Source organism: Streptomyces longispororuber, assembly GCF_024448165.1.
GTDB lineage: Bacteria > Actinomycetota > Actinomycetes > Streptomycetales > Streptomycetaceae > Streptomyces > Streptomyces longispororuber_A.
The window spans coordinates 1-57671 of record NZ_JAMOLN010000032.1; the positions used below are offsets into that span (position 1 = coordinate 1).

The following is a 57671-nucleotide window of genomic DNA, read 5'->3' on the forward strand; positions in this document are numbered from 1 at the left end:
CGAGGAGTGCCGCGTCGACCATCTCCTCGATCCCGGCCCGTGGCGCCCAGCCGGTGAGGGCGCGCAGCGCGCGGGTGTCGGGGGCGTCGGTCTCGTACGGGACTTCGGCCTCGGCCTCGGTCTCGTACGGGACGAAGCGGAGCGGTGACGGTGAGCCGGAGCGCTCGACGACGGCGTGGGCGAGGTCGGCGGCGGTGGTCTCCTCGGAGCGCGCGACGTCGAAGGTGCCGCCGGCCGCGTCCGGACGGGCGAGGAGGCGCAGCAGCGCGTCGACGACGTCGGTGACGTGGGTGAGGCGGTGGCGCCGGCTGCCGTCGCCGTGGACGGTCAGCGGCTGTCCGGCGACGGCCTGCGCGGCGAGCCGCGGCATGAGCGTGCCGTGCGCGGACGACTCACGCGGCCCGACGGTGTCGAAGAGGCGGACCACCGTCACCGGCAGGCCGTGTTCCCGGTGGTGGGCGAGCGCGAGCGCCCTGTCGTCGGCGGGTCCTGCGAGCAGCAGCGGGCGGCCGTGCCGCAGGGCGGCGGCGAGGACGGGGCGGACGTCGGCGGCGGCGAGATGGATCGCGTGGTCGCAGCGGCCGGCGAGTTCGTCGACGAGGCGGGCGTCGAGCGCCGAGCCGCGGACGAAGCGGAGCTTCGGGTTCGGCCAGGCGGCGGCGAGGCGGGCCCGGTCGCCGGTGGACAGGTCGTCGAGGACGACGACGGTGTGGCCCTGCGCGAGCAGCGCGTCGGTCAGGTGCGAGCCGATGAAGCCCGCGCCGCCGGTGACCAGATAGGTGGACGACATGTGCGTTCAGGGCCCCTCGGTGAGTTGCGGTATCGGGGTGACACCGGCGGGGCACACCCGGCCGGAGACCTACATAAGTTATTCCCTTATGTCCAAATATGGGGCGAATAACACGATCTGCTTTGGCCCGCCCGACGACGCACCCGGCGGGACCACGGCACCGCGCCCTGAGGGTCCCCTCAGCGACACAGATCACGACCCGGGCGACTACATTGCGACCGGGTAAGTGGGTAGTCTCAGACGGACTGCATAAGTTACCGCTTAGTAATCACTAGTACGTCAACGACGAGACCACCCTCGCAGGCCCGAGGAGCCCCCTAATGCAACTCGCCGCGATCATCGTGTCGCTGGTTACGATCGTGGTCGGCGCGGCCCTGTTCGTCCGTGCCCTCCTGCAGATCTACAACTTCATGCGGCTCGGCCAGAACGTGCCCGCAGGCACCCGCACCGACGAACCGGTCCAGCGCACCGTCACCGTGGCCAAGGAGTTCCTCGGCCACACCCGGATGAACCGCTGGGGCATCGTCGGTGTCGCGCACTGGTTCGTGGCCGTGGGCTTCTTCTCGCTGCTGCTGACGATCGTCAACGCCATCGGCCAGCTGTTCCAGGCCGACTGGCTGCTGCCGATCATCGGCGAGTGGGCGCCGTACAACGTCTTCGTCGAGTTCATCGGCACCATGACGGTCCTCGGCATCGTGGTCCTCATCGTGATCCGCCAGCTGAGCAAGCCGAACAAGCCGGGCCGCAAGTCCCGCTTCGCCGGCTCGAACTTCGGCCAGGCGTACTTCGTCGAGGCCGTCATCCTCATCGTCGGCGTCTGCATCTTCATGCTGCACGCCCTCGAAGGCGCCCAGCACCACGTCGACGGCTACGAGTCGTCGTTCTTCATCTCGTACCCCGTGGTGAACGCGCTGGAGGGCCTGGACGTCTCCACGCTCCAGAACCTCACCTACTTCTTCGCCGGCCTGAAGATCGCGACCTCCTTCATCTGGATGATCACGGTCGCCCTGAAGACCGACATGGGCGTCGCCTGGCACCGCTTCCTCGCCTTCCCGAACATCTGGTTCAAGCGCAACGCCGACGGTGATGTCTCGCTGGGCGCGCTGCTGCCGATGACCTCGGGCGGCAAGGAGATCGACTTCGAGGACCCGGGCGAGGACGACACCTTCGGCGTCTCCCAGGTCGAGCAGTTCTCCTGGAAGGGCCTGCTCGACTTCTCCACCTGCACCGAGTGCGGCCGCTGCCAGTCGCAGTGCCCCGCCTGGAACACCGGCAAGCCGCTCTCCCCCAAGCTCCTGATCATGTCGCTGCGCGACCACGCGCACGCCAAGGCGCCCTACCTGCTCGCCGGTGGCGGCAAGTCCATGGAGGGCGAGGAGAAGGCGACCGAGGAGCAGCTGAAGGACGTGCCCGCCGCCGCCCTCGCGGAGGCCGAGCGCCCGCTCATCGGCACCCTCGAAGAGAACGGCGTCATCGACCCGGACGTCCTGTGGTCCTGCACCACCTGCGGCGCCTGCGTCGAGCAGTGCCCGGTCGACATCGAGCACATCGACCACATCGTCGACATGCGCCGCTACCAGGTGATGATCGAGTCCGCCTTCCCCTCGGAGGCCGGCACGATGCTCAAGAACCTGGAGAAGAAGGGCAACCCCTGGGGCCTGGCGAAGAAGCAGCGCCTGGAGTGGCTCAAGGAGCTCGACTTCGAGGTGCCGGTCGTCGGCAAGGACATCGAGGACCTCACCGAGATCGAGTACCTCTACTGGGTCGGCTGCGCCGGCGCCCTGGAGGACCGCGCCAAGAAGACCACCAAGGCCTTCGCCGAGCTGCTCAACATCGCGGGCGTCAAGTTCGCGATCATGGGCGGCGACGAGAAGTGCACCGGTGACTCCGCCCGCCGCCTCGGCAACGAGCCGCTGTTCCAGCAGCTCGGCCAGGAGAACGTCATGGCGCTGAACATGGCGTTCGGCGAGGAGTACGACGACGACGGCAAGGTCACGGCCGAGTCCAAGAAGCCGAAGACGGTCAAGAAGATCGTCGCGACCTGCCCGCACTGCCTCAACACCATCGGCAACGAGTACCCGCAGCTCGGTGGCGATTACGAAGTGATCCACCACACGCAGCTGCTCCAGCACCTCGTCGACGAGGGCAAGCTCGTCCCGGTCACCCCGGTCGAGGGCATCATCACGTACCACGACCCGTGCTACCTGGGCCGCCACAACAAGATCTACTCCCCGCCGCGCGAGATCATCGCCAACGTGCCCGGCCTGCGCAACGAGGAGATGCACCGCCACAAGGAGCGCGGCTTCTGCTGCGGCGCCGGCGGCGCGCGCATGTGGATGGAGGAGCGGATCGGCAAGCGCATCAACAACGAGCGCGTCGACGAGGCCCTGTCCCTCAACCCGGACATCGTCTCGACGGCCTGCCCGTTCTGCCTCGTCATGCTGACCGACTCGGTCAACGGCAAGAAGAACGACGGCAAGGCCAAGGAGTCCATCCAGGTCGTCGACGTCGCCCAGCTGCTGCTCGACTCCGTCAAGACGCCGGTCGACCCGGCGGGCGAGGCGGAGACCGAGGACGCGCCGGAGCCTGAGCCGGTGAAGTAACACCCCCCGGCAGACGCACCGAGGGCACCCCGTCACGACGGGGTGCCCTCTTTGCTTCTCCCGTCCCGTACAACCCTTCCGGATGATCCCGTGTCAAACGGGGCGCCGGACAAGGAACGGGCCCTTTCCGGCCGTCCCCCCGCGCTGCCCGGCCTTCCTTCGCTACAGGAGCCGCACGTGCGCAAGAACCGTTCGGCCGCCCTCGCCGCGGCCTCGTTCCTCCTTCTCACCGGTACGTTCATCGCCGCCGCCCCGTCCGCGTACGCGGGCACCCCGGGCAGCACCCGCGCGAACGACCGCAACACCGACTTCAACGGCGACGGCTACGACGATGTCCTCGTCGGCGCCCCCGGGGCCACCGTCGGCGGCCACGCCGGGGCCGGGATCGTCACCGTCCAGTACGGCGGTCCGAGCGGAATGGGCACGTCCCGCTCGGCCGTCTTCAGCCAGAACACGACCGGAGTGCCCGGCGGCGCCGAGGCGGGCGACGCGTTCGGGCAGGCCGTCGCCTCCGGCGACATCGACGGCGACGGCTACGACGACGCGATCGTCGGCTCCCCCGGCGAGGACCTCGGGACCATGACCGACTCGGGCGGCGGCGTCGTCCTGTGGGGCACCCCCAAGGGGCTCGTCGGCACCTCAAGTACGGGCCTGGAGGCCGACGAACCCGCCAACGGCGGCCGGTTCGGCTCGGCGCTCGCCGCCGCCCGGTTCTCCGACGCGGGCGACGGCGACCAGTTCGCCGTCCTCGACTCGGTCGGCCTCGCGATCTTCCAGTACGAGGCCGCACCCGCCGCGAGATCCACCGCAGGGACGGCCAAGCGGCTGGTCCGCGCCTCCCGGACCGACTTCGCGGGCAAGGCACCGAAGGCGAAGGCCCCGGAGGGCGCGACGCCGAAGGCCGCCACCCGGTCCGCCCTGGCCGCGCCGACCGGCATCCAGCCGCTGGCCCTCACCACCGGCGACTACGACGCCAACGGCTTCGCCGACCTCGTCGTCTCCGGCACCTCCGTCGGCGACGAGCCCGGTCACGGCTGGTCGTACGTGCTCCCCGGCACGGCCGCCGACGCCGACCCGCTGCCGGTGCTCACGCTGCGCGGCGGCCCGGTCGTCGCCTCCGGTGACGTCAACGGGGACGGCAAGGACGACGTCGTCACCGGTGAGCCGCACAGCCCCGACGACGGCGGCGAGTGGACGACCGGCGGCATGGTCGGCGTCTACTACGGCTCGGACACGGGTCCCAGCGGCGAACCGCAGTGGTGGACGCAGGACACCGACGGCGTGCCCGGCACCGCCGAGAAGGGCGACGGCTGGGGTGCCGACCTGTCCGTCGGCGACAGCGACGGCGACGGGTACGCCGACGTCGCGATCGGCGCGCCCGGCGAGGACATCGGCACGGTCGCCGACGCGGGCGCGGTGTGGGTCCTGCGCGGCTCGGCCCTCGGTCTGCGGACCACCGGGGTACGGGACTTCAACCAGGACTCGGCGGACGTGCCCGGGGCGGCGGAGAAGGGGGACAAGTTCGGCGGGCAGGTCTCCTTCACCGACCCGAACGACGACGGCCGCTTCGGGCTCCTCGCGGCGGCGCCCGGCGAGAACACCGGCGACGGCGTGGTCTGGGTCTTCTCGGCGAACGCCTCCGGCGTCACAGCGTCCGGCTCCTGGACGTACGGAGCGGGGTCGCTGTCCGCTCCGTCACTGAACGCGCGATTCGGCGCCGCGATCGACGACTAGGCGCCGCGGATCTGTCGGTGCGCTCACGGGTGCGGGTGGACTGTGGCTGGTCGCGCAGTTCCCCGCGCCCCTGAAGGCCTGCGGCTCCGCCGCGCCTTCCCCTCGTGTCCGCTACCCGCAGTCGCCCACCCCCACCACGAAGTTACGACGGCCCGGCGTACAACCATTCACCGAACCCCAGCCGTCACACCGGTGAACAACTACCCAACCCCACGCTGGAGTTGACGTGCGCCTCAAGAAACTCGCCATAGCCGCCGGGGTCGCCGCCCTGACCGCGGGCGGCCTCACCCTCCCCCTCGCGGGCACCGCATCCGCCGCGACCGCCCTCAAGGACGACTACAACGGCGACGGCTACCGCGACCTGGCCATCGGCACCCCCAAGGCCAACTCCGTGACGATCACGTACGGTTCGGCCTCCGGCGTCGCCCCGGCCAGATCCGTGACCGTCACCCAGGAGACCCCCGGCGTCCCGGGCGTCACGGAGGCCGAGGACGAGTTCGGCGAGAACGTCTCCAGCGGCGACGTGAACCACGACGGCTACACCGACCTGATCGTCGGCGCCCCCGGCGAACAGGTCGCCGACTGGGCGAGCGGCTCCGTCACCGTCGTATGGGGCAGCGCCAAGGGCCTGACCACGGGCGCGCAGGTCTACCACGCGCCCACCAAGGACGACGAACGGTTCGGCGAAGGCACCGTCTTCGTCGACCTCGACGGCGACGACTGGGCCCAGCTCTCCGTCGTCAGCGCGAAGAAGTGGTGGTGGTACGGCGACGGCACCCCGGCGTCGGCGTACGCGCCCGAGGTCGAGTTCATCCCCTCCGACGTGACCCTGGAGGGCCAGACCGCCGCCCAGTTCCACGGCACCGGCGTCGGCCGCACCTACACCTACGTCCTGTACGGCAAGCACGCCGACGGCCGCCCGTACATGGGCTGGGTGGACGGCGGGGCCGGCGACATCGGCTACTACTCGGGCCAGATCGACGGCAACTTCACCGGCTCCACCACCGAGGCGGCCGCCACCGGCGACGTCAACGGCGACGGCTACCCCGACCTGGTCACCGGCCAGGCCGAGGACAACTCGATCTGGATCTTCTACGGCGGATCGTCCATCTTCACCGACGAGATGGAGGGCATGCACAAGATCACCCAGGACAGCACCGGGGTGCCCGGGGCCACCGAGACCGAGGACCGGTTCGGCGCGTCCGTCACCGTCGGCGACCTCGACGACGACGGCTTCGACGACATCGCGGTCGGCGCTCCCGGCGAGACGGTCTCGGGCGTCAAGGGCACCGGCTCGGTCGTGGTCCTCAAGGGCCGGTCCGGCTACGACCTCGACGGCCGCGCCTACCACCAGGCGACCACCGGAGTGCCCGGCGCCGCCGAGGCGGGCGACCGGTTCGGCTCGTCCGTCCGCTTCAAGGACGTCAACGGCGACGGCCGCGCGGACCTGGCGATCGGCGCGTCCGGCGAGGACATCGGCACCAAGGCCGACGCGGGCGCCGTCACGGTGCTGCGCGGCAGCTCCCCGTACCTGACGACGAGTGCGGTGACGTCGTTCAACGGCGCGGACTTCGGCCGGCCGGCCGCGGGCATCTCCTTCGGCGACGTGCTGCGCTGATCACGGCCCACAACGTGACCAACCCGGCACCTCCCGCCCCTTAACGATCCCCCGCCCCGTCGGCATCATGAACCGGACGAGACTGTTCATGACAGACGGCGGGGCGGTTCGACGCGAATGACGGGTGTACGAGGATGACGGGCATACGGAGACACGGTTGCAGGGGCGGCGCGCTGGGCGTCGTCCTGCTGGCCGCCACCCTCACCGCCTGCGGCGGCGCGGACGACACCGATGCCGACGCCGCCGCCTCGCACCACCCCGTGGCGATGGCCGGCAAGGAGCAGGCGGCCGCTCAACCGGTGCCGCGCGGCACCGGATCCAGAACGGCCTCGGACTTCAACGGCGACGGCGCCCCCGACCTCGTCCTCGACGAACTGGCCCACGACGGGCAGGGCGACGACCCCGGCATCGGCATCGTGTACGGGAAGAAGGGGCACGGACTCGTCCCGGCGGCCCGGCAGTTGCTCTCCCCGCGCGCGTACGCCGCGCCGACGAAGGGGCAGACGCCGGCCGCGTTCGGCTCCGAGGCGGCCTGCGACCTGAACGCCGACGGCTTCACCGACCTCGTCGTCTCCACGGACCCGCCCTACGACGGGCAGGGCCAGCCCCCGGTGCCGCTCCAGCTCCTCTTCGGCTCGCCGACCGGCATCTCCGGCCAGGGCGTCAAGCTGCGCATCCCCGCGCAGGCACGTTTCGGCAACGACTGGCCCGACCAGCCCGTGTGCGGCGACTTCGACGACGACGGCAAGGCCGACCTGGTGGTGCACGCGAGCGGCGGCCGGCTGACGTTCCTGCCGGGCCCGTTCACGAAGGCCGGTGCCTCGCGCGGCACCGCCCGGATCGCCCAGTCCTCGGGGAACGTCCCGGCGGCCGCCGCCGACGTGAACCGCGACGGCGCCGACGACGTCCTGGTCCGCGCCCACAACGGCACCGCCCGCTCGGCCGTCGTCCTCGGCGGCCCGACCGGCCCCGGCCGCCCCGGCGCCGCCTACCCGGCGGGCACGGACGTGGCGTTCGGCCGGTTCGGCACCGCTGTGCTGACCGGCGGCGGCCTCAAGGTGTACGCGGGTCAGGGCGCCGCCCCCCGCACGGTCCCGGTCACCGGGGAGACGCTCGACACGGGCGACCTCGACGGCGACGGCCGCACCGACCTCGTCGTGTCCGGCGGCGACGGGGCGAAGGTCCGGCTGGTGCGGGGCGCCGCGTCGGCGGTGCCCGGATCGCCGGGTGCGGGCCGGGTCGTGGCGGTGGCGGACTTCGACGGCGACGGACGCGACGACCTGGTGCTGCAGCGCACGTCCGACACGGGAACCAAGGACACGGTGACGGTCCTCCCCGGCGCCCGCACCGCCGCCCTGCTGCCGACGAAGCCCCAACTCACCTTCACCACACTGGAGTTCACCTCCCGCTAACCCGAACACAACCATCCGTACGCCTCGCCGGTCACACCCGGGGAACGAACAGCACCCCAGCCACCAGACCCCGGGAGCCCGACCGTGCGCGTGCGAAACCTGGCCCTCCTGTGCGCCGCCGCCCTCGCCGCGGCAGGCCTGACCCTGCCCCTCGCGACCCCGGCGGGCGCCCAACCGTCCGGCACCCGGGGCGACTTCAACGGCGACGGCTACACCGACCTCGCCGTCGGCGTACCCGACGCGAGCGTGGGCGGCCGCGCGAAGGCCGGGTACGTGAACGTGGTGTGGGGCGGCAGCGGCGGCCTCGGCAAGCACGGCTCGACGACCGTCAGCCAGAACTCCCCCGCCATACCCGGCACTTCGGAGGCGGGCGACCGCTTCGGCTACGCGGTCGTGCCCGCCGACCTCAACGGCGACGGCTACGCCGACCTCGCCGTCTCCGCCCCGGACGAGACCCTCGACGTACCCGACGAGCAGTACCAGGGCGCCGTCTACGTCCTGTGGGGCTCGGCGAAAGGCCTGACCTCCGGGACCACGACCGTCAAGGGCGGCCACGAGGAGGCCCACGTCGGCGCGCTGCTGACCGCCGGCGACTACGACCGGGACGGCCGCGCCGACCTCGTGTACAGCAGCAGCTCCGAGGAGAGCTCCGCGCTGCTCCTGCGCACCATGGGTTCCACCACCCCCACCACCGTCCGCACCTGGCACTTCGCGGGCCCGGCCGCCCTGGCCACGGCCGACTTCGACGGCGACGGCGGCGACGACCTCGCGGTCACGTACCGCGGGATGGAGGACCAGGGCACGTTCGTGACGTCGAAGGCGGCGGACGGCTGGCGCACCACCTGGTCGACGAGCGACCACGGCGCGGCGCTCGCCGCGGGCGACTTCGACGCGGACGGCACGCAGGACCTCGCGATCGGCCTCGTCCAGCCCAACTCCGAGGTGGAGACGACCTACTGCGAGCAGCGGACCGGCGGCGCCGTCGCCCTCGTCACCGGCAAGCCCGGCACCACCCTCGGCGGCCCCGTGGGCTGCACCACCCAGGACACCCCCTACGTCGGCGGCGCGGCCGAGCCCGAGGACGACTTCGGCGCCTCCCTCGGCACGGTCCACGACACCGTGCACGACGGCCACGACGCCCTCCTCGTCGGCACCCCGCACGAGGCGGTGGGCACGGCGAAGGCGGCGGGCGCGATCACGTACCTGGAGAAGGCCTACGGCGAACCGCACTTCGTCGGCGACCAGATCACCCAGAACAGCCCCCAGGTCGACGGCACCGCGGAGGCGGGCGACCGGTTCGGCGCGGCGCTCGCGGCGGCCGACCACGACGGCGACCGGTACGCGGACCTCGTGATCGGCGCCCCCGGCGAGAACGCCTCGACCGGCGGCGTCTGGTTCCGCAAGACGGACGAGGAGCCCCCGTTCCCCGACACGGTCTCCGTGACGCCGAAGAAACTGGGCCTTTCGGGCGCGGCGGGCTACGGCGCGACACTCGGCCGCTGACCCCCGCCCAAGTTCCCGGAAAACCTCACCTGCCCCGTACAACCATCACACCCCACAAGGTGTCTCCTGTTCGCCGACCGGCGAGCTGCGCCCGGGACAACTCCCGGCAAACAGCGGCCGAACGGCACCTATCGACGCGGGATGTCCGCCAGACATCCCCCTCTTGCGCAGGAGCCACCACATGGCCAAGCACAGGCGCGTACCGGCGCCCTCCCCCGCCCGCCTCCGCGTCGCCACGGCGTCGGCGGCGGCGGCCGCGCTGACGGGCGGGCTGTTCGTCGCCTCCACGGGTTCCGCGACGGCGGCCACCCCCGGTGTCGCGGCGTCGGACGCCGACTTCAACGGGGACGGGGCCGCGGACGTCGCCGTGTCGGCGCCGGGCGCCTACGTGGGCGGCCAGGCCCAGGCCGGGCTGATCAGCGTCCTGTACGGCGGTGGCCGGCACGCCACCATCAGCCAGAACTCCGCCGGCGTCCCCGGGTCGGCCGAGAACGGCGACCACTTCGGCGCGGACACCGCCTACGGCGACTTCAACGGCGACGGGTACGACGACCTGGCCGTCGGCGCGAGCAGCGAGGACGTGGGCACGGACAAGGACGGCGGCACCGTCGTCCTCCTGTGGGGTTCCGCGAACGGTCTCCAGGGCGGTACGACCGTCAAGGACCCGCGCCCCACCAAGCACGACAACTTCGGCGTGCTCCTCGAAGCGGCGGACCTCGACGGCGACGGCAAGGACGACCTCGTCGCGGCCACCGGCAACTCCGCGACGGTCGACATCGTCCGGGGCGGGTTCACCGCGGCGGGCGGCACCGGCGGCGCCTACACCCTGGTCGCGCCGCTCTCCGCCGGGCCCAAGGCGTCGGGCGACGCGTACGGCGTCCGGTTCCTCCAGTCGGGCGACACCAACGGTGACGGCATCGACGACCTCCTCGTCAACGGCTGGGGAACGTACGCCGGCAGCGCGAACTACTGGTTCCCCGGCACCCCCACCGGCCTGAAGTCCAACTCCTGGCAGGACCTGCCCGACGGCGTCGTCACCGACATCGGTGACATCAACGAGGACGGATACGGCGACATCGTCTTCGGCCAGGACGCCGACGGCAGCGGCAGCTCCGGCCACAAGGGCGGCGCCGTACTGATCAACTACGGCAGCTCCGTCGGCCCCTCGAGCAACGGCGTCCACGCCATCCACCAGGACACCGCCGGCGTGCCCGGCAGCGGTGAGGCCGGCGACGGGTTCGGCTACGAGCTCGACCTCGGCGACGTCAACGGCGACGGCCACCTCGACCTCGTCGTCGGCGCCCCGGGCGAGGACCTGACGGGCAAGGGCACCAACGACGGCTCGGTCACCGTCCTGTACGGCGCCGCCGACGGCTCCGGCATCAACAACGGCGCGGGCGCCCAGTTCTACAGCCAGAACACCCCGGGCGTCCCCAACACCGACGAGAAGAACGACAACTTCGGCAACGACGTCCACATCGACGACCTCGACGGCGACGGCCGCGGCGACGTCGTCGTGGGTGCCTCCGGCGAGAACGGCGGCAACGGCGCCGTCTACGCCCTGCACTCCAACCCGGACGGCACGCTGTCGGCATCCGCAGGCATCTACACCTCCACGCTCGGCATCTCCGCCTCCGGCACCCCGAAGCTCGGCGTCAACTACGCCGACTGACACGCCGGTTCGCCACCGGGTCCGCGCACCGGCCGTGCCGCGCGGCGCCGACCCCACCCCTACGCGTACACCTCAAGGAGCCCACCACATGGCCAAGCACAGACGCATCCCCACCCCGTCCCCGACCCGCATCCGCCTCGCCACGGCGACGGCCGCGGCGGCCGCCCTGACCGGCGGTCTGTTCGTCGCCGGGGCCGGCACCGCGACCGCCGCCACGCCGGGAGTCGCCGCGTCCGACGCGGACTTCAACGGCGACGGCGTCGCGGACACCGCGACGTCCGCGCCGCTCGCCTACGTCAACGGCAAGGCCGGCGCCGGTGTCGTCAGCGTCCTGTACGGCAGCGGCAAGCACGTCACCATCAGCCAGAACTCCGCCGGGGTGCCCGGAACCGCCGAGAAGAACGACTTCTTCGGTTCCGACACCGCCTACGGCGACTTCAACGAGGACGGCTACGACGACCTGGCCATCGGCGCGCCCGGCGAGGACGTCGGCAGCGACGTCGACGGTGGCACCGCCGCCATCCTGTACGGGTCCGCGAACGGCCTGACCACGGGCAAGACGGTCACCGACCCGCGCGCCGCGAGCCACGACCACTTCGGCTCCATACTGCAGGCCGCCGACCTCGACGGCGACGGCTCGTCCGACCTCGCGGTGGCCACGCCCAACTCGGCCACCGTCGACGTGGTCCGCGGCGGCACCGGCGGCGCCTACACGGTGGGCGCACCGGTGTGGAGCGGCGGCGGCGACGGCATCCGCAACCTGCACTCCGGCGACATCAACGGCGACGGCATCGACGACCTCCTCGTCAACGGCTACGAGAAGGACTCCGACGAGGGCTGGAACGCCAACTTCTACCTCCCCGGCACCAGTTCGGGCGTCACCTCGACCGGCTACGTGAAGCTGCCCGCCGGCATCATCACGGACGTCGGCGACGTGGACGGCGACGGCAAGGGCGACGTCGTCCTCGGCCTGGCCTGGGACCCCGACCCCGAGGCCCCCTCCGACATCCCCGGCGCCCAGAAGGGCGGCGCCGTCCTGATCGCCCACGGCACCGCGTCGGGCCCGGACGCCTCCGCCGTCCAGACCATCGACCAGGACACCGCGGGCGTGCCCGGGGCCGGTGAGAACGGCGACTACTTCGGCAACGAGCTCGACCTCGGCGACGTCAACGGCGACGGCCGGCTCGACCTCGTCGTCGGCGCCTCCGGCGAGAACCTCGACGGCTTCACCGACGCGGGCTCGGTCACCGTCCTGTACGGCGCCGCCGACGGCTCCGGCATCACCGGCGCGGGCGCCAAGTTCTACAGCCAGGACACCCCCGGCGTGCCCAACTCCAACGAGAAGGGCGACCACTTCGGCTCGGACGTCCACATCGACGACCTCGACGACGACGGCCGCGGCGACGTCGTCATCGGCGCCTCCGGCGAGAACGGCGGCAACGGCGCCGTCTACGCCCTGCACTCCAACACGGACGACACGCTCTCCGCGTCGGCCGGCATCTACACCTCCACGCTCGGCATCTCGGCCTCCGGAACGCCGTACCTCGGCTCCAACTTCGCCGACTGACCTGCCACCGAGCGCAGTGCACCCGGTGCCGTGCCCGCCCGTGCGGGCACGGCACCGCCCCGCCCTCTGGCGACGGCCGACCTCGACGGCGACGGGTACACCGACCTGCTCGTCGGCGCGCCCTCGGAGTCCGTCGGCACGGACGACCACCAGGGCAGCCTCACCCTCGTGTGGGGCGGGGCGGCGGGCCTCGGTTCCGGTGCCACCGTCAAACCCTCGTACGTCCCCGACGACGGCTGCACCTTCGCCGAAGGGCTCGCCACCGGAGACACCGACGGCAACGGCGCACCCGACGTCGTCGTCGGCTCGCGCTGCTCCGCCCAGTACTTCTTCGGCCCCTTCACCCGCACCGGGACCGGGACCCCGGCCGGAGCCGACCATCAGCTCGGCACCACCCACACCGCCGTCGTCGGCAACGTGGACGGTGACGGCTCCGCCGAACGCGTCATGCTGCCCGGCCGCTACTCCGACGACCCCGGCGGCCGCGTCTACCTCGACAACTGGAACGACGGGCGCTACACCCGCACCGAACTCACCGGCGCCGACGGCACGGTGGGCGCCGTCACCGACACGAACGGCGACGGCAAGGCCGATCTCACGGTCGGAATCCCCACCGAGAACGCCTCGGGCTGCACCTGGAACGCCCTCGGAACCGCCGTCACCGGCTCCTTCTGCGTGTGCGCCCCCGCATTCTCGCTGAGCGGCGGCTACCAGGGCCTCGGAGCGGTCCTCGCGCCCTGACACGTCCCTGCGGGGCCGTCCCTTAGGGGATGTCACAGGTCAGCCGCAAAGCCGGGCCCGATCCCCGGGCCCGGCAATAGGACCGGCAAAACCAGGTACGTTCGAGTACGTGGCTGGATTCAGGAACGGACGCGGCCGGGACAACCGCGAAGCGCCGCAGGGGCAACCGCACCCGCCGTACTACGGGCAGCAGCAGTGGCCTCAGGCGGGCGGCGGGCACAACGGGGGCGGTGGGCACGGCGAGCCGGAGTACTTCGGGAACCACCAGGGCCAAGGTCAGGGCGGCCAGGGCCAGGGCGGTGGCTACGACCCGTACGCGGCGAACAACCCGGGCCACACGCAGGCGTTCTCGGTGAACGACGACCCCTACAACCAGGGCGCCACCTACCAGGCAGGGTCGACCCCGGCGGGCCCCATCGGCCCCCGGCTGCACTGGAAGGAGCTGCTGAGCGGCGTCGTCCTGCGCCCGGCGGCCACGTACCTCCAGATGCGGGACTACGCGATGTGGGCCCCGGCGCTCATCGTGACGTTCCTCTACGGGCTGCTGGCGATCTTCGGCTTCGACGGCGCCCGCGAGGACGTGATCAACGCCACGCTCTCGTCCGCGATCCCGTACGTCCTGACCACCGGCGTGGCGGTCACGCTCAGCTTCTTCATCCTCGGCATCGTCACCCACACGCTGGCCCGCCAGCTCGGCGGCGACGGCGCCTGGCAGCCCACGGTCGGGCTCTCGATGCTGATCGCGTCCCTCACGGACACGCCCCGCCTGGTCGTCGGCATGTTCCTCGGCGGCGACGAGATGTTCGTGCAGCTCCTGGGCTGGGCGACCTGGCTGGCGGCCGGCGCGCTGCTCACCACGATGGTGTCGAAGTCCCACGACCTGCCCTGGCCGAAGGCGCTCGCGGCGAGCGCGATCCAGCTGATCGCGCTGCTGTCGATCATCAAGCTGGGCACGTTCTAGCCGGTACGCACGCGGACGACGAGGACGTGAAAAGGGGGCCCGAGGGCCCCCTTTTCTCACGTCCTCAGACGCCTCAGGCGTCGAGCACCTGACCGCTGCGCTTCACCACGGGGGGCTCCACGCTCCACGGGAAGTTGATCCAGTCGTCGGTCCGCTTCCACACGTACTCGCACTTCACCAGCGAGTGGGACTTCTCATAGACCACGGCGGACCGGACCTCGGCCACGTGGTCGAGGCAGAAGTCGTGCACCAGCTTCAGCGTCTTGCCGGTGTCGGCGACGTCATCGGTGATCAGCACCTTCTTGTCGCTGAAGTCGATGGCGTTGGGGACGGGCGCCAGCATGACCGGCATCTCCAGGGTGGTCCCGACGCCGGTGTAGAACTCCACGTTCACCAGGTGGATGTTCTTGCAGTCCAGCGCGTACGCCAGGCCGCCGGCCACGAAGACGCCGCCGCGGGCGATGCTGAGCACGATGTCCGGCTCGTAGCCGTCGTCGGCGATGGTCTGGGCGAGCTCGCGCACCGCGACCCCGAACTTCTCGTACGTGAGGTTCTCGCGCACGGGGCTGACGTCACTCATGTCGCTGCTGCTCACACCTGGGTCCGATGGAAGTTGAGGAAGGAACGGGAGGCGGTCGGCCCGCGCTGGCCCTGGTAGCGGGAGCCGTAGCGCTCGCTGCCGTAGGGGTGCTCGGCGGGCGACGACAGCCGGAACATGCACAGCTGACCGATCTTCATGCCCGGCCACAGCTTGATGGGGAGCGTCGCGAGGTTCGACAGTTCGAGCGTCACGTGGCCGCTGAAGCCCGGGTCGATGAACCCGGCCGTGGAGTGCGTGACGAGACCGAGACGGCCCAGCGAGCTCTTGCCCTCCAGGCGCGAGGCGATGTCCTCGGGCAGGCTGATGACCTCGTACGTCGACGCGAGCACGAACTCGCCGGGGTGCAGGATGAAGGGCTCGTCGCCCTCCGGCTCCACCAGCCGCGTCAGATCGCTCTGCTCGACGCTCGGGTCGATGTGCGGGTACTTGTGGTTCTCGAACACCCGGAAGTAGCGGTCGAGCCGCACATCGATGCTCGACGGCTGAACCATGGATTCGTCATAGGGATCGATCCGGACCCGCCCGGCGTCGATCTCGGCCCGGATGTCCTTGTCTGAGAGAAGCACGCACCGAGGATACGCAGAGCGCGCGGGCCCGCCACAATCGGCGGGCCCGCGCGCTGAGAGCCGTTGCTGCTGGTTACCGCTTGTCGGGTCCCACAGGAACCGCATGACGCAGCCGAGCGCACCGCGGACACCTGATGAGCCGGCTGGGACCAAGACGGTCGGCCTGCTGCATCGGGAACGAATTGGTGCTGAACACGTGCCCTTCGGCACAACGGACGACAGTGCGCTCCAACGAGTCCATCAAGTCCCGGAGTCCCTTCCCCACGAGCCATTTGGGCCAGTTTCCTGACCGACGACGAGGGGTCACATTACGGGATGAAAGGGACGCCGATCCAGGCGACTCCCCGACCCTGGACAACCCTCTCGCGGTCCCCCCACCGTACGCCCCAACTCCCTTCACCCGCAGTCACATCCACGCCCACGGAACGCAGCCGGACCCCGGGGCAGAAGCGCCCGGGGTCCGGCATGGGGTACAGTGTCCGGCAGTACGAAGCCGCTCAAACGGCCGTACTACGCGGGTGTAGTTTAATGGTAGAACATAAGCTTCCCAAGCTTAGAGCGCGAGTTCGATTCTCGTCACCCGCTCCACGAAGAAGCCCCAGGCCAGCGGCCCGGGGCTTTTTGCTGTGCGATTCCGCTCAGTCGTCGCGTGCCAGATCCGTGCCAGATGCTTGATCATCCGGCTTCCGTGCCACAGCCCGGCGAGCCTTCCTGACGCTGCGGTCGAGCATCCCGGCGACCTCCTGTTGCCGCTCCTTCTCGGAGTGCTGGTAGATCATCGCTGCCTTCTCGGAGGACTGGCCGGCGCGCACCATCGTGTCCTTCAGGGTCGCGCCCGATCGGGTCGACAGGGTGTGCCCGGTGTGGCGGAGATCGTAGAACCGGAAGTGGTCGGGCAGGCCCACGACCGCACGGGCCTTACGCCAGTACCGGCCGAAGGTGCTGCGGCGGAAGGGCTTACCGCGCTCACCGACGAAGAGCAACCCATCGGGGCCTTCCTCCGCGAAGGACTCCAGGTGCCAGCGCAGCTCACGTCCGAGGAACGCGGGCAGGTAGATCGTGCGGGTGCCGGCGTCCGACTTGGTGGCACCGGGAGCACGGCGCCCGTTCACCCGCTCCGGTTCGGCGACCCGCACCGTGATCCTCAGTTCATCTAGGTGGACGTCCCGGCGACGCAGGCCGGCCAGTTCCTCGGGACGGGTAGGCCCGTACGCGCCGAGGTAGACCATCAGGCGCCAGCGCATGCCGATCGCGTCGGCGAGGGCATCGACCTGGGCCACGGTGGCGGTGGGCCGCTCGTCCGCCTTCTCTGCGCCGGCGCCCTTGATCCGGCAGGGGTTGCGCCGGATCAGTTCGTCGTCGACCGCCGTTTCCATGATGGCCTTCAGCAGCCGGTACGCCTTGGCGTTCACGGACTTGGACCCTGTGGCGAGTTGCTCCGTGCGCCAGGCTCTCACCCGCGGCGCGGTGATCTCGTCGAGGTCGCCGTCACCGAAGGTGGGCAGGATGTGCTTGGTCAGCAGCCGCTCGTACAGATCCACCGTGAGTACGCCGAGCCCGCGATCCTTCACCCACGTGGCCGCGTAGGCCGCGAAGTTGACCCCGCCGGCATCAGGGTCGATCCAGTCGCCCCGCCGGATCTCGGTCTGCTTCTCGGCGAGCCAGTCATCAGCGTCGTTCGTCGTCTCGAAGGTGACCGGGGCCGGGCGCATGACGCCGTCCGGTCCCGGATAGCGCGCCTGATAGCGACCGGAGGGGAGTTTCCGGATGGCTCCAAAACGGCGACGCCTGCCCTTGTCGTTGGCCATCAGGCAGCCCTCCCGTACCGAGCACGTGGGCGCTTGATCGGCTGCACCGTGTGCGAGCTGAGGAACTCATCCACCGCGCTCGCAGGGATGCGGACATGACGCCCGACCTTCACGTACCGGATACGTCGCTCCTCGATCAGTCGGCGGGGGAAGCGCTCGGTCGTACCCAGCAACTCGGCGACCTGGTGGACGGACAGGTGTTGCTCGGTCATGTGGTCGGCTCTCCTTCTGTGCCGGGAGCGGGGGCGACGGACGCGGACAGCCACGCTTCGGCAGCGGACAAGCCGGTTCCGGCGAAGACCCAGTGCGAGATGACGAGGGTCGTGTCGGTCTCGTCGTCGACGAGCGTGGGAGCTTGTGCGCGACGCCAGTCGGCACGGGCGTCACGGAGTGCGCCGAGGGTCGTGGAGTAGCGACGCGTCTTTGTGGAGAAGTGACCGCGGAAGCCGAGCATGTGGGCCCAGGCGCGAAGACGGAGATGCTCCAGGTCCTTGCGTGCGCCCAGCGCCCATGCGGTGCGGACCAGTTGGCGGGCATGGTCGGTCAGGTCCAGTTGGGCCAGCTCGGCGAGGAATTTGAGCGGTCGGTCCAGGGCGCCTGTCGTGGCTTCGGCTCCCTTGGTGGCGTACTTGGCGATGTACGAGGCCACGGCTCGTTCGGTGAGTTCTGCCGGTCCGTCGAAGTCGGCCGACCGGATCGGGCGCACGTCGAGTTGGCGGCCGAAGACGAAGGTGTGGGCCCGGCCATCGATGACGGGGCCGAGGACTGCCGCCTTCGCGGTGGCGGAAGCAATGGCGTCCGCCAGGAGGTCCGTCGTCGCCCAGCTCGGGGGTTCATCGGTGCCGCCTTCCGGGCCATCGATGCGGATGACAGCGTGGAAGTGAACCGCGCCGCGTTTCTGGAACTCGGCGACCTTGGCGAAGGAGACCCGCGCGAAGTCCGGGAACTCGCGCTGCGTCAGGCCGGCGCGCTTGGCGATCTCGCGGCGCAGGTAGATGGAGAACCGGCGCCACAGCATTCCGGCGTGTGCGTTCCAGAGGACCGCGCCCTCGTAGTCGTACGTCGATGGGTCCAGGGGCGAGCCGAGTGCAGCGTCCTCAGTGTCGTGCAGCCGACCGCAGCGGCAGGGCCGCACGGTTCCCCGGCGATCGGTAGGGCGGTTGTGGACGGGGCCGAAGCCGGGCGCGGTGAAGGTGGCGAAGACCTTGGGGTGCCGGGTGACAGCGTCGGGGGTGCCCTTGCCGCCGCGTAATCCGGCGGTGATCAGGTGGAAGGTGTCGCGGCGGTAGACCTCAGCGCAGGCCGTGCAGCGGCTCGCCCGGCGGTTGTTGCAGCGCACCAGGAGGTGACCGGCCGGGAGGGTCGAGGAGTCGAGCCGGTGGAGAACGCGGCCGATCTCGCCGGTCCGGGTGTCCACGGCGCGTTCGGTGCGGTGGCCGTCGAGTCGGACGGGCCGGGTGCAGCCGCCGAGGCCGCGGAGTTGCTTGACGAGGGTCGGCATGCCGCCCAGGGAGACGAGCGCGCCGAGATCTTCGAGTGGGGGCGGAATGTGTCCGGTAGTAATGGAGCTGTCCTTTCGACTGCTGTCGGGAGGGTCTGTGCCTGCCGGGGCGGCGGGATGCTTGGCGGTATCGAGGCCGCCCCGGCAGGCCGGTCAGCGCTTGGTGGCGCTGTTGAGCAGGGAACGCAGCACCACGGCCGCGATGGAGACGGAGACGGCCGTGATGGCGACCGTCGCCAGGAGTGCGGTCAGCACGACGCCGACGACCAGGACGGCGACGACGACTCCCGCCACGCGGGTGGCGAACGGTGTGACGGTGCGTACAGCGGCAGGTGCCGACGCGTGGGATGCAGTGCACGAGCAAGGCGCCGGGGCGTGATGGCCTTGAACGGGAGAAGCGGGCACGTGCACGGTCGGGGTGGTCGGCATGTGCGCGGTCGGAACGGGCGCCGTGCCGGGCATCTGCGGGCGGAACAGCATGGTGGTTCTCCTTTCAGTGGTGGGTGCCGTTGACGACGTCGACCCCGGAGCGGGTGCCGGATTCGATGACGGGGGCGAGGACGGTCTGAGAGAGCCAGAAGCCGAAGAGGGCCATCACCACGGCGATCCAGAGGCGGATGCCGAGGAACTTGATCGCGGCCCAGGCGATGACGCCGAGCACGAAGACGAGCGGCAGGCTGACGGTCACGGGGCCTCCTCAGCGGCCGGTGCACCGGTGGGTGCGGGCGGCCAGCTCAGCGGCGGCGCGGCTGTCGTAGTCGGTGGAGAACCCGCAGCGGGGAGCCGTGCACGCGGCGGTGTGCTTCTCCTGCCCTCGGCCGTCGTAGAAGGTGGCGACCTGGACGGGGCCGATGCGGATCACGCGTCGGAAGCGGCGGTTGGCGGTCATGAGCGGTTCTCCTTCGGTGCGGTGAAGTCGGCTACGTGGTCGGTCAGCCAGCGGCGGATCTCCACGCCCTCGTCGACATCGGCGGTGAGGATCACGGGCTCGGCGACGAGCACGGCCTCGGTGAAGTTGTTCTGGCGGGTCAGTTCGGCGGCGCGTCGAAGGGCGCGCAGCGTGGACGGTCGCAACAGCGGATTCCTTGTCAGTCAGGTGAGTTGGGCGGCGATGGCCTCGGCGAGCGGGGCCGGGACACCGAGGCGAGCCCGGAGGGTGGCGGTGTCGATGGGTGCTCCCGTGCGGGTGTGGTGCTCTGCGGCGACCTTTCGCGCGTGCTCGACGAGAGCGGCCGGGAGGCGATCGGGCGGGGGCCCGGAAAGCGCAGGGCGGGGAGCGGCGGCGGGAGGGCGGATCCCTGATTCGGAGGTGTCGCTCTGCTCCTCCGCCCCGTCCGCCGACTCCTCCTTCTGGCCACTCGTCTCCGTGGCAGGGCTGTGGGCGAGGAGCGTGCCGCCGAGGAAGGCGACTGCCGGCCAACCGGCCACGGCGACGCGCAGCCAGGCAGGAACGTGGTCGAGGTCGAGGAGCCCTGCCGTGGCGACGTTCGCGCCGAGGCTGGCGACGAGCGCGACCAGGAACCAGGACCACCCGGCCGCCTTCGACTCCCCCGACCGCAGCCGGTTCCAGGCCGCCACGAGGAGCAGGTCGACGCTCACCGGGTAGGCCCACGCCTTCCAGCCGTCCTGTCCCGCGGCGACGGCCAAGTCATGCAGGTGAGCGAAGGACAGTGCGGCAGCGATGACCGCCTGGATCAGTACCGCGTCCACGCGGAACGGAAGAGCGCGCGATGCGGAGTGCTCAGCCACCGGGATCACGTCCTCTCATTCGGTTTCGGGCAAGGCGGGAGTAGGGACTTGGCGCGAGGCGGTCGCGCCGGCCGGTGAGGTGAGGAAGGTCAGCCGGTCGCCGGACGCGGCTTGGTCACTGCGATGGGAGTGGCCTCAGGTGAGGCGGCAGCGATCGGCCGGAAGGGCTTCAGCGCCGCTATCTCAGGGGTGAGTTCAGCGTTCTCGCGGCAGATCGAGGCAGCGTCGGCGAGCGATAGGTAGGGGGTGCGCATGCGCCCCCAGCCGCCGGACGTATCGCCGGACACGGCCAGGCCGGGACGGTCGGCCGGGATGGTGACGGCAACGCCGACCGCTTCAGGGGCGATGTCGCCCAGAGCCATCTTTGCCGAGGCCTCGTCGTTGACGCGGTGGCAGACGCGGCCCGTGAGTTGAGCCCGGAGCATCGTGGCGCCCCTGCCCAATTCGGCACCGAAGCGCTGCCCGCAGATCTCCAGATAGATTCCCGCGGCCCGGCCGAGCTGGGCGAGCCGGATCAACTGGGTGACCATTTCGTCGCGCCGGTCCTCGTCCTTGCGCGAAGTCACCAGGAAGAGTTCGGCGACCTCGTCCACGAACAGCACGATCGGTACCGGGCGTTCATCGTCCGGCAGTCCCCATACGTCCGAGGTGATCTCCTCGTCCGGGGTGCCGGGCGCGATGCCCTGCCGCGCCTTGATCAGGTCGTAGCGGTCCTCCATTTCCTTGACGAGGACGGGCAGGAGCTCGGCAGCCTCGTCGGAGTCGGTGGCCAGCGCGGACAGCCGCGGGGCGAAGGGCGCCAGCTCCACACCCCGCTTGCAGTCGATGCCGACCAAGGCGACCGGCTGTGCGGCCAGCTCGGTGAGCAGGTTGCGCAGGAACATCGACTTCCCGGACAAAGTCGCGCCGAGGACCAGCTGATGCGGAACGGCTCGGTAGTCGCGAACAAACACGCTCGCGTCCTCCCGGACGGCCACGGGCACTGCCAGGAGTTCCCGTTCCGCGCGGCGCGGCATCTTCACCTGCCGCAGTACGTCAAAGCCGACCAGGCGCAGCTCCACCACGCCCGGCTTGATGTCGCGCACGTGCACGGCGTGGACGCCCCAGGCGTGACGAAGACGCTCGCACGAGGCAGCCACGTCCGCCGGCTCCTGTCCGGGAGCCAGGCGAAGCCGGATCTTCAAGCCCGTCGATGTCGGTCGGATCAGACCCCGGCGAGGCGGAACCGGCCGTACCTCTCGTCGAGTGGTGGCGCGTATCGCCAGGGCCCGCAGCCGAGACGGCGCGACCGTGAGTCCGCAGGCATCCATGGTGGAGCCGTAGGAGGCCACCAGCCGAGCCACCGAGGACGGCAGCCCGACCGTGGCCCAGTAGACGGCTGGGTGCGCCTTACGGGCGTAGACCGCTCCGCCTATCGCTGCGAGCGGCCCACCCACTTCAGCCAGCGTCATCAACTCGGACACGAGATCAGCTCTCCAGCCCGGCGGGGAATGCACCCGGGACCACCGCGGCCGCCCGGTAGGCGATGCCGTGGCGGGCCTGGCCGCCGAAGACGCTCTCCCACGGCCGGGCGATGAGGCCGGGCAGCGACACCGGACCACCGACGGTCAGGCCGTCCGTGACCCCGCTCTCCGGCACGGTCACCGCGATGAGCGACGACTCCCCCTCGTCGATGTAGACGACGCCGACCTTCATCAGCGCCTCACCGCTGACAGCGTCCTTGGCGATCTCGCCCGTCTGCCGGTCCTTCACCTTCGGCTCAGGAGTCTCGGTCAGAAGAATCGTCGCGGACGAGGTCTCAACTCGGATCACACGCACAGAACTTCTCCTTCGTAGGCACCTGCCAGACAGCCTGACAAGTTGACTTAGCAAGTTCGAAGTTAGAGATGCCCAGTTGACTTGTCAAGTGATTCAAGTCCCCCTGCGTCACTGGGAGATCAGTAGACAGTGCGCGACTCACACGGAGCGCTCTGCATCAGCCGAGCCGGTAGGTGTCTTCCAGTTCCTGCCGATCGGCGGGCAGGAGAACATCGACGACCTGTAGGGCCTGGCCCGACACATCGCAGGCGATGACAAGAACACTGAGAACGGGCTCCCCCGAAGGCAGCGCGAGGAGGACGGCCTCTTCCTCGCTCGGGAGTCGCGCCGAGATCCGCTCGGTGACGTGATCGAAGCGGATCTTCTTACGCGCCTCCAGGTGCGCGCGCAGCCCCTCGGCGAGAGGCGCCGGATCAGCGAGGCTCGTACCCTCGGCGAAGCCGACGGGGAAGTACGAAGAAGACAGCTCTACCGGCTCGCCGTCCTCCTCGATCAGAAGCCGCCGAACGAGCACCTTGGCCCTCTTGGGAACACCAAGGGCCGCGGCGACTCGCGACGGGACCGGCACTTGGTCGACCTCGATAAGCCGCCCAGAGGCGACCGATTCGGCTCGCTCCAGAGCCTCGCGCCCCCGCTGGTCCTTCTGCTCCACTGCTTCGGGCCGGCCGCGGACGATCGTTCCGAACCCCTGCCGGGACTCCAGCCAGCCGTCTCGCTTCAGAAGGTCCAGCGCTCGAACGACGGTGGGGCGGGACATCCCGAATGCCTGCACGAGCTGGTTCTCACTCGGAACCAGACTTCCGGGCGGGTAGGTGCCGTCCTCGATGCGCCCCTGGAGCGTCTGCGCCAGCCGCACATATTTGGGTGCAGCCACCTCGTACGCCATAGCCCCGCCTAGTCCCGATCGGCCAAGTCAACCTGTCAACCAGACTACTCACGTGAGTAGGCAATGAACACCCGAGTCCAGCCGAGCGATACGGGGGCAACTCGACTTCACGGCTTCCAGGCGTCGTTCACCTGAAACGACACGACCGTGCCACCGAAGGGGCTGGGGCCGGCACTCCAGGAGTCCGAGAGCCCGTCGACCAGGCGCAGACCCCGCCCATGCGCGTCGTTGGCGTCGGGGTCGCACAGGTGCACATCAGTGGGAAGTCCGGGGTTGTGCACATCGACCCGCAGAGCCTCGCCCAGCCTCCACCACTCGACCCGTACCCTCCAGGCCTCTTCCGCCTCCCCATAGAGGATGGCGTTCGTCACCAGCTCGGAGAGCATCAGTACACAGTCGTCGATCGAGCACGCCAGGTCGTAGGTGCCAGCGAACTTCCGGAACCAGCGCCGAGCCCGAGCAACGGACTCAGGCACCGGATAGAGGGTCATGCCTCCCATCGGAGGCAGCGTCGCGGTACCAGGCTCATCATGAGCATCCGCCATGAATGCCTACTCCTTACCGGTGCCGTCACAGTCGAGACAGCGCCGCTTGGATGTGGAGCGGGCGCGAGCATCGGCGGCGGATGCCGCCAGGCCGGAGCGGGAGCCAACACGCTTCCACCCACGCCCGCGGCATCCACGGCACACCGCGTCGTGCGATGCCCGCCGTAACTCCCCATGCTCCCGGCTCACGCCATGCTCCTTCCGGCTAAGTGGCCTTAGCCACTTAGTGGATAGTGGCATTAGCCACTCCGAGCCACAAGCGGTTCGCCGAGAGAAGCGAGACTTTCTAAGCGATCGGGTAGCCCTGCTCGAACGCCCAACGCCCGGGCGGGTACGTCGCCTCGGCGAACTCGATGGGACGGTCCTGCAGGTCATAGACCACGTGATGCACGACCAACACCGCTGATTCCGAGTCGAGTTCGAGGTCGGACACCTCGTCCTCCGTGGCCCGCCGCGCGCACATCCGGTCCTCGGCGTAGCTGCCCTGTCGACCGGTCATGTTCTCGACGTACATGAGCGTGCCCTCCTGAATCCGGTCAGGGTCACGGAGCTTGGGAGCACGTTCGCCGATGTCGGCACCGAACCAGGACGTCGAGATGGTGATGGGCCCAGTCTCGTTCTTCGTGACTCGGCGACGATGCACAGCGCGGGTTCCACGGGCCAAACTCAGCGCCTCGGCCACGTAGTCGGGCGCCTCCAGCCAGCCGGCCGAGGTGATGACCGCGTACTCGCCGGGCGTGTAGATCTTGCCCGTCTGCTTCGCGCGCCCATAGAGCTCCCGAGCGCGCCGATTCACGGCGAGGCTACGGACGTACGTCCCCGATCCCTGCCGCTTCTCGACCAGCCCCTGATGGCTCAGCGCCTCCAGTGAGCGCGCTGCCGTCGGCCGTGAGACCTTCCAGTCGGCGGCCAGTTGGCGCTCCGACGGAACCTCGTCGCCAGGCCTCAAGTCGCCCCGCAAGATCTGATCGCGGATGTGGTGCGCGATCTGGAGGTACTTGGGCTGGGTCTCTTCGATCTGCGGCATCGGATCCCCTTCCCTAAGTGGCTATGACCAGTAGCCACTATAGGGTGAGTGGCTAGCAGGCAAACCCGTACTCTGCCCGGGTGACGCGCTTGATCGTGGCAGCAGGAGGAGGGGGCGACGCCGTCGCCGCCGCAATGCTCGACCGGGCCCTCTATGGAGGCTCCGGGAGTCCGGCAGTGATCCTCACGTACGCGTGGGACCGCCTGCTGATCGATCCGGTCCCCGGCCCGCGGGCGCCGGCCGACTTCACCGGTCTCCGCCCTCTGGCGGGGAGCGTGTGGTCGATTCCGGGCGACGCAAAGCCGGTAGCCCCCTCGGGGTCTACACTCCCCCGGCTGGCATCCGAACTCCCCAACGCCATCGCGCTGATCGATCCTCGCCACGGCGCCCAGGGCATCACGCACCAGCTCGAAGAGCTGATCTCGCATCTGGCGCCGGAGTCAATCGACCTCCTGGACGTCGGCGGCGACATCCTCGCCAAGGGCGACGAACCCACACTCCGCAGCCCACTCGCCGACGCTCTGACGCTGGCTGCGTGCTGTCAAGTCAAGGCGCCCGTGCGGCTTTTGGTCGCTGGTCCAGGACTGGACGGGGAGATCCCTGCCGAGGATCTGCGCGACCGTGTGGGCTCAGCCGCTCTGCGCCTCACGGCCGAGCACGTAGACCCGATCGGCTCGGTACTGGAGTGGCACCCCTCTGAGGCAACGGCAATGCTGGCCGCGACTGCCCGAGGCATCCGCGGCGTGTGCGAAGTCAGGGACGCCGGCCTACCGGTTCCGCTCACCGACGCGGGCGCCATCGTCCACGAAGCGGACCTGGACGACACGTTGCAGCGCAACGAGCTTGCCCGCGCGATCCTGGCGACAAGGAGCCTGGAGGAGGCGGAGCAGCACAGCCGGGAGATCTGCGGTTACTCGGAGATCGACTACGAGCGCAACAAGGCCAGTTGGCTCACTACCCAGCCGGAGCAGAAGCTCGACCCCGAAGCCACGCTCCGCCAGCTCGACGCGTTCGAAGCGGACGCCCGCAGCCGCGGTATCACCCACACGACATTCCGCAGGATCACTGAAGCCCTAGGGCTACACGGGTCTCAACGCCAGTACCTCAGAGCCCTGTTGCTCAGCAGCCGCCCGAAGCAGTACCAGGCACCGCTCTGGCACATCCCTGCCGATGCCTGAGTAACAACTTTCTCTACTGGTTCAAGCACCCGGCTGCGCTTCGCTCCGCCGGGCGGGCTTCCCGGCTCCGCTCGGGGCTGCGCTCATGCCTTCGGCCCGCGCTGCCCCGGCTGCGCCGACGCCCGCCCACAGTGGATAGGCCCGGAGGACATGAGTCGAGCACCCGACACGCTCGCGGCCCACGGTCACAGATGATGCCTCCGGCGGGGGATCGGCCGGCACCGGGTGGGAGGGGGCGCCGTTCCCGGCCGCGGGCACATCGTGGTGAGCGTTGTGGGCTCCCATCCCGTCCACCGTCGACCCAGGCAGAACCGAGCAGACGCGGCCCATGGCGTCCAGGTCGTTCGTACAGTGGCGCGCTCCACCTGGACGCCATGAACCACGCCCGCTCCACAGACGTGTGGGTCGACGGCGGACGGGATGGGAGCTGGGGAGAGTGGTGGATTGGGTAGGTCTTCGGCTGCACGCGATCCAGGTGCATCTAGCATCCACATTCCGTGGCTGGATCTGGCACTCCAGCAGATGCTCCGACTACCAGAGGAATACACTCGAATACGTACCGTGAGTCGTCCAGGCGGGGTGGGACTGGCCTCAGCGGCGACTCGGGCGGGATGAAGGAGAATCGAGGCGGCAGCCAAGACCTTCCGTCAGCGGGCATCACACGGTTCCCTGTAGCCGCCCTGCAATGGCTTGCCTCCCAGTGCATTCCCTGCGTGCCCGGCCCCCGCTCGTTGCCGCGTGTCCGGGAGGCGACGGAACGGACCTTCAGTGTCTGTCGTGAAACATGACGTCCTTACCAGTCAGGCTGTTCTCGACCTGGCCTTCCGAGCAGACGGCTTCGATGTCCTGGAACTGCTGCACGATCTGACTGCCCATACGGTCAGCCTGCTGGGCTTGCGATCGGCAGGGGTCACCGTCCTCAGCGAGACCGGACAAGTCGACTACTTGACCGCCTCTGACGAAACATGCCGACGCCTGGAAGAAGACCAGCTCGAACTCGGCGAAGGCCCCTGCCTGGACAGCACTCGCAGCGGCAAAATCCTGCCCCCGGTCCTGCTGCGCGCTGCCCACCCCAGCCACGACCTCTGGCCCCGGTTCACCGCCCGAGCACTGCGCGCCGGCATCACCAGTGTCGCCGCCGTACCACTGCGCACCCCCCATCACCCGCTCGGCGCCGTCAACTTGATGAGCGGCGGGCGAGTGCCAACACGAGAAGATCTGAGCCTGGCGCAGTCACTAGCCGATGCTGCCGGGATCTGCCTGCACCACCGACAGACCGTGCTCACCAAGAACGAGATCATCGGTCAGCTACAGACAGCCCTGACATCCCGCATCGTGATCGAGCAAGCCAAAGGCATGATTGCTGCGCGACAGGGGATCGGCATGGAAGAGGCATTCAACCGGCTGCGCGGCCACGCCCGTTCACGCCAGCAGAAACTCACCGAGCTGGCTACCCACGTCGTGCAAGGAGCCCTCCCGGTCGAAATCGACACAGCAATTTGATCGCCCGGGCCGTCTCGGGGCCGTGGAAGGACGCTCAGCGGTGACCAACGATGACAACTGCTCACAGCTCAATGGCAGGTCACGCCGCTGATCACCTACGCAGCCGCTGGCAGAAGCACCGTTAGGCAAGTTGAGGAACTCCAGAGGTCGGCACACGATGACCGCCACGAACCACGACCGCTCCGCGATGTGTGGGCCGACGGCGGGCGGGACGGGAGGAGGAAGAGTGGCCAGTGCTCCTGACCATGCGGCTTGTCTCGACTCAACGGCCACCTTTAGCGCAACTGAATTGAATCTGATCGCGCCCATTGAACGACAGTGACAGCGAGATGAATAACTGCTTGAGATTCCGCCAGAGTGGGTTTTCTCCGACCCTTGTTTGCATGCCGATCAGGATTCGGCCACAGCACGTTAAGGATCTCAAGCACGGGCTGGATTGAGTTGTCCATCCCTGGTCCAGGGATGACGAATTTCCAGCGCTCTCCCTGACTCTTCAACGAGCCAACAACGTGCCCCAGTTGAGCCTTATCCTGCTTCGGGGCGATGATTGGGATTAGGACCGCCTCTACGGCCTTGATCGCGTGGTCCCAAGCATCTGAAGCATCTGGGTCGCGCGAAAATGCGCGCTCCCAGCCCTGCTTCAGCTCCTCGCTGGCGAGGTCAGCAGGAGAGCTTGCGTCATCGAAGCTCGCTTGGGCTGTCTCATCAACACGGCGCTGAAGTCCCCGCTCTCTCGTAGCCATCCAGGCGGATCCGCCGGTCGAAAGTGATGTCTCCAGCGACTCCCACCATCCCTTTCCCCGCGTAGAGCACCTCAACAAGTAGTCGAGCAGATCCAGATAAAGATCCTCATCCTGCCTGCACTTGTAGAGAAGATCTTGCATTTTCTCTATCGCATTCCGCCCCGCCACCGGCACGCGGATAGCGAGTGCCGCCGCGTGGATAAGATTTTCGTTTGTTGTAGGTGAAAGTCGATACCCGAAGACACCCTCAGCCCAATGCTCCAGGGCTGGAACGAGATGGACAGGAATGCCCTCCTCCATTGCGGCAGATGGTCGTATTCCGCGACGAACCGAAAGAGGAACCCAAGTCGACATGGCGCAAGGCTACAGCGAGATAGATTCGAGCGGGCAGGATTTCCCCGAAGGCTGCACCCCCAGGAATCTGGGCATCTATCAGACGGCCGGACTGCACCGTTCGATCATGACCATGTCTCGCCAGGTTCCGTGATGTTGGCAGATCCCGCGGCATAGCCTGTGTTGAGTGGCGAGGCTGTCCGCACGATCAAGGCCGCGCTGCGGGTGCGACACGGGCCAGGCCGCCTCACCACCCAGGACCGTGCCAGACCCGTGCCAGGTTGAGCGGGGAGCCACGGGGAACGGCGGGCAACGACCCACGAACCTCGAGAGCCGTCAGGCCACTCCCCCGCAGCTCAGACACCCAACTCCCCCTAGAGCAGCTGAGCTTCCCAAGCTTAGAGCGCGAGTTCGATTCTCGTCACCCGCTCCACAGCAACCTCAGGGCCCAGGTCATCGACCGGGCCCTTTTTGGTGCAGGTCGAGCAGCATCACGTCATAGCCGACCGAGCCGTCCCCCGGGCGGGACTCGCCGATTCTGCGGTAGCCCCAGGAGCGGTAGGCGGACGATGCCGGCGTGGCGGACTGGTGGACGTTCAGGAGGATGCGTTCCGCGGCGATGGCCGCGGTGAGCGTGTCGTGCAGGTGGCGGGCGATGCCGCGGCCGCGCCACGGGCCGCGTACGCCGAGCTCCATGAGGCCGAAGGTGCGGCGGCCGTCCTCGCGGCGCAGGGCGGCGGGGACCGGCTCGGTCAGTTCGTCCCACCAGCGGGTGTCGGGCGGCACCGCGTGGCCGTACGCCATGCCCACCGGCTCGCCGTCCGCGGTGCGGGCCAGGGCGGCGCGGAACAGGGGGCGGGCGGTCTGCGCGGCGAAGCGCTCGAAGGCCGCGGTGACGTCGTCGGGGGTCTCGTCGTAGGGCGGCCGGGCGAAGACGTCCGCGTAGACCAGCCGGAACGCGGCCGTGGCCCGGGCCGCGGCCGGACCGTCCATGGTCTCCGCCGTGATCGTGCCCGTCTGCGTCATGGCCCCGCCCTCTCCGTTCGCCCGCCCTCGCCGCGGCGGACTCTAGGGGCATGACGGAGCCCCGGGCCGGTGACCCGGGGCTTCGTCACGCTGTCGTTATGCCGTCAGGGCGTCAGGACGTCCTCCTGCGGACCACGACCAGTCCGGTCGCCAGGGCCAGCACCGCGAGCAGGATGCCGAGCAGCGTCCAGTCCCGCGAACCGGTGTCCGCCAGCTCGCCCTTGTCGTGGTCGTCGGGGGTGACCGGCGACGTGTCGAAGGTGTTGGTGACGTCGACCTTCGTCGGGCCGTCGACCACCACCTCGCCGTCGTCGCCGCCGTCCGACGCCTGGTACGTCACCGTGTCACCGGTGGGCACGTCCCGCTCGGTCACCGTGCACGTGGCACCCTTCGGGACGCTGACCGTGCGGCTCTCGCCGTCCTTGAGGGAGAAGGACCGGTCGGCCGGCGCCAGCGGGACCGCGCCCTGGTCCGTCGTGCAGGCCAGTGCGAAGTCGTACGGGCCCGCGCCGCCGTTCACCACGTGCTTGGTGACGGTGATCTCGGCCGCCGGGAAGGTGTTGGTCACCGTGATGGCCGCGGTGCCGTCCGCCGAGATGACGACCGGGTCGTCCGCCGAACCGTGGTCGACGACCGCCTTCTCCGCGCCACCCGTGTCCACTTCCTCGGCCCAGCAACGGGAGTTGACCGGCAGCGGCCTGATGGTGACCGGCTCGTCCGCCCCCACCTCGTACGACTTGTGGAGCACGAGGTCGGAGGCGCCGCCGGCGGCGTTCGGCAGGGCGCAGGAGACGTCGACCTTGTAGGTGCGGCCGTCCGCGTACTGCGCGGCGTCGCCGTCGACCGACTTGATCAGCTGCAGCGCGCCGAGCTCGAAGGCGTTCGAGATGCGGGCCGTCTGCACCGACGTGGTGCCCAGGCCCGGTTCGATGGTGACCTCCACCGGGTTGCTCTGCGGATGGTCGGAGGTGCCGCCGCGGGCCGCCTCCTCCCACACCTGGCAGTCGGCGCCGGCCGGGATCCCGGTGACGGTGACCGGCTTGTCGGCGGAGACCCGGTAGGTCTGGTCGATGACGGTCTGGTCGGCCCTGCCCTGCGGGTGGATGACGCAGGTGACGTGGAACGGGAAGCGTGCCCGCTTCAGGGCGCCGTCCAACTGGTCGGGGTGCGCGCCCAGATGCTTGACCAGTTTCAGGTCGCCGTAGGCGAGGGCGACGCCGACCTGGATCGGCTCGTTCGCCTGGAGCACGCGCGGGTTGGCCGAGGGCACGGCCCGCTTGCCGTCGGTGCCGGTGGCGACGGCGCCGCCGCGGTCCGTGGTCTCGTTGTGGGCGAAGGAGTTCCAGGCGATCGTCGGGTCTCCGTTCTTGGTGACCTTCAGCGGGGTGTCCATCGCGTACGTGATGTCGACCTTGCCGCCCGGCGCCAGCGGCGGGTCGAAGTCGAGGTCCATGTTGGCGCCCGCGGCGTTCCTGCTGAAGCCGTCGTCCCACACGGTGCTCGGGCAGGTGGGCGCGCTCGAACCGTTGCCGCCGCCCATGTCCAGGTCGTCGGTGCACAGCGGCTCGTCGTTCTCGTAGCCGACGTTCATCGTGCCGGGGCCGCTCAGGCTCGGCCGCGTGGCCAGGGCCGGGTCGTCGTCCCAGGCGGTGCCGCGCTGCTGGTCGATGATGACGCCCTTGTCGCCCTGGGTCGGGAAGCGGTCGATGATCCTCATGTCGGTGCCGGACTCGGTGCCGGCGTTCTGCACCCGCAGCAGGTAGTGGTAGCGGTCGCCCGGGTTGACCAGGGCGATGCACGGGTTGGCCGTGTAGCGGCGTCCGGTGGAGTCCGTGGTCATCAGGCAGGAGTCGTCGCCGACCGGGACCGTCTTCTTGGAGAGCGTGTTGTACCAGCCGAGGCCGTCGTTGCCGGAGACCCACTTGCGGGCCTGGAACGCGGTGCCGGACTTGGCGGTGAGCGTGGCGTCGGCGACGCAGTACAGGCCGCTGCCGAAGTCGCCGTCGCGCTGCGACGTGCCGTCGCAGGCCAGGTCCGGGTCGGAGGAGGTGGCGCCCATCGTGTTGGTGACGACGTCACCGGCCTTGATGCCGGCCTCCAGCCGCACGTGGATCTCGATGGTGAAGGTGGCGCCGGGCGCGAACATCCACGCCTTGCCGTCGTCGTCCTTCGAGAAGTCCCAGGTGAGTCCGGAGATCCGGTCGCCGTCCGAGGTCTTGCCGAAGACCGGGGTGGGGACGTCCGGGGTGCCGTCGGGCACCTTCGCGTCGATGATCTTGTACGGCTGTCCGTCGTCGCCCTTGAAGGTGTCGACGAAGGCGATGCCGGGCGGCAGCGCGTCCTTGACGACGAGGTCGGGGACGTTCGCCGTGCCGGTGTTGGTGACCTTCAGGTAGAAGGGGGCGTCCTCGCCGGGGGCGAGCACGGTGTTGGGCGTCTTGCTGACGTCCAGGACCGGGTCGCCCTTGACCAGGTCGAGGGTCGCGTCGACCGGGTCGATGGCCTTGGGGCTGTCCTCGGACTGCAGCTTGGTGAGGAACTCACCGCTGACCGTGTCCTCCAGGTGGGTGGGGACGGGCCCGCCGGTGGAGCGCAGCTTCTCCCGGGGGCTGATGTCGAGGAGGAGGATGCCGGAGCAGCTCTGCCCCGCGCACTCGGGCTTGATGACGTAGCCGTCGTTGCTGGTGCTGGTGGAGCTGTAGGTGGCGCGGATGCCGGTCACGTCGGCGGCGTCCACGCCGGACGGCAGGGCGGCCGACGAGGCCGGAGTGCCGTTCACCCAGGCGCCGTTGACGTACGCGTCGATCTGTACGCGGTTGGCACCGGCCGGCATCTGGTTCGACTTGATGGAGACGAGGTCGACGGCGTCGAAGAAGTCCTCGTCGCGGTCGGTCATCCTCAGGTACTTCGCCGACATGTTGCCGGTGTTGGCGACGGTGAGCCGCATGTCGGCGTGCTGGCGCGGCAGTCCGGGCACGTACTCGGGCAGGGTGCCCGGGCTGATCGACTTGTTGAGCGACGCGGAGTCGGACGCGGGCGCGGTGTCCATGGAGGGACCGCAGACCGGGGAACCGGGCGTGTAGTCGCCGCCCGCGTCGATCGAGTAGCAGTTCTGCAGCGTGGTGCCGTCGGGCACGCCGGGGCGGCGCTCGGCGACGATGGTCACGGTGAACGTGGACTGCGGCGACATCTCGCCGTCGTAGCTGCCGCGCACGCCGGTGGCCCGCTCCAGCAGGGCGGCGTCGTCCGCGTCGTACGGCACCCAGGCGCCGCTGCCGCCGCCGGCCGTCGGGTCCCACAGCTCCAGCTTCACCGGGGCGTCGGCGGGGCTGACGGTGACCGACGTGATCTGCAGGACGTCGAACGGCGAGGTGGAGGCCGGGGAGCCGTCCGGGCCCGCCGACGGGTCGGTGACGACCGGGGAGACCAGCGGCTTGTTGCCGTTGTTGGTCACCTTCAGGTTCATCGTGATCGGCTGGTCGGCCGGGATGTCGTTCTGCGAGGAGTCCTTGGTGCCGCTGCCCGAGGTGTTCGGCTCCTCGATCGGCAGCGTCTTGCAGGCGTCGCCGGACGCGGTGCCGCTGCCGTCGGTGCGGCCCGCGTCCCCGGTGTAGGAAGCGCAGTTGTCGACGCCGGGGCTGCTGCCCGAGGGCAGGTCCTCTGCGGTGACCGCGTCGGTCAGGGTGCCGTGCACGTCGAGGCCGGCGGTGGCGCCCTCCGCGATGGTCGGGTTGCCGTCCGCGTCCACGCCCGTGTAGGTCACCTCGACCTTGGTGACGGTCGTGCCGGCCTTCGCCACGTCGACCGTCTGGTTCGCGGTGTAGTCCTGCTCGAACGTGGAGCCGTCCGCGTACGTCACCGTCAGGTGCGCCGTCGTGGCCCCTTCGGGGAAGCGCAGCCGGACCTTGTCGACGTCGATCTTGTCGAACTCGTTCGGGGTGTCCGCCGACGGCTCCGTGATGGTGATCGTCTTCACCGGGAACGGCGAGGCGTTCTTCACGTCGACCTCGGCGCTGACCGGCGAGTTCTCCCCGAGCACCGCGTGCTCGCCGGTGTCCTGGCTGAAGTTGCCGTCGGTGTCCGGGTAGAACCGCTTGGTCGGCTGGAGCACCAGGATGTCCGGCAGGATGTCGTACGGGGCGCAGACCTGCGCCCCGTTCACGTCGCCGTCGGTGGTCTCCTTGGCGGCCGGGACCGCGCAGTTGTTCACCGTGATCTTGTCGGTGGGGCGCAGCGGCGAGCCGTCGGAACGCTTGGTGTCCCGCAGCTTCATCGTGACCTCGACGGTGCCGCCGTTCTCGTCGTACGGCAGCGGGTCGCCGTTGCTGTTGGTGAAGACGACCTCGAAGCCGGTGACCTCCCCGGGCTCGACGCCGTCCGGCAGCGGCAGCCGGCCGGGCTCCGTGATGGTGTCCCCGGTGTGCGTGGCGCCGTCCGCCGTCGTGACGACGATGTGGGCCTGGTCGGCGCCCTTGGGGAACGCGGTCACGGTGGCGTAGCGGAAGTCGAAGTACTCGAAGGTGTCGGCGGTGGTGTCGGACACCGACAGCTCGGTGACGTTCGCCGACGACGAGGAGTTGTTGCGCACGTCGAGCGTGATGGTGGACGTCTCGCCGCTGCCCGCGACCGCGGAGCCGTCCTTCCACGTCTTGGTCGCCACCGGCTTGACCACGCGCGGGATGGTGACGGTGACGTCGGTGTCGGCGGTCTTCGGGTCGGCGTTGTCGGCGCTCACCTCGGCGGTGTTCGTCACGACGGTGCCGTCGTCGAGGTCGGTGTCGGCCGGTACCCGCATGCCGATCTCGACGGCGCCGGCCTGCCCGGCGCGCAGTCCGGTCTTGCCGGCGGGGTTCTGCAGGTCCTGCTTGTAGACGACCGTCAGCTGCCGCGTCGCCTCGTCGTACGTGACGTCGCGGGAGGTGGTGGACTGCGGCAGGCTCGTCACGTCGAACCCGGCGGGCAGCGTGTCGGTGACCGTGAAGTCCACGCAGTCGACCGTCAGGCCCGAGCACTGCCCGTTGATCGTGTAGATGAAGTCGTCGCCGGGCTCCAGGGGATCCCCGCCGGTGTTGTTCGTCTTGGTGATGCCGACCGTGCTGCGCGGGTCGTCCGCCGCGGGGGCGAGCGGGACCGCCGCGGCCTGAGAACCGAACAGCAGGCTCAGCGCCGCCGCGACGGCCAGCGGCCACCGGGCGAGAGGGAACCCATGTCTGGACATACCAGTCCTTCATCTACGGAGTACGAAGTTCCGGTGACGGTAAGAGGCGAAGGGCCGCCCCGGGGGCGGCCCGCGCCGAAAAGCTGATGATCTGTCACATGGTTGACTCGTTCGGCCCACTGCCGGCGGCGGCCCGAAAAGCGGTGGAGGGGCGGTGCGGTGCGCCGTTACCGTGCTGCCCGGCCCATTCGTCGAGGCAAGGGCGTGCCGTTGTACACCGTGTGAGACCCCCCGAGAGCTGATCTGTCGCGCGTCGCGCCTGTGCGCCGCGCTCCTTCTTGCTGCGGACTTCTCACTGAAACCGGTGTACTCCTGTGCTCACCAGCTGGGTGGTCATGCCCACCTGCCTGCCGACCGTGCTCCGCCGCTGTCACGCGTGTCCGTCCGACCGCTTCCGGGCGAACGGAAAGTTCCGCGTGAACGCGCACCACAAGCTCCTCGACGCCTGGCTCCTCGTGCGCTGCGCCGGCTGCGGGGACACGGCGAAGATCGCCCTCCTGGAGCGGACGCACGTCCGCTCCGTCCCGCCCGGGCTCCTGGACCGTCTGCACGCCAACGACCCTGTGCTGGCTGCGGAGTTGCTCCAGAACCCGGCCGTCCTGCGGCGCAATCGCATCGCCCTCGACTGGACGGGCGCCTGGCGTCTCGACACCGGCACGCCCGTCCCACCGGACCACGAGGCCGGCGACGTCATCGACGTCTCCGTGCGCTTCGCGGCCCGCATCCCGGTCCGTCCGGTCCGTCTCGTCGCCGACGGCTGCGGGCTGTCGGGGACGGAGGTCGTGCGCCTGATCGAGGCGGGGAAGCTCGTCTCGGCGGTGCGCCTGCGCGGCCGCATCACCGGCGACTTCACCTTCACCCTGAAGCGCTGAACCCGTCCGGGGCCTGCCGGGCGACTCCCCGGCAGGCCCCTTTACTCCCCTACAGCCCCTCGCCCGCCAGCTTCACGCCGATCCGGCTGCGGGAGCCGATGCCCAGCTTGGCGAGGACCCGCTCCATGTGGGCGTCCACCGTACGGCGGGAGATGAAGAGGCGTTCGGCGATCTCGCGGTTGGACAGGCCGTCGGCCGCGAGGCGGGCCACTTCGTGCTCGCGCTTGGTGAGCGCCTCGCCGTTGGCGCGGCGCTGGCCCGGCACGTCGGGTTCCGGGACGGCGAGTTCGTCCGTGCCCGCGAGCGCCGCCTCGAAGAGGGTCTCGGCGGGGGCCGTCGCGCCCTGCTGCCACAGCCGCTCGTACGCGTCGGCGCCGAGCGCGGCCCGCGTCGCCTCCGCGCCTGCCCGGTGGTTCTCCACCGACACCGGCGCACCGCTCAGCAGTTCGCCGCCGGTGGACTGCCACAGCGCGTCGGAGCCGCCGAACAGCCAGGCGGCGCGCTCGTGCCGGTGGTTGCCCGACGCGACCCAGGCCAGCACCTCCACCGCGTATCCGCACCCGATGGCGTCGCCGAGGTCCGCCTTGAGCGGCAGCGCGCGCTTCAGCGCCACCTCGCTGGCCTCCGGGTCGCCCTTCGCGTAGTGCGCGAGCCCGGCCACCGTGTACAGGAAGCCGCGCAGCCAGCACTCCTTGGAGCCGGCTCCGAGCCGGGCGAGCCCCTGCACGGTCCGCTCCAGCGCGAGGTCGGCGTCGCCGGAGAGGTGGTACTGGTAGCCCGCCTGCACGTCGAGGGAGACCAGCCCCGTCAGGTCGCCGATCGCCGCGAGCCGTTCCTGGGCCTGGGCGCGGGCGAGTTCGGCGCGGTCGAAGTCGCACAGGAACGTGTACGCGCACTGCAGGTACAGCCAGCCGCGGGCCCGGACCAGGGACTCCCCCAGCCGGTCCGCGATGTCGATGCCCTCCCTGATGGCGGGCACCGCCGCCGCCGGATCGCCCTGGAACACCGTGATGAACCCGCCGACGATCAGCGCCCACGCCCGCTCCGGGGTGCTCCCGGGGAACGCCTCCGCCACCTTCCGCTGCCAATACCTGCCCTCCGTGAGCAGGCCGGAGATCTGCCAGTACCCCCACAGGGCGCCCGCCAGACCGGCCCCCTTCTGCACCCGCTCGCCACTGCCGAGCGCGTACTCCAACGCGAGCCGGATGTCCGGGTGTTCGCGGCGCAGCGCGCGGCAGCGGGGCATCTGGTCGTCGCCGATGAAGTGCCGATCGAAGGCGTCGGCGGCCGTCACGTAGCGGTCGAGGTGGCGGTCGCGGGCCGCCGTCTCCTCGCCGGACTCGGCGAGCCGCTCGGCGCCGTACTCCCGGATGGTGTCGAGCATCCGGTAGCGGGTCGCGAAGTCCCCGTCGCCCGGCGCCGGCCCCGCGCCCGCCTCGTCGACGCGCTGGACGACGGACTTGTCGACCAGGTCGATCAGCACCTCCATCACGTCCGCCGGGCTCAACTCGCCGAATCCGCAGACCTCTTCGGCCGCCGCGAGGTCGAAGACGTCACCGAAGACGGACAGCCGTGCCCACAGCGTCCGCTCCCGCTCGTCGCACAGCTCGTGGCTCCAGTCGATCGCCGTACGGAGGGTCTGGTGGCGCGGGAGCGTCGTGCGGCGGCCCCCGGTCAGCAGCCGGAAACGGTCCTCCAGGCGGTCGATGAGCTGGCGCAGCGGAACGGCGCGCAGCCGTACCGTGGCCAGTTCGATGGCGAGCGGGATGCCGTCCAGGCGGCGGCAGAGCCGGACGACGTCGTCCCGGTTGGCGTCGGTCACCTCGAAGCCGGGCACGACGGCGGCGGCCCGCTGCTCGAAGAGGGTGACCGCGTCGCCGCCCTCGTCGTCCACGGCCAGCGGCGACACGGGGAAGGTGTGCTCGCCGGGAACGTCGAGGGGCTGCCGGCTGGTGGCGAGGACCCGGACGCCGTCGGTCTCGCGCAGCAGGATGTCGACGAGCTCGGCGCACGCGTCGACCAGGTGCTCGCAGGTGTCGAGGATGATCAGGGCCGGCTGGTCCCTCAAGTGGTCGAGGATGACGTCGAGTTGGGAGCGGGTGTCCTGCTCGGGCAGGCCGAGGCAGGCGGCGAGGGTGTGCGGGAGCAGGTCGGGGTCGCGCAGTGCCGAGAGTTCGACGAGGCAGGCCGGTGGCGTCGGGGCGTCGGTACGGGTGGCCACGGCCCGCAGGGCGAGCCGGGTCTTGCCCACGCCGCCGGGGCCGAGCACGGTGACGCAGCGCTGGGCGCCCAACGCCCGTGTCAGGTGGGTCAGTTCGATGGCGCGGCCGATGAAGCCGGTCAGTTCACGGGGGAGTTCGCCGGGGCGGCGGCGCACGATGCCGAACGTCATGGAGCGGATTCTTCCGAGGCCCCCCAGGGCCCGGGGTGGTTCCCTGAAGGTGCCCCCCAACGGGTGACGGTCCGCGTACGCTGGGCGTTTGCTCGGGCGGCGGTGCCCGGCCCCGTGTTTTCGTGACGCGCATGCCGACCGGACACGAAGAGCAGCTGGACCGCGAGCGGGACCAGGCCAGGTCCGTCGACCGCAAGGGCGGACCCGGGCACACCGTGCTGCTCGCCCTCGCGCTCGCCGTGCCCGCCCTGAAGGTCGCGTACACGGTCGGCGGCGGCTCCCACGTGCGGGACGTCTTCGTCGGGATGGAGCCGGGCAACTGGCCCGACGTGCTGCTCGGCATGGTGCTGACCGAGCCGCTCCTCGGCTGCGTCCTCGGCGTCGTCGTCTCCCGCGTCGTGTTCGCGCTGTTCGCGGCGCGCGGGGCCGTGCCCAAGGGCGACGGATTCGTGCGCACGCTGCGCCGGATCGCGCTGACCGTGGTCAATCCGCTGGCCGTCGGCGTGATCGCCGCCTGCTGCTACGGAGGGTGGTGGGGCCTGGTGACGGGTCTGGCCGCGTTCGCGCTGCGCGAGGGCGTCGTCGTCGAGTACCGGGCGGGGCGGCGCGGCCGGCACCACCACGACACCGCGTACGAGCCGCCGTGCTGGCTGCGCCGCGCCGCCCGCTCCGAGCAGTGGGTCGCGGCGGCGCTGACCGTCGTCGTGCTGCCGCTGCTCGCCGTCGGGGTGTCCCTGGACGGGCGGGCGTGGACGTCGGTCCTGGAGTGCCAGGTGCAGGACGGCACGGAGACGGGCACGCAGCGGCTCGTCGAACTGGGCCGCAAGGGGAACGGCGTCGTGGGCTGGAGCCTCGACCGCGAGGAGATCGTCAACGGCACCGGCTGCACCGACACGGGTTCCCTGCGGGTGCGTGCCGCGTGGTGGAACTCCTGAGCCGTCGGGAGGGGCTAGTCCCCCCGCGCGGCCCCGGAAATCCTTCGTCCCTGCGCGCCCGGCCCGGTACGGTCTCGACCGAGTCACCCGTTCACCCCCGTAGAGAGAAGGTCCCGTCCATGGCATGTCGTATCAGTGAACTCGTGCTCGGCTGCCGCAGTCCCGAGGTGCTGGCGCGGTTCTGGTGCGAGGTCCTGGACTTCGTCGTGCTCGACCGCGAGGGGGCCGACATGGTCGAGATCGGCCCGCGCGAGGGCTTCGGCGGCCCGCAGCCGACGATCATCCTCAGCCGCCGGGACGAGCCGGAGCCCGGCAAGACCCGGCTGCACATCGACGTCAACGCCACCGACCGCGACCAGGACGCCGAACTGGAGCGCCTCCTGAAGCTCGGCGCCCGCCCGGCCGACATCGGCCAGACCGGCGAGGAGCAGTGGCACGTCCTCCAGGACCCGGAGGGCAACGAGTTCTGCCTGCTGAAGGCCCGCCTCAACCCGCTCTGACGAGGCAGTCAGTCCGCCGGCACCGCGCACGCCCGCAGCACCATGAGCGCGTCCTCCCGGGTCGCGGTCATCGCGAAGGGGAAGCGGTCGAGTTCGAGGCAGAGGGGGACGTCGTCGGGGTGGGATCCCTCGCGTACGCCCTCCGTCAGCTCGGCCGCGGCGCGGGAGTCGGCGGCGCGGCGCAGGAAGCCGGCCGGGTCCGGGGCGGATCCGGCGGCCCGGTGCGCGATGTACTGGGCGCAGGCCAGGTCCTCGTCGGCCCGGCCGTCCTCGCCGGTGACCACGAACGTGACCGCGTCGGCGCCGTGCCCGCGCAGCAGGCGGGCCGTCGCCTCCGCCACCACGAAGCCCGCGCACAGCACCAGCCGGGCGTCGCGGACCGCGAGGGCGCCCACCGTGCCGGCCGTGGTCTTCTGCACCACGGTCCGCCCGGTGAGGTCGGCCGAGCGCAGCATCCCCGGGGAGTTCACGGCGTCGAAGCCGGGTGCGGGTGCGCCGTCCTTGAGGGCCACCCAGTCCGGGTGCCGGGACTTGAGGGCGAGGGCCTCGTCGAGCGAGCCGGCCAGCACGATCTTGTCGGCGCCCCGGCCGAAGGCCCAGGCGGCGACGGTGTAGGCGCGCATGACGTCCACCACGACGGCCACGGAGGGGACTTCGGCCAGCTCGGTCAGCTCGGGGATGCCGAGGAATCGGGTGTCCATGGCGATCATGATGGCCGGTGCCCGTGATCCCACGCCACACTCTTGTCGCGTCCACGCCCCTCTGCCATTCTCCGGCGGATGGACATCACCCGTAGACGTCTGCTCAGCGTGCTGGCCGCCACCGGAGTGCTCGCCACCGTGCCCACCGGGTGGGCGAGCGCCGCCGAGGTGGCGGACGGGGTGGAGCGGCTGCTCGCCAACACCGTCGCCGTGTTCGCGGGCACGGCCGACTCCAACTCCCGTACGGAGACGGCGGGCAAGGTCGCCGCGATCGAGAAGACCGCGCGGACGAACCTCGCCGCCCTGGACGCGGCGTCCGGCGCCGACGAGCTCTTCCCCGGGCTGCCGCTGGGCACCAGCGACCCGAACCTCAACACGACGTACCAGCGCGTCTACGAGATGGCCCTGGCCACCCGGACACCCGGCATATCCCCTGATCTGTACGGGAGTTCGGCCGTCCAGGACAAGGTCGTCGACGCCCTGGCCTGGCTCCACGAGCACTACTACGGCGACCAGTCCGCCGGCTACTACGGCAACTGGTTCTACTGGGAGATCGGCCTCTCGCAGCACATCAGCAAGACGCTGGTGCTGCTCGCGGACCGCGCCCCCGCCGACCTCGTCCGCACCTACGTGGCCTCCATGGACGCGTATCTGCGCAACGGCAAGGACGGCGACGTCGACCTCGACTCGCGGTTCCACACCGGCGCGAACCTCGCCGACATCACCACGAACCGCATCCTCCAGGGCGCCCTCACCGCGGACGAGGCCCGGATCCGCAAGGCGCTCACGGACCAGCTCACCGTCTTCGCGACGATCGACCCGTACGCCCTGAACCACGGCGTGACGGACGGCTATTACGCCGACGGCTCGTTCATCCAGCACGCCTCCGTCGCGTACACGGGCTCGTACGGGAAGGGCCTGCTCAGCCGGGTCGTGCAGACGCTGAAGATCCTCGACGGGACCGGGTTCGCGCACGGCGGCGAGCTGGTGCCGACCGTGTTCGGGTGGGTCCGCGACGGGTTCGCGCCGCTCATCTTCGAGGGCTGGATGATGGAGGCGGTGAAGGGCCGCGCGGTCTCCCGCACGGGCACCGGCTACGCGGACGTGGCGACGGTCGTCGAGGCGGTCGTCGACCTGGCGTCGCTGGCCGAGGGCGAGTCGTCGACGGCGCTCAGGGCGTACGTGAAGCACATCCGGGCCACGTCACGGGCCGCGCTCGACCCGACGTCGTTCGTCTCCCCGCAGAGCGTCGTCCGGTACGCCGACATCCTCGCAGACACCGCGGTCCCCGCCGCCGACCTGAACCCGCCCGCCCGCTCGGCCGCCCTCAACGCGATGGACCGCACCGTGCACCGGCGCCCCGGCTACGCGTTCGCGCTGTCCCGCAGCTCGGCGCGGATCAGCAAGTACGAGTACATGAGCGGCGAGAACCTGATGCCCTGGTTCCAGGGCGACGGCGCGCACCACCTCTACCTGTCGGGCCAGGACCAGACGCAGGCGTTCGGCGTCGACTACTTCACGACCGTCTCCCCCTACGGCCTCGCGGGCGTCACCGCGCCGGTCGAACACCGCGGCACGGTCCCGGAGTTGTACGCGGGCAAGCTCTTCTACGACAACCCGTCCCACCCGCTGAACTTCACGGCGTCGTCAGAGTCGCAGAACGCGTACGTCTACTTCCCGACGGCGACGCAGGCCCACTCCGGCGGGGCGGTGCTCGGCGCGTACGGCGCGGTCGGCTGGGTGGCCTCGGACGACGTGCCGTGGCGCGACAAGCGGGCCGGGATCCTGCCGGACGACTTCGTGGTGTACCGCGGCGCGCGGGCGACGAAGTCGTGGTTCCTGCTGGACGACGAGATCGTGGTGCTCGCGGCCGGTGTCGGGGACGCGCCCGGCGGGGGCCGGGCGGTGACGACGACCCTCGACGCGCGGATCGCGGCGGCGGGCGACGCGGTGACCGTGACCGAGGGCGAGGACTGGGTGCGCTGGGCGAACGCGACAAGCGGCATGGCCGTCGGCTACGTCCACCTCGGCGGACCGCGCCCGAAGGCCCGCCTCGACACGGTGACGCGCAGCCGCCGCGTCGTACGCACCTCGAACCCCGACACGTCGGTGACGAAGCAGGTCTTCTCCCTGACGGTCGAGCAGCCGGCGGGCTCCCGCCCCACCGCGTTCGCCTGCGCCCTGCTCCCGAACGCGACCTCAGCGGCGGTCCGCGCCACCACGCCCGTCGAGGTCCTCACCAACACCCCGCGCCTCCAGGCCGTCCGGCACCGCGCCCTCGGCCTGACCGCCCTCAACACCTTCACCTCCGGCACCCACCACACGGCCGGCCTCGCCGTCGAGGGACCCGCGTCGGTCCTGGTCAGGCGGCAGGGCAAGGAGGTGACGGTCGCCGTGTCCGACCCGACGACCGGACGGGACGAGGTGAGCGTCGTGCTGCGCGGCCCGGCGCTGCGCAAGGTCGCGGGCGACGACGCGGTCCGGGCCACCCGGGTCCCCGGCGGCACCCGCCTCACGGTCCGCACGCACCACGCCTACGGCCGGAGCTTCTCGGCGACCCTGCGGTAGCCGGGGGCCTCAGAACTCGGCCGTCTCCAGATCGAAGCCGAGGGGTTCGGGGAGGAACACGGCGAGGCCGAGCTTGTACGACGCCTTCTTCGCGTAGTCGTCGCCCTCCGGCTCGGAGCAGACCGTGGCCTGCCCGGCCTCGCGGTCGATGAGGAGGTAGACGGGGATGCCGGCGCGGGCGTAGCCGCGGATCTTCTTGACGCGGTCGTTGCCCGCCGTGGAGTCGGAGGTCACTTCGACGGCCATCAGGACGGCCGACGCGTCGTGCCACTCCTCTTTGTTGTCGAAGGTTCCCTTGGGGGCGACGACGAGGTCGGGGATGACGTGGCCGGTCTGGGAGGCGCCGGGGACGTTGAGGCCGATGCCGGTGTAGTTGCGCAGTTCCTCGCCTGGCTGGCGCAGGGTCACCTGGCGGTTGACCTCGGACACGTACTCTTCGTGCTCACCGTTCGCCGGAGGCGTCACGTGGATCTCCCCTTCGATCAACTCCACGTGCCACCCCTCGGGGGTCGCCGCGCTGACCTGAGTGAAGGCCTCCTCGACGTCCCGCGCGTCAAGACGCCCGGAACGCACGGGCGGGTGCTCCGGAACCGGCAGAGCTGCCATGACAGACCTCCTCCTTCGCTCAGCGCGACGCTCCCAGAGTAGGCCGTGGCTGTTCCAGGGCACCTGTGATCGTTCACCCGATCGGGCATGCAGGCACGTTTCCCCAGCTCAGCGCCCTACTCGTCCGCCTCCAGGTCCCCCTCGGTCTCCAGGTACACCTGGCGCAGCGCCGCCAGGACCTGCGGGTCCGGCTTCTCCCACATGCCGCGGGACTCGGCCTCCAGGAGACGCTCGGCGATGCCGTGCAGGGCCCAGGGGTTGGCCTCCGAGAGGAACTGGCGGTTCGTCTCGTCGAGGACGTAGGTCTCCGTGAGCTTGTCGTACATCCAGTCGGCGATGACGCCGGTCGTCGCGTCGTAGCCGAACAAGTAGTCCACGGTGGCGGCGAGTTCGAAGGCGCCCTTGTAGCCGTGGCGGCGCATCGCCTCGATCCACTTGGGGTTGACGACGCGGGCCCGGAAGACGCGGCTCGTCTCCTCGACGAGGGTGCGGGTGCGGACCGTCTCGGGGCGGGTGGAGTCGCCGATGTACGCCTCGGGGGCCGTGCCGCGCAGTGCGCGGACCGTGGCCACCATGCCGCCGTGGTACTGGAAGTAGTCGTCGGAGTCGGCGATGTCGTGCTCGCGGGTGTCCGTGTTCTTGGCGGCGACCGCGATGCGCTTGTAGGCCGTCTCCATCTCGGTACGGGCCGACCGCCCCTCCAGGCCGCGGCCGTACGCGTAGCCGCCCCACACCGTGTAGACCTCCGCCAGGTCGGCGTCGGTGCGCCAGTCCTTGGAGTCGATCAGCTGGAGCAGGCCCGCGCCGTACGTGCCCGGACGCGAGCCGAAGATGCGGGTCGTGGCGCGGCGCTCGTCGCCGTGCTCGGCGAGGTCGGCCTGGGTGTGGGCGCGCACGTGGTTGATCTCGGCGGGCTCGTCGAGGGACGCGGCGAGCCGGACGGCGTCGTCGAGGAGGCCGATCGTGTGCGGGAACGCGTCGCGGAAGAAGCCGGAGATGCGCAGCGTCACGTCGATGCGCGGACGGTTCAACTCCTCGTGGGGGATGGGCTCCAGGCCCGTCACCCGGCGCGACGCGTCGTCCCAGACGGGGCGGATGCCGAGCAGCGCGAACGCCTCCGCGACGTCGTCGCCCGCCGTGCGCATGGCGCTCGTGCCCCACAGGGAGAGGCCGACGGAGGTCGGGTACGCCCCGTCGTTGTCCTGCCGGTACCGCTCGACGAGGGAGTCGGCGAGCGCCTGGCCCGTCTCCCATGCCAGCCGGGACGGGACCGCCTTCGGGTCGACCGAGTAGAAGTTGCGGCCGGTCGGCAGGACGTTCACCAGTCCGCGCAGCGGCGACCCGGACGGGCCCGCGGGCACGAACCTGCCGTTCAACGCGCGGACGGCGTGGTCGAGTTCGTCGGTGGTCCGCTCCAGGCGGGGCACGACCTCGCGGGCCGCGAAGTCGAGGATCGCGGCGACGTCCTCGTGCACCGCGTCCGGGACGGCCGCCGCGTCCCAGCCGGCCGCCTCCATCGCCTCGACGAGGGCGCGGGCCTCCAGCTCGATCCGGTCCGCCTCGGTGCGGGTCGCCGCCGACTCGTCCAGGCCGAGCGCCTCCCGCAGCCCCGGCAGGGCCTGCGTGCCGCCCCAGATCTGCCGGGCACGGAGGATGGCGAGGACGAGGTTGACGCGGTCGTCGCCCTGCGGGGCGCCGCCGAGTACGTGCAGGCCGTCGCGGATCTGGACGTCCTTGATCTCACAGAGCCAGCCGTCGAGATGCATGATGAAGTCGTCGAAGCCCTCGTCCTCGGGCCGGTCCTCGACCCCCAGGTCGTGGTCGAGCTTCGCGGCCTGGATGAGGGTCCAGATCTGGGCGCGGATCGCCGGGAGCTTCGCCGGGTCCATGGACGCGATCTGGGCGTGCTCGTCGAGGAGCTGCTCCAGGCGGGCGATGTCGCCGTAGCTGTCCGCGCGGGCCATCGGCGGCACCAGGTGGTCGATGAGCGTGGCGTGCACGCGGCGCTTGGCCTGGGTGCCCTCGCCCGGGTCGTTCACCAGGAACGGGTAGACGAGCGGCAGGTCGCCGAGGGCCGCGTCGGGGCCGCAGGCCGCGGACAGGCCCGCGTTCTTGCCGGGCAGCCACTCCAGGTTGCCGTGCTTGCCCAGGTGGATCATCGCGTCGGCGCCGAACCCGCCGTCGTCCGCGGCCGCGGCGATCCAGCGGTACGCCGCCAAGTAGTGGTGGGACGGCGGGAGATCGGGGTCGTGGTAGATCGCGATCGGGTTCTCGCCGAAGCCGCGCGGCGGCTGGATGAGGATCAGCAGGTTCCCGCGGCGCAGCGCGGCGAGGACGATGTCGCCCTCCGGGTTGCGGCTGCGGTCGAGGAACATCTCGCCGGGCGGCGGGCCCCAGTGCCGCTCGACGCCGTCGCGCAGCTCCTGCGGCAGCGTCACGTACCAGCGCTTGTAGTCGGCGGCCGGAATGCGGACGGGGTTGCGGGCGAGCTGCTCGTCGGTCAGCCACTCCTGGTCGTGGCCGCCCGCCTCGATGAGGGCGCGGATCAGCTCGTCGCCGTCGCCGGAGACGAGACCGGGGATGTCCTCGGCGGGGCCGAAGTCGTAGCCCTCCTCGATCAGCCGGCGCAGCAGCGCCACCGCGGACGCGGGGGTGTCGAGGCCCACCGCGTTGCCGATCCGGGAGTGCTTCGTCGGGTACGCGGACAGCACGAGCGCCAGCCGCTTGCCGGCGGCCGGGATGTGCCGGAGGCGGGCGTGCCGCACGGCGATCCCGGCGACCCGGGCCGCGCGCTCGGTGTCGGCGACGTACGCCGGGAGCCCGTCCTCGTCGATCTCCTTGAAGGAGAACGGGACGGTGATGAGGCGGCCGTCGAACTCGGGCACCGCGATCTGGCTCGCCGCGTCCAGCGGGGAGACGCCCTCGTCGTTCTCCTCCCAGTCGGCGCGGGAGGACGTCAGGCACAGGGCCTGGAGGATCGGGACGTCGAGCTGCGTGAGCGCACCCGCGTCCCACGACTCGTCGTCGCCGCCGGCGCTCGCCTCCGCCGGGCGGGTGCCGCCGGCCGCGAGGACCGTCGTGACGATCGCGTCGGCGGCGCCCAGCGCGTCGATCAACTCGGCCTCGGGGGCGCGCAGCGACGCCACGTACAGCGGCAGCGGCCGGGCGCCGGCGCGCTCGATCTCGTCGCAGAGGGCGTGCACGAAGGCCGTGTTGCCGCTCATGTGGTGGGCGCGGTAGTAGAGCACGGCGACCGTCGGGCCGTCGGCCGCGGCGGGCGTGCGCTCCAGCGGGCCCCAGGTCGGCGCGGCGGCCGGGGGTTCGAAGCCGTGGCCGGTGAGCAGCACGGTGTCGGAGAGGAACCGGGCCAGCTGCTCCAGGTTCGCGGGACCGCCGTGCGCCAGGTAGGCGTGCGCCTCGGCGGCGATGCCGACCGGGACCGTGGAGGCCGCCATCAGCTGGGCGTCGGGGGCCTGTTCACCACTGAGCACGACGAGCGGGACGCGGGCGGCGGTCAGCCGGTCGATGCCGTCCTGCCAGGCGCGGACCCCGCCGAGCAGCCGGACGACGACCAGTTCGACGCCGTCGAGCAGCGCGTCCAGATCGTCGAGCGGGAGCCGGGACGGGTTCGCGAAGCGGTACGTGACCGGGGCGCCGGCGAGGGAGTTCGCCGCGCGGGCGCTGAGCAGATCGGTGTCGGACGTCGACAGGAGCAGGAGCTGCTGGGGCATGCGTCGTCTGGCCTTCCTCGGGGTGTCCGCGCCCCGGGTGGTGTCGGACGGCGGGAGTTCCTGGCTCACCCCCGGTGGGGGTTCACAGTGGCGGGACCGCGCCGGAATCGCACCGGGCTTCCTCCCCTGTCGCCGTCGCTGGCGATGTTGTTCCCTGCATCGTACGGGTCCGGGCCATGACCTGGTACGGGATGCCCGTCACAGGGCGATGGGTATGCTCCCCGGCATGCCCGACTCCCCCATACCCCCTGATCCCGGTACGTCCGTTACGTCCCGGGGCGACGCCTGCCCGGGCGCGCTGCGGCTGCACGCCGCGGACGACGGGTTCCTGGCGCGGGTGCGGATCCCCGGCGGGGTGCTGGCGGTGCCGCGGGCGCGGGCGCTCGGCGCGGCGGCGGGGCGGCTCGGGGACGGCGTGCTGCACCTCACCTCGCGCGGCAACGTCCAGCTCAGGGGCCTGCGGGACGGGTGCGGCGGCGAGTTGGCCGAGCTGCTCGGTGCGGCCGGGCTGCTGCCGTCGGCCGCGCACGAGCGGGTCCGCAACGTGGTGGCGTCGCCGATGTCCGGACTCGACGGGCGCGGCCACGTCGACGTACGGGACTGGCTGACCGGTCTCGACGCGGCGCTGTGTGCGAGTTCCGTCACTCCGGAGCTGTCCGGGCGGTTCCTGTTCGCGCTCGACGACGGCCGCGGCGATGTCGCTGCGCTGGCTCCCGATGTCCTGCTGCGGGGCCTCCCCGACGGTTCGGCCCTCCTCCGCCTCGCCACGGAGCCGGCCGGCCTCCGCCTCCCGTACGAGACGGCCGCCCGGGCGGCGGTCCTGGCCTCGGAGGTCTTCGCGGAATCGGCCCGCGAGGTGACCGGTCGGCGGGTGTGGCGTGTCCGCGAACTGGGCCTGGCAGAGGGTGAGTTGATGGCAAGAGTGGGTGACCGGCTTCATGGGGCCGGCTTGGCATGGGCCCCCGCAAGGGGCGCGGGGAACGGCGCGCTCAGCCACGACGGCGCCGCACCCGCCGACGCATCAGCAACCGGCAACGGCGCGAAGCCCACGGGGCTCCGCCCCGGACCCCGCTCCTCAAGCGCCGGAGGGGCTGAGATGTTCCCTCCGTTCGGGACCATCACCGCCGCCCAGTGGGCCGAGTTGACCGACCGGGCCGCCCAACTCCCGCAACAGGAAATACGGTTGACCCCCTGGAGGGGCATCGTCATTCCCGGCGCCGAGCCGACCGCAACAGAACCGACCCCCTGGACCCGCGTAGCGGCCTGCATCGGACGCCCCGGCTGCGCCAAGTCGCACGCCGACGTCCGCGCCGACGCCACCGCCCACCTCGCCGACGCCCACCCCGACCTCCCCACGTACTGGTCCGGCTGCGAGCGCCGCTGCGGCCGGCCCACCGGCCCGTACGTGGACGTCGTGGCCCGGCCCGACGGCACATACGACATCAACCACCCCCACCCCGCAACCAGTTGAGAGAGCCGAACCTCGTGTATGACTACGAGAAGGACGGCGCGGCGATCTACCGCGAGTCCTTCGCCACCATCCGCGCCGAGGCCGCGGACGGCCTCGCGGGCCTGCCCGCCGACGTCGCCCAGGTCGCGGTCCGCATGATCCACGCCTGCGGCCAGGTGGATCTCGTACAGGACATCGGCCACTCGGCCGGCGTCGTGGCGAAGGCCAGGGCCGCCCTGCGCGCCGGTGCGCCGATCCTCTGCGACGCCCACATGGTCGCCAGCGGCGTCACCCGCAAGCGGCTGCCCGCCGACAACGAGGTGATCTGCACGCTCCGGGACGACGCGGTCCCCGGCCTGGCCGCGGAGTTGGGCACCACCCGCAGCGCCGCCGCCCTCGAACTGTGGCGGGACCGGCTCGACGGTGCCGTCGTCGCCATCGGCAACGCGCCCACCGCCCTCTTCCACCTGCTGGAGATGATCGGCAAGGGCGGGCCCCGGCCCGCCGCCGTCCTCGGCATCCCCGTCGGCTTCGTCGGCGCCGCCGAGTCGAAGGACGCGCTCGCCGCGAACGACCTGGGCCTCGAGTACCTGGTCGTCCGGGGCCGCCGCGGCGGCAGCGCCATGACGGCCGCCGCGCTCAACGCCATAGCGACCGAGGTGGAGATCCAGGCATGAGCAACGCACCTGTGGCCAAGGGCCGGTTGTACGGGGTCGGGCTCGGGCCCGGCGACCCGGAGCTGATGACGGTCGCCGCCGTGAAGGCGATCGCGTCGGCCGACGTCATCGCCTACCACTGCGCGCGCCACGGCCGGTCCATCGCCCGCTCGATCGCCGCGGAGCACATCCGCGAGGACCAGATCGAGGAGCGGCTGATGTACCCGCTCACCGTGGAGACCACCGACCACCCCGGCGGCTACCGGGGCGCGCTCGACGACTTCTACGCCGAGGCCGCCGCGACGCTCGCCGCGCACCTCGACGCGGGCCGCACGGTCGCGGTGCTCGCCGAGGGCGACCCGCTGTTCTACGGCTCGTACCAGCACATGCACAAGCGGCTCGCGGACCGGTACGAGGCGACCGTGATCCCCGGGGTGACCTCCATCAGCGCCGCCGCGGCCCGCCTCGGCGAGCCGCTGTGCGAGGACAGGGAGACCCTCACGATCATCCCGGGCACGCTGCCCGAGGACGAGCTGGCCGCACGCGTCGCCGCCGCCGACTCGGCCGTCGTGATGAAGCTGGGGCGTACCTTCACCAAGGTCCGTGCCGCGATGGAGAGTTCGGGCCGGCTCGACGACGCCCGGTACGTCGAGCGGGCCTTCATGGCGGGTGAGCGGACCGGCCGCCTCGCGGACATCGACCCGGACTCGGTCCCGTACTTCTCGGTGGCCGTGCTGCCCTCCCGGATCGACGCGACGTCCGTCGTGGACCCCGACCCGGCGCGCGGCGAGGTCGTCGTGGTCGGCACGGGTCCGGCCGGTGCGCCCTGGCTCACCCCCGAGTCGCGCGGCGCGCTCGCGGGCGCCGACGACCTCGTCGGCTACACCACGTACCTGGACCGCGTGCCGGTCCGCCCGGGGCAGACCCGGCACGGTTCGGACAACAAGGTGGAGTCGGAGCGCGCCGAGTTCGCGCTCGACCTGGCGCGGCGCGGGCGGCGCGTGGCGGTCGTCTCCGGCGGCGACCCGGGCGTCTTCGCGATGGCCACGGCGGTCCTGGAGGTGGCGTCGCAGGACGCCTACACGGACGTGCCGGTGCGCGTGCTGCCCGGAGTGACCGCGGCCAACGCCGCGGCGGCGAAGGCGGGTGCCCCGCTCGGCCACGACTACGCGACGCTCTCCCTGTCGGACCGGCTCAAGCCGTGGGAGGTCATCGCGGAGCGGCTGCGCGCGGCCGCGGCGGCGGACCTGGTCCTGGCGCTGTACAACCCGGGCTCCCGCAGCCGTACCTGGCAGGTCGGCAAGGCCCGCGAGCTGCTCCTCGAAGTACGGCTGCCCGACACCCCGGTGATCCTCGCCCGCGACGTCGGCGGCCCGGAGGAGAGCGTGCGCGTCGTCCGCCTCGCCGACCTCGACCCGGCCGTCGTCGACATGCGGACGCTGCTGATCGTCGGCTCGTCGCAGACACAGGCCTCTGTGCGCGGTGACGGGCGGACGGTGGCATGGACGCCGCGCCGGTACCCCGAGGTGGATTCAAGCCCCTCCGGCGTGTGAGGAGCGGGGTCCGGGGCGGAGCCCCGTGCCGTCGAGCCACGCGGTCGCTTCCGGCACGGTGGCCGCCACCGGGATCCCCGGCGGAGCCGGTGGGCGGCGGACGACGACGACCGGGATGCCCGCCTCCCGCGCGGCGACCAGCTTGGGCGCGGTCGCGGCGGCGCCGCTGTCCTTGGTGACGAGGACGTCGATGCGGTGCCGGGCGATGACGTCGCGTTCCCCGTCGAGCGTGAACGGGCCGCGGTCCAGCAGCACCTCCATGTGCGGCGGGAACGGCGGCTCGGGCGCGTCCACGGACCGTACGAGGAAGTGGGCGTCGTCGACGTGCGCGAACGCGGCGAGGCCCATCCGCCCGGTGGTGAGGAAGACCCGGCCCGCGCCCCGTACGGCCTGCGCGGCGTCGGCCAGCGAGGCGACCTCGCGCCAGTCGTCGCCGTCGCCCGGCACCCAGCCGGGCCGGCGCAGCGCGAGCAGGGGAACATGGGCGGTGGCGGCCGCCTCGGCCGCGTTGAAACTGATCGTCTCGGCGAAGGGATGGGTGGCGTCGATGACCGCGTCAACCGCGTGCGCCCGCAGCCACTCCGCCAGCCCCTGGGCGCCGCAGAACCCGCCGACCCGCACCTCACCGGGCGGCAGCCGGGGCGCGGCGACCCGGCCCGCGAGGGAGCTGGTGACCTGCGTGCCGGGCTCCGGGACCAGTGCTTCGGCGAGCCGCCGCGCCTCGGTCGTCCCGCCGAGGATCAGAACGTGCATCGGGGAACTCCATGGGTGACATGACTGAGCCGAAAGGGGGTCGCGGGGCCCAACTCAAGCACACGGGCCTGCGGCCCGGCTGGACGACCGGGGCCTGCGCGACGGCGGCGACCACGGCCGCGTACACGGCGCTGCTGACCGGCGACTTCCCCGACCCGGTGACGATCACGCTGCCGAAGGGCCAGACGCCGTCGTTCGCCCTCGCGGTGGAGTCCCGCGACGCGGAGTCGGCGACGGCGGGCGTGGTGAAGGACGCCGGCGACGACCCGGACGTCACCCACGGCGCGCTCGTCCGCGCCACGGTCCGCGCCCTGCCGCCCGGCTCCGGCGTCGTGTTCCGCGCGGGCCCCGGCGTCGGCACGGTCACCCGCCCCGGCCTCCCGCTCCCCGTCGGCGAACCGGCGATCAACCCGGTGCCCCGCGAGATGATCCGCACGCACGTCGCGCAGGTCGCGGCGGACCACGGCGGCACCGGGGACGTGGAGGTCACCGTCTCCGTGGACCACGGCGAGGAGATCGCCCGCTCGACGTGGAACCCGCGCCTGGGCATCCTCGGCGGGCTGTCGATCCTCGGCACCACGGGCATCGTCGTGCCGTACTCCTGCTCGGCGTGGATCGACTCGATCCGCCGGGGCGTGGACGTGGCCAGGGCGGCGGGCCGCACCCACGTGGCGGGCTGCACGGGCTCCACGTCGGAGAAGACGGTGGTCCGTGAGCACGACCTGCCCGAGGACGCGCTGCTGGACATGGGCGACTTCGCGGGCGCCGTCCTCAAGTACATCCGCCGTCACCCGGTGGACCGGCTCACGCTCTGCGGCGGCTTCGCGAAGCTGTCGAAGCTGGCGGCGGGCCATCTGGACCTGCACTCGGCCCGCTCCCAGGTCGACAAGGGCTTCCTGGCGGAGCTGGCCAGGCGCGGCGGCGCGTCCGAGGCGCTGGCCCGCGAGGTGGCCGAGGCCAACACGGGCCTCGCCGCCCTCCAGTCCTGCACGGCGGCCGGCGTCCCGCTCGGCGACCTGGTCGCCGCCGAGGCCCGCGACCAGGCGCTGCTCGTGCTGCGCGGCGCCCCGGTCGCGGTCGACGTGATCTGCATCGACCGGGCCGGGAACGTGGTGGGCCGCAGCACCGTCCGGTAGGGACGGCCGGTTCAGCAGACGTGCCGGTCGCGCTCCGCCGAGTAGAGGTGGCTGTCGCGGAACTGGGAGGCGGCCAGGGTCCGGCCGACCAGGATGACCGCGGTGCGCAGCACGCCCGCCGCCTTCACCTGGTCCGCGATGTCGCCGAGCGTGCCGCGCAGCACGAGTTCGTCGGCGCGGCTGGCGTAGGCGACGACGGCGGCCGGGCAGTCGGCGCCGTAGTGCGGGAGGAGCTCCGCCACGATGCGGTCGGCGTAGCGGGCGCCCAGGTGCAGGACCAGGAGCGCGCCGCTCGCGCCGAGCGTCGCCAGGTCCTCGCCGGGCGGCATCGGGGTGGCCTGCTGCGCGATGCGGGTGAGGATGACCGTCTGGCCGACGGTCGGGACGGTCAGCTCCCGCTTCAGGGCCGCTGCCGCCGCCGCGAACGCGGGGACGCCGGGGACCACCTCGTACGGGATGCCGTGGCCGTCCAGGCGGCGCATCTGCTCGGCGACGGCGCTGAAGACGGACGGGTCGCCGGAGTGCAGGCGGGCCACGTCGAGGCCCGCCTCGTGGGCGGCCACCAGCTCCCGCTCGATGGCGTCCAGGTCGAGGTTCGCCGTGTCGATCAGCCGGGCGTCCGGCGGGCACTCGGCGAGGAGTTCGCGGGGGACGAGCGAACCGGCGTAGAGGCACACCTGGCAGGACGCGAGGGTGCGCGCGCCGCGCACGGTGATCAGGTCGGCGGCGCCGGGGCCCGCCCCGACGAAGTAGACGGTCATCGTTCCTCAACCCCAGTCTTCGTTACGGACCATTGCGTGACCGGCATCGCCTGCCGCCATCCCGTGAACCCGCCGACCGGCACCGCGTGCGCGACGGAGAGCTTCGTCAGGTCGCCGCCGTGGCGCCGGTACCAGGTGGTGAGCAGCGCCTCGGATTCGAGCGTCACCGTGTTCGCGACGAGGCGGCCGCCCTCGGCGAGCGCCGCCCAGCACGTGTCCAGGAGGCCGGGCGCCGTGAGGCCGCCGCCGATGAACACCGCGTCAGGGGCGGGCAGTCCGTCGAGCGACTCCGGTGCCGGGCCCGTCACGACGTGCAGGCCGGGGACGCCGAGCCGGGCCGCGTTGCGGGCGATCCGGTCCGCCCGGCGCGGGTCCCGCTCCACCGCGTACGCCCGGCACGACGGGTGGCTGCGCATCCACTCCACGCCGATCGATCCGGAGCCGCCGCCGACGTCCCACAGAAGTTCCCCGGGCGCCGGGGCGAGCGCGGCGAGGGTCACGGCGCGGACGTGGCGCTTGGTGAGCTGGCCGTCGTTCTCGTACGCGGCGTCGGGCAGGCCGGGCACCGCGCCCAGGCGCAGCGCCCCGGCGGCCCGGACGCAGTCGACCGCGATCACGTTCAGCGGGTCGCCGGGCCCGTGCGTCCACTGCTCGGCGACGCCCTCGTACGCCGACTCGGCCTCCGCGCCCAGCTGTTCCAGGACGGTGAGGCGGCTCGGCCCGAAGCCCCGGTCGGCGAGCAGCGCGGCGACCTCGGCGGGGGTGTCCGCGCCCGCCGACAGGACGAGGATCCGGCGGCCGTCGTGCAGGGCGGCGGCGAGCCGGTCGGCGGGGCGGCCGACCAGCGTGACCACCGCGGTCTCCTCCACCGGCCAGCCGAGCCGCGCGCAGGCGTACGCGACGGAGGAGGGGTGGGGCAGGACGCGCAGGGCCGCGGCGCCGACGGTCTCGGTGAGGGTCCGGCCGATCCCGTAGAACATGGGGTCCCCGCTGGCGAGGACCGCGAGGCGGCGCCCCCGGAACCGGTCGAGGAGGCCGGGCACCGCGGGCCGCAGCGGTGACGGCCACGGCACCCGCTCGGCCGGGCACTCGGCGGCGGGCAGCAGCGCGAGCTGACGCGGGCCGCCGACGACGGCGTCCGCCTCCCGCAGGGCCGCCCGGGACGCCTCCGGCAGTCCCGGCCAGCCGTCGGCGCCGATCCCGACCACGGTCGCCGCGGGTGGGGCGGGGTTCGCGGGAGTCACTGCCTGGTACCTCGTGCGGGGTGCGTCATGCTCGGGAGGGTGACGAGAAGTCAAGGGAGCCGCACTCTATCGGGCGACAGCGGCGCCCCCGCCGACGCCCCTGGAGCGCCGATGTCCCGCACCCGCCTCACCGGCCGTCCCGCACCGATCATGCCGAGCCGTGACCTCGCGCTGACGATCTCCTTCTACGCGGACCTCGGCTTCGCGGTCGACGGCCACTACCCCGACGACGGCTATCTGATCCTGCGGCGCGACGACGTGGAACTGCACTTCTTCCACGCCCCCGACACCGACCCGCTGAGCACGGCGCACGCCCTGTACCTGCGGCTCGACGAGGGCGCGCACGTCGTGGACGCGCTGTGCGAGGAGTGGCGGGCGACGGGTCTGAGCACCGACCCGTACGCGACGCCGCGGCTCGTCGAACCGGACGACACGGTGTACGGGATGCGGGAGTTCGCGCTCGTCGACCTCGACGGGAACCTGCTGCGGGTCGGGTCGGGCCTGGAGGCCACCGAGGGCTGACGCAGGGCCGGGACGGGGCCGGGGCCGACGCGCCGCCCGGCCGCCCGGTCCCCGTGCGGGCCTCCTCCACGGTGTTACCTCAGGGGACCACCGAGCGGGAGGAGCGGACGGACATGGCGAGGTACGGGGCGGCGCGGGCCTGGATCGTGTCCGCCGTGGTGCTGGGGGCGTCGGCGGCGCTGCCGGGCACGGTGACACCGGCGAGCGCGGCGGACGACGACGCCACGGTGCACGCCTCCGTCGTGTGGCCGGTCGTCGCGACCCCGCACATGACGGCGGCGGCGCTCGGTTCCGGCTCGTCCGCGCAGGCGGTCTTCGACGCCGACACGCTCGCCGGTCTGTTCGCGGACGGCGGGCGGCTGCGCGAGGTCGTCGACGCGGGCAAGGGCCGCGAGGTCAGCTGGGTCGTCGACCCGGACCTGGTGATCGCCGCGCAGGCGATGGCGAACGGCTACCGGGTCGCGGACAGCGCCGGCTCCAGCAATCCGCAGGACAGTTCGCAGGGCGCCGGCCAGAGCGCGGCGCGGACCTGGCTGGCTCATCTGAAGGACGCGGTCGAGGGCCGTGACGTGTGGCTGCTGCCGTACGCGGACACGGACCTCGCCTCGCTGGCCCATCACCCGGGGCCCGACACCGACGATCTGACGGAGGTGGTGGCGGGGCTCGCGGACGGCGCGAAGGAGCAGGTCGACCGGATCCTCGGCACGGGGACACGGGCGGGCCTCGGCTGGCCGGCGGGAGGCGCACTCGACTCCGAAGTGACCGCGCTGAGCGCAAAGTTGGGGGTGACGCGGCTGCTCGCCTCGGGGGCGGGGCTCGCTCCGGCGGGCGCCGATCCGGTGACCCTGGGCAGCGGCGACGACGCGCAGACCGCGCTCCCGTACGACACGGACCTGACGACGGCGCTGTCCCGCATCGAGGACGCGGACCCGACGGCGAGCCCGTCCCCGAGCCCGTCGCCGTCGCCCTCACCGACCGGCACCGACGACGCGTCGCCGTCCCCCTCGCCGTCCCCGGCGGAGCCGGGCGACGCCGACAGCCCCGACCCGGCGGCGGTCACCCGGATCACCGCGCTCCTGAAGGCGAACACCCGCCCCGTCCTCGTACCGCCCCGCGATCTGTCCGGCACGGCGGCGCAGACGCTCGGTGCGGCGCTCGACGCCGGCACCGACGACGGCTGGCTGGACCTGGAGGGCATCCGCACGTCGGACGACGATCCGGTGGACGGCGCGGCCGGCGCGAGCGCGGACTACCCGTCCCGGCTCCGGTCCACCGAGCTGACGGCCGCTCAACTCACCGCCGTGGCAGGCGATCTGGACGGTCTGGCGACGCTGTCGAAGGTGCTCGCCGATCCGAAGACCACCACGGCGTCCGTGCACGCGGCGATGGCCCGCGCCCTGTCCACGGCCTGGCGGGACACGGACGACGGCGAGCAGGAGACGTTCCAGCAGCGCACGTCCGCGTTCCTGTCGACGTCGGTCGCGTCGCTTCGGCTGGTCCCGAAGACCACCGTCACGCTCACCTCGGGCGACGCGACGATCCCGGTGACGGTCGACAACGCGCTGCAGCAGCCGGTGTCCGGGCTCGAACTGCGCCTGACGTCCAGCGACGCGGAGCGCCTGCGGGTCAACGACGGGAAGCTGTCGGTGGAGGCGGCGGGCTCGGCGAGCCACACCTCGCCCATCCGCGTCACCGCGAAGGCCAACGGCAAGGCGGAGCTGACGGCCCGCCTCTACACGACCAGCGACGGCCGGCCGTGGGGCGAGCCGATGACGTTCGACGTGGACGTCACGTCGGTGTCGTCGGGGGCGATCGCCGTGGTGGCGACGGGGATCGGGCTGATCGTGCTGGCGGCGGCGTTCCGGATGCGGCGGGTGCGCAGGCGGCGCGGGGCGCAGCAGGCAGGGGGCCCACAGGACACGGGCGACACGGACGGCACGGGCGGCACGGGTGGCACCGGGGGCTCCGCGGGTCAGGACTGAGTCCGGGCCTTCGCCTCGCTGCGGCGCAGCGTCCGCAGGATCACCCACTGGTCGCCCCATCCCATGGCCGTACCGAGCACGGCCATCACGGTGCCGACGGCGACCCCGCCGGCGGCCGTGCCCAGGGCGAAGCCGAGGGCGCCGAGCCCGGCGCGCACCGCGAAGCGGACGGCGACCAGGCCGACGGCGAGGAACCGGGTCCGCTT

Annotated in this window: 48 protein-coding genes, 1 tRNA gene and 1 riboswitch (1 of these 50 running past the window's edge); of the genes, 22 read left to right on the top strand and 27 right to left on the bottom strand. The window is 71.4% G+C overall.

The features are described from left to right. The coding region (locus M4J07_RS11930) for an NAD-dependent epimerase/dehydratase family protein (RefSeq protein ID WP_255970818.1) at window positions 1–790 on the bottom strand (790 nt) is incomplete at its 3' end. Between the two features lie 320 nt (window positions 791–1110). Here M4J07_RS11930 and M4J07_RS11935 point away from each other — a divergent pair. The 9 genes from M4J07_RS11935 to M4J07_RS11975 all read left to right on the top strand — a co-directional run bounded on the left by M4J07_RS11935 (window position 1111) and on the right by M4J07_RS11975 (window position 14601). Next, entirely contained in the window at window positions 1111–3393 is a 2283-nt protein-coding gene (locus tag M4J07_RS11935; RefSeq protein WP_255970820.1) for a (Fe-S)-binding protein, read from the top strand. A gap of 177 nt (window positions 3394–3570) precedes the next feature. Next, window positions 3571–5127, top strand: coding sequence for an esterase (locus tag M4J07_RS11940; protein ID WP_255970822.1), 1557 nt, complete (start codon window positions 3571–3573; stop codon window positions 5125–5127). Window positions 5128–5353: 226 nt separating this feature from the next. After that, complete coding sequence (locus M4J07_RS11945) at window positions 5354–6745, top strand: FG-GAP-like repeat-containing protein (protein ID WP_255970824.1); 1392 nt, start codon at window positions 5354–5356, stop codon at window positions 6743–6745. A gap of 134 nt (window positions 6746–6879) precedes the next feature. Next, window positions 6880–8157, top strand: a complete 1278-nt coding sequence (locus tag M4J07_RS11950) for an FG-GAP repeat domain-containing protein (RefSeq protein WP_255970825.1) — start codon at window positions 6880–6882, stop codon at window positions 8155–8157. A gap of 84 nt (window positions 8158–8241) precedes the next feature. After that, window positions 8242–9660, top strand: coding sequence for an FG-GAP-like repeat-containing protein (locus tag M4J07_RS11955; protein WP_255970826.1), 1419 nt, complete (start codon window positions 8242–8244; stop codon window positions 9658–9660). Window positions 9661–9841: 181 nt separating this feature from the next. Next, complete coding sequence (locus M4J07_RS11960) at window positions 9842–11332, top strand: FG-GAP repeat protein (RefSeq protein ID WP_255970827.1); 1491 nt, start codon at window positions 9842–9844, stop codon at window positions 11330–11332. Between the two features lie 88 nt (window positions 11333–11420). Continuing rightward, window positions 11421–12899 (top strand): FG-GAP-like repeat-containing protein, encoded by a 1479-nt coding sequence (locus M4J07_RS11965; protein WP_255970828.1) that lies wholly within the window; start codon window positions 11421–11423, stop codon window positions 12897–12899. A gap of 30 nt (window positions 12900–12929) precedes the next feature. Then, a complete protein-coding gene (locus M4J07_RS11970; RefSeq protein WP_255970830.1) occupies window positions 12930–13640 on the top strand; it encodes an FG-GAP repeat protein in 711 nt (236 codons plus the stop codon). A gap of 109 nt (window positions 13641–13749) precedes the next feature. After that, a complete protein-coding gene (locus M4J07_RS11975; RefSeq protein WP_255970831.1) occupies window positions 13750–14601 on the top strand; it encodes a Yip1 family protein in 852 nt (283 codons plus the stop codon). Window positions 14602–14674: 73 nt separating this feature from the next. On the opposite strand, the gene M4J07_RS11980 is transcribed toward M4J07_RS11975, so the two are convergent. Beyond that, a complete protein-coding gene (locus M4J07_RS11980) occupies window positions 14675–15181 on the bottom strand; it encodes a phosphoribosyltransferase (protein ID WP_255970833.1) in 507 nt (168 codons plus the stop codon). Window positions 15182–15192: 11 nt separating this feature from the next. Beyond that, complete coding sequence (gene dcd / locus M4J07_RS11985; RefSeq protein WP_255970835.1) at window positions 15193–15768, bottom strand: dCTP deaminase; 576 nt, start codon at window positions 15766–15768, stop codon at window positions 15193–15195. Between the two features lie 514 nt (window positions 15769–16282). Between dcd and M4J07_RS11990 the strand changes: the two genes are divergently transcribed. Beyond that, window positions 16283–16356: transfer RNA gene (locus M4J07_RS11990), tRNA-Gly, on the top strand. Window positions 16357–16406: 50 nt separating this feature from the next. On the opposite strand, the gene M4J07_RS11995 is transcribed toward M4J07_RS11990, so the two are convergent. The 13 genes from M4J07_RS11995 to M4J07_RS12055 all read right to left on the bottom strand — a co-directional run bounded on the left by M4J07_RS11995 (window position 16407) and on the right by M4J07_RS12055 (window position 25102). Then, entirely contained in the window at window positions 16407–17576 is a 1170-nt protein-coding gene (locus tag M4J07_RS11995; protein WP_255970837.1) for a tyrosine-type recombinase/integrase, read from the bottom strand. Further along, on the bottom strand, window positions 17576–17788 hold the full coding sequence (locus M4J07_RS12000) for an excisionase family DNA-binding protein (RefSeq protein ID WP_255970839.1): 213 nt from the start codon (window positions 17786–17788) through the stop codon (window positions 17576–17578). Before M4J07_RS12000 ends, M4J07_RS11995 begins: the two co-directional genes overlap by 1 nt. Further along, on the bottom strand, window positions 17785–19077 hold the full coding sequence (locus M4J07_RS12005) for a replication initiator (protein WP_255970841.1): 1293 nt from the start codon (window positions 19075–19077) through the stop codon (window positions 17785–17787). Before M4J07_RS12005 ends, M4J07_RS12000 begins: the two co-directional genes overlap by 4 nt. Window positions 19078–19230: 153 nt before the next feature. Continuing rightward, complete coding sequence (locus M4J07_RS48505) at window positions 19231–19371, bottom strand: hypothetical protein (RefSeq protein WP_374215026.1); 141 nt, start codon at window positions 19369–19371, stop codon at window positions 19231–19233. A gap of 199 nt (window positions 19372–19570) precedes the next feature. Next, window positions 19571–19765: a hypothetical protein gene (locus M4J07_RS12015; RefSeq protein WP_255970843.1), complete on the bottom strand. Its 195-nt coding sequence runs from the start codon at window positions 19763–19765 to the stop codon at window positions 19571–19573. Between the two features lie 9 nt (window positions 19766–19774). Beyond that, a complete protein-coding gene (locus M4J07_RS12020; RefSeq protein ID WP_255970845.1) occupies window positions 19775–19966 on the bottom strand; it encodes a mobile element transfer protein in 192 nt (63 codons plus the stop codon). Beyond that, window positions 19963–20151, bottom strand: a complete 189-nt coding sequence (locus M4J07_RS12025) for a hypothetical protein (RefSeq protein ID WP_255970847.1) — start codon at window positions 20149–20151, stop codon at window positions 19963–19965. The genes M4J07_RS12020 and M4J07_RS12025 overlap by 4 nt, the downstream gene beginning before the upstream one ends. Before the next feature lie 18 nt (window positions 20152–20169). Then, window positions 20170–20826, bottom strand: coding sequence for a DUF2637 domain-containing protein (locus tag M4J07_RS12030; protein ID WP_255970849.1), 657 nt, complete (start codon window positions 20824–20826; stop codon window positions 20170–20172). An 89-nt stretch (window positions 20827–20915) separates the two neighbouring features. Beyond that, window positions 20916–22289 carry an FtsK/SpoIIIE domain-containing protein gene (locus M4J07_RS12035; RefSeq protein WP_255970851.1) on the bottom strand — a complete coding sequence of 458 codons (1374 nt, stop codon included), beginning with the start codon at window positions 22287–22289 and terminating at the stop codon, window positions 20916–20918. Between the two features lie 4 nt (window positions 22290–22293). Then, window positions 22294–22644, bottom strand: coding sequence for an SCO3933 family regulatory protein (locus M4J07_RS12040; protein ID WP_255970853.1), 351 nt, complete (start codon window positions 22642–22644; stop codon window positions 22294–22296). Between the two features lie 157 nt (window positions 22645–22801). Continuing rightward, window positions 22802–23530: a GntR family transcriptional regulator gene (locus M4J07_RS12045; RefSeq protein WP_255970855.1), complete on the bottom strand. Its 729-nt coding sequence runs from the start codon at window positions 23528–23530 to the stop codon at window positions 22802–22804. Window positions 23531–23637: 107 nt separating this feature from the next. Then, the gene (locus M4J07_RS12050; RefSeq protein ID WP_255970857.1) at window positions 23638–24021 is read right to left on the bottom strand and encodes an ATP-binding protein; all 384 of its coding nucleotides are present in this window, start codon (window positions 24019–24021) and stop codon (window positions 23638–23640) included. 340 nt (window positions 24022–24361) lie between these two features. After that, window positions 24362–25102 (bottom strand): GntR family transcriptional regulator, encoded by a 741-nt coding sequence (locus M4J07_RS12055; protein WP_255970859.1) that lies wholly within the window; start codon window positions 25100–25102, stop codon window positions 24362–24364. Between the two features lie 80 nt (window positions 25103–25182). Here M4J07_RS12055 and M4J07_RS12060 point away from each other — a divergent pair, with 80 nt between their 5' ends. Further along, window positions 25183–26280, top strand: coding sequence for a DUF1152 domain-containing protein (locus tag M4J07_RS12060; protein WP_255970861.1), 1098 nt, complete (start codon window positions 25183–25185; stop codon window positions 26278–26280). Between the two features lie 777 nt (window positions 26281–27057). Further along, a complete protein-coding gene (locus M4J07_RS12065) occupies window positions 27058–27783 on the top strand; it encodes an ANTAR domain-containing protein (protein WP_255970863.1) in 726 nt (241 codons plus the stop codon). Window positions 27784–28058: 275 nt separating this feature from the next. Here the strand turns inward: M4J07_RS12065 and M4J07_RS12070 are convergent, their stop codons facing one another. The 3 genes from M4J07_RS12070 to M4J07_RS12080 all read right to left on the bottom strand — a co-directional run bounded on the left by M4J07_RS12070 (window position 28059) and on the right by M4J07_RS12080 (window position 35103). After that, complete coding sequence (locus M4J07_RS12070) at window positions 28059–28826, bottom strand: hypothetical protein (RefSeq protein ID WP_255970865.1); 768 nt, start codon at window positions 28824–28826, stop codon at window positions 28059–28061. Window positions 28827–29312: 486 nt separating this feature from the next. After that, window positions 29313–29885, bottom strand: coding sequence for a GNAT family N-acetyltransferase (locus M4J07_RS12075; protein ID WP_255970867.1), 573 nt, complete (start codon window positions 29883–29885; stop codon window positions 29313–29315). A gap of 112 nt (window positions 29886–29997) precedes the next feature. After that, window positions 29998–35103 (bottom strand): DUF5979 domain-containing protein, encoded by a 5106-nt coding sequence (locus M4J07_RS12080; RefSeq protein ID WP_255970869.1) that lies wholly within the window; start codon window positions 35101–35103, stop codon window positions 29998–30000. A gap of 314 nt (window positions 35104–35417) precedes the next feature. Between M4J07_RS12080 and M4J07_RS12085 the strand changes: the two genes are divergently transcribed. Next, a complete protein-coding gene (locus tag M4J07_RS12085) occupies window positions 35418–35975 on the top strand; it encodes a DUF1062 domain-containing protein (protein WP_255970871.1) in 558 nt (185 codons plus the stop codon). A 49-nt stretch (window positions 35976–36024) separates the two neighbouring features. On the opposite strand, the gene M4J07_RS47875 is transcribed toward M4J07_RS12085, so the two are convergent. Next, window positions 36025–38367: an ATP-binding protein gene (locus M4J07_RS47875; protein WP_305127593.1), complete on the bottom strand. Its 2343-nt coding sequence runs from the start codon at window positions 38365–38367 to the stop codon at window positions 36025–36027. Window positions 38368–38498: 131 nt separating this feature from the next. Here M4J07_RS47875 and M4J07_RS12095 point away from each other — a divergent pair, with 131 nt between their 5' ends. Next, window positions 38499–39302: a hypothetical protein gene (locus tag M4J07_RS12095; protein ID WP_255970873.1), complete on the top strand. Its 804-nt coding sequence runs from the start codon at window positions 38499–38501 to the stop codon at window positions 39300–39302. Between the two features lie 119 nt (window positions 39303–39421). Beyond that, window positions 39422–39802, top strand: coding sequence for a VOC family protein (locus M4J07_RS12100; protein ID WP_255970875.1), 381 nt, complete (start codon window positions 39422–39424; stop codon window positions 39800–39802). A gap of 8 nt (window positions 39803–39810) precedes the next feature. On the opposite strand, the gene M4J07_RS12105 is transcribed toward M4J07_RS12100, so the two are convergent. Continuing rightward, complete coding sequence (locus tag M4J07_RS12105; protein ID WP_255970876.1) at window positions 39811–40503, bottom strand: 2-phosphosulfolactate phosphatase; 693 nt, start codon at window positions 40501–40503, stop codon at window positions 39811–39813. 78 nt (window positions 40504–40581) lie between these two features. Here M4J07_RS12105 and M4J07_RS12110 point away from each other — a divergent pair, with 78 nt between their 5' ends. Next, window positions 40582–43071 (top strand): polysaccharide lyase family 8 super-sandwich domain-containing protein, encoded by a 2490-nt coding sequence (locus M4J07_RS12110; RefSeq protein ID WP_255970878.1) that lies wholly within the window; start codon window positions 40582–40584, stop codon window positions 43069–43071. A 9-nt stretch (window positions 43072–43080) separates the two neighbouring features. Here M4J07_RS12110 and M4J07_RS12115 read toward each other — a convergent pair whose 3' ends face one another. Continuing rightward, window positions 43081–43677, bottom strand: a complete 597-nt coding sequence (locus M4J07_RS12115; protein WP_255970880.1) for a Uma2 family endonuclease — start codon at window positions 43675–43677, stop codon at window positions 43081–43083. Window positions 43678–43793: 116 nt separating this feature from the next. Continuing rightward, the gene (gene cobN / locus M4J07_RS12120; protein ID WP_255970882.1) at window positions 43794–47408 is read right to left on the bottom strand and encodes a cobaltochelatase subunit CobN; all 3615 of its coding nucleotides are present in this window, start codon (window positions 47406–47408) and stop codon (window positions 43794–43796) included. 54 nt (window positions 47409–47462) lie between these two features. Then, window positions 47463–47553: riboswitch (cobalamin riboswitch) on the bottom strand. An 81-nt stretch (window positions 47554–47634) separates the two neighbouring features. Here cobN and M4J07_RS12125 point away from each other — a divergent pair. From M4J07_RS12125 to M4J07_RS12135, 3 genes are read left to right on the top strand one after another with little or no spacing between them, the layout of a single operon-like run. Further along, window positions 47635–48879 (top strand): cobalamin biosynthesis protein CobG, encoded by a 1245-nt coding sequence (locus M4J07_RS12125; protein ID WP_255970884.1) that lies wholly within the window; start codon window positions 47635–47637, stop codon window positions 48877–48879. Between the two features lie 14 nt (window positions 48880–48893). After that, window positions 48894–49535 carry a precorrin-8X methylmutase gene (locus M4J07_RS12130; RefSeq protein WP_255970885.1) on the top strand — a complete coding sequence of 214 codons (642 nt, stop codon included), beginning with the start codon at window positions 48894–48896 and terminating at the stop codon, window positions 49533–49535. Further along, complete coding sequence (locus M4J07_RS12135) at window positions 49532–51067, top strand: precorrin-2 C(20)-methyltransferase (protein ID WP_255970886.1); 1536 nt, start codon at window positions 49532–49534, stop codon at window positions 51065–51067. Before M4J07_RS12130 ends, M4J07_RS12135 begins: the two co-directional genes overlap by 4 nt. Here M4J07_RS12135 and M4J07_RS12140 read toward each other — a convergent pair. Continuing rightward, window positions 51047–51820 carry a cobalt-precorrin-6A reductase gene (locus M4J07_RS12140; RefSeq protein WP_255970888.1) on the bottom strand — a complete coding sequence of 258 codons (774 nt, stop codon included), beginning with the start codon at window positions 51818–51820 and terminating at the stop codon, window positions 51047–51049. The genes M4J07_RS12135 and M4J07_RS12140 overlap by 21 nt on opposite strands. 20 nt (window positions 51821–51840) lie before the next feature. Between M4J07_RS12140 and M4J07_RS12145 the strand changes: the two genes are divergently transcribed. After that, the gene (locus M4J07_RS12145) at window positions 51841–52956 is read left to right on the top strand and encodes a cobalt-precorrin-5B (C(1))-methyltransferase (protein ID WP_255970890.1); all 1116 of its coding nucleotides are present in this window, start codon (window positions 51841–51843) and stop codon (window positions 52954–52956) included. A gap of 11 nt (window positions 52957–52967) precedes the next feature. Here the strand turns inward: M4J07_RS12145 and cobM are convergent, their stop codons facing one another. Both cobM and cbiE read right to left on the bottom strand, forming a co-directional pair. Beyond that, a complete protein-coding gene (cobM, locus tag M4J07_RS12150) occupies window positions 52968–53717 on the bottom strand; it encodes a precorrin-4 C(11)-methyltransferase (RefSeq protein WP_255970892.1) in 750 nt (249 codons plus the stop codon). Further along, on the bottom strand, window positions 53714–54961 hold the full coding sequence (gene cbiE / locus M4J07_RS12155) for a precorrin-6y C5,15-methyltransferase (decarboxylating) subunit CbiE (protein WP_255970894.1): 1248 nt from the start codon (window positions 54959–54961) through the stop codon (window positions 53714–53716). The genes cobM and cbiE overlap by 4 nt, the downstream gene beginning before the upstream one ends. Before the next feature lie 111 nt (window positions 54962–55072). Between cbiE and M4J07_RS12160 the strand changes: the two genes are divergently transcribed. Further along, window positions 55073–55483: a bleomycin resistance protein gene (locus M4J07_RS12160; protein ID WP_255970896.1), complete on the top strand. Its 411-nt coding sequence runs from the start codon at window positions 55073–55075 to the stop codon at window positions 55481–55483. A gap of 113 nt (window positions 55484–55596) precedes the next feature. Continuing rightward, entirely contained in the window at window positions 55597–57465 is a 1869-nt protein-coding gene (locus M4J07_RS12165; protein ID WP_255970898.1) for a DUF6049 family protein, read from the top strand. On the opposite strand, the gene M4J07_RS12170 is transcribed toward M4J07_RS12165, so the two are convergent. Continuing rightward, window positions 57456–57671, bottom strand: partial view of a hypothetical protein gene (locus M4J07_RS12170; RefSeq protein WP_255970900.1) — the 3' portion only. It continues 225 nt past the right edge of the window; only the last 216 of its 441 coding nucleotides appear in the window; its start codon lies beyond the right edge, outside the window; it ends in the stop codon at window positions 57456–57458. The genes M4J07_RS12165 and M4J07_RS12170 overlap by 10 nt on opposite strands.

What these genes read in the sequence shown, in the direction of transcription:
- M4J07_RS11935 (WP_255970820.1), top strand. Translation starts at nt 1,111, where the DNA reads ATGCAACTCGCCGCGATCATCGTGTCGCTGGTTACGATCGTGGTCGGC.
- M4J07_RS12070 (WP_255970865.1), bottom strand. Translation starts at nt 28,826, where the DNA reads ATGGAGGAGGGCATTCCTGTCCATCTCGTTCCAGCCCTGGAGCATTGG.
- M4J07_RS12000 (WP_255970839.1), bottom strand. Translation starts at nt 17,788, where the DNA reads ATGACCGAGCAACACCTGTCCGTCCACCAGGTCGCCGAGTTGCTGGGT.
- M4J07_RS11995 (WP_255970837.1), bottom strand. Translation starts at nt 17,576, where the DNA reads ATGGCCAACGACAAGGGCAGGCGTCGCCGTTTTGGAGCCATCCGGAAA.
- M4J07_RS12100 (WP_255970875.1), top strand. Translation starts at nt 39,422, where the DNA reads ATGGCATGTCGTATCAGTGAACTCGTGCTCGGCTGCCGCAGTCCCGAG.
- M4J07_RS12020 (WP_255970845.1), bottom strand. Translation starts at nt 19,966, where the DNA reads ATGACCGCCAACCGCCGCTTCCGACGCGTGATCCGCATCGGCCCCGTC.
- M4J07_RS12095 (WP_255970873.1), top strand. Translation starts at nt 38,499, where the DNA reads ATGCCGACCGGACACGAAGAGCAGCTGGACCGCGAGCGGGACCAGGCC.
- M4J07_RS12005 (WP_255970841.1), bottom strand. Translation starts at nt 19,077, where the DNA reads ATGCCGACCCTCGTCAAGCAACTCCGCGGCCTCGGCGGCTGCACCCGG.
- M4J07_RS11960 (WP_255970827.1), top strand. Translation starts at nt 9,842, where the DNA reads ATGGCCAAGCACAGGCGCGTACCGGCGCCCTCCCCCGCCCGCCTCCGC.
- M4J07_RS12145 (WP_255970890.1), top strand. Translation starts at nt 51,841, where the DNA reads ATGACTGAGCCGAAAGGGGGTCGCGGGGCCCAACTCAAGCACACGGGC.
- M4J07_RS47875 (WP_305127593.1), bottom strand. Translation starts at nt 38,367, where the DNA reads ATGACGTTCGGCATCGTGCGCCGCCGCCCCGGCGAACTCCCCCGTGAA.
- M4J07_RS12135 (WP_255970886.1), top strand. Translation starts at nt 49,532, where the DNA reads ATGAGCAACGCACCTGTGGCCAAGGGCCGGTTGTACGGGGTCGGGCTC.
- M4J07_RS12165 (WP_255970898.1), top strand. Translation starts at nt 55,597, where the DNA reads ATGGCGAGGTACGGGGCGGCGCGGGCCTGGATCGTGTCCGCCGTGGTG.
- M4J07_RS12140 (WP_255970888.1), bottom strand. Translation starts at nt 51,820, where the DNA reads ATGCACGTTCTGATCCTCGGCGGGACGACCGAGGCGCGGCGGCTCGCC.
- M4J07_RS12055 (WP_255970859.1), bottom strand. Translation starts at nt 25,102, where the DNA reads ATGCCGCAGATCGAAGAGACCCAGCCCAAGTACCTCCAGATCGCGCAC.
- M4J07_RS11965 (WP_255970828.1), top strand. Translation starts at nt 11,421, where the DNA reads ATGGCCAAGCACAGACGCATCCCCACCCCGTCCCCGACCCGCATCCGC.
- M4J07_RS12105 (WP_255970876.1), bottom strand. Translation starts at nt 40,503, where the DNA reads ATGGACACCCGATTCCTCGGCATCCCCGAGCTGACCGAGCTGGCCGAA.
- M4J07_RS12115 (WP_255970880.1), bottom strand. Translation starts at nt 43,677, where the DNA reads ATGGCAGCTCTGCCGGTTCCGGAGCACCCGCCCGTGCGTTCCGGGCGT.
- M4J07_RS12160 (WP_255970896.1), top strand. Translation starts at nt 55,073, where the DNA reads ATGTCCCGCACCCGCCTCACCGGCCGTCCCGCACCGATCATGCCGAGC.
- M4J07_RS12110 (WP_255970878.1), top strand. Translation starts at nt 40,582, where the DNA reads ATGGACATCACCCGTAGACGTCTGCTCAGCGTGCTGGCCGCCACCGGA.
- M4J07_RS11950 (WP_255970825.1), top strand. Translation starts at nt 6,880, where the DNA reads ATGACGGGCATACGGAGACACGGTTGCAGGGGCGGCGCGCTGGGCGTC.
- M4J07_RS12050 (WP_255970857.1), bottom strand. Translation starts at nt 24,021, where the DNA reads ATGACCCTCTATCCGGTGCCTGAGTCCGTTGCTCGGGCTCGGCGCTGG.
- M4J07_RS12075 (WP_255970867.1), bottom strand. Translation starts at nt 29,885, where the DNA reads ATGACGCAGACGGGCACGATCACGGCGGAGACCATGGACGGTCCGGCC.
- M4J07_RS12125 (WP_255970884.1), top strand. Translation starts at nt 47,635, where the DNA reads ATGCCCGACTCCCCCATACCCCCTGATCCCGGTACGTCCGTTACGTCC.
- M4J07_RS12080 (WP_255970869.1), bottom strand. Translation starts at nt 35,103, where the DNA reads ATGTCCAGACATGGGTTCCCTCTCGCCCGGTGGCCGCTGGCCGTCGCG.
- cobN (WP_255970882.1), bottom strand. Translation starts at nt 47,408, where the DNA reads ATGCCCCAGCAGCTCCTGCTCCTGTCGACGTCCGACACCGATCTGCTC.
- M4J07_RS11980 (WP_255970833.1), bottom strand. Translation starts at nt 15,181, where the DNA reads ATGAGTGACGTCAGCCCCGTGCGCGAGAACCTCACGTACGAGAAGTTC.
- M4J07_RS12045 (WP_255970855.1), bottom strand. Translation starts at nt 23,530, where the DNA reads ATGGCGTACGAGGTGGCTGCACCCAAATATGTGCGGCTGGCGCAGACG.
- cobM (WP_255970892.1), bottom strand. Translation starts at nt 53,717, where the DNA reads ATGACCGTCTACTTCGTCGGGGCGGGCCCCGGCGCCGCCGACCTGATC.